Annotated in this window: 58 protein-coding genes and 1 pseudogene (2 of these 59 running past the window's edge); 34 read left to right on the top strand and 25 right to left on the bottom strand. The window is 66.4% G+C overall.

The features are described 5' to 3' along the window. Both FOC84_RS21695 and FOC84_RS21690 read right to left on the bottom strand, forming a co-directional pair. On the bottom strand, window positions 1-707 hold the 5' portion of the coding sequence (locus FOC84_RS21695; RefSeq protein WP_173146252.1) for a glutathione S-transferase. It extends 4 nt beyond the left edge of the window; only the first 707 of its 711 coding nucleotides appear in the window; its start codon is at window positions 705-707; the stop codon falls past the left edge of the window. Window positions 708-771: 64 nt separating this feature from the next. Beyond that, a complete protein-coding gene (locus FOC84_RS21690; RefSeq protein ID WP_254241732.1) occupies window positions 772-1827 on the bottom strand; it encodes a GlxA family transcriptional regulator in 1056 nt (351 codons plus the stop codon). A gap of 152 nt (window positions 1828-1979) precedes the next feature. Between FOC84_RS21690 and FOC84_RS21685 the strand changes: the two genes are divergently transcribed. The 5 genes from FOC84_RS21685 to FOC84_RS21665 are packed head-to-tail and all read left to right on the top strand — an operon-like array spanning window position 1980 to window position 6776. Further along, window positions 1980-3032: an ABC transporter substrate-binding protein gene (locus tag FOC84_RS21685; RefSeq protein WP_173146251.1), complete on the top strand. Its 1053-nt coding sequence runs from the start codon at window positions 1980-1982 to the stop codon at window positions 3030-3032. Between the two features lie 13 nt (window positions 3033-3045). Next, entirely contained in the window at window positions 3046-4095 is a 1050-nt protein-coding gene (locus FOC84_RS21680) for an ABC transporter ATP-binding protein (RefSeq protein ID WP_173146250.1), read from the top strand. Beyond that, window positions 4092-4940: an ABC transporter permease gene (locus FOC84_RS21675; protein WP_173146249.1), complete on the top strand. Its 849-nt coding sequence runs from the start codon at window positions 4092-4094 to the stop codon at window positions 4938-4940. The genes FOC84_RS21680 and FOC84_RS21675 overlap by 4 nt, the downstream gene beginning before the upstream one ends. Further along, entirely contained in the window at window positions 4937-5728 is a 792-nt protein-coding gene (locus FOC84_RS21670) for an ABC transporter permease (protein ID WP_173146248.1), read from the top strand. Before FOC84_RS21675 ends, FOC84_RS21670 begins: the two co-directional genes overlap by 4 nt. 34 nt (window positions 5729-5762) lie before the next feature. Then, entirely contained in the window at window positions 5763-6776 is a 1014-nt protein-coding gene (locus FOC84_RS21665; RefSeq protein WP_173146247.1) for a proline racemase family protein, read from the top strand. A gap of 111 nt (window positions 6777-6887) precedes the next feature. Here the strand turns inward: FOC84_RS21665 and FOC84_RS21660 are convergent, their stop codons facing one another. From FOC84_RS21660 to FOC84_RS21645, 4 genes are read right to left on the bottom strand one after another with little or no spacing between them, the layout of a single operon-like run. Then, window positions 6888-8486, bottom strand: coding sequence for a GMC family oxidoreductase (locus tag FOC84_RS21660; RefSeq protein ID WP_173146246.1), 1599 nt, complete (start codon window positions 8484-8486; stop codon window positions 6888-6890). A 5-nt stretch (window positions 8487-8491) separates the two neighbouring features. Further along, complete coding sequence (locus FOC84_RS21655; protein ID WP_173146245.1) at window positions 8492-9313, bottom strand: shikimate dehydrogenase family protein; 822 nt, start codon at window positions 9311-9313, stop codon at window positions 8492-8494. A gap of 15 nt (window positions 9314-9328) precedes the next feature. Further along, window positions 9329-10315, bottom strand: coding sequence for a transketolase family protein (locus tag FOC84_RS21650; RefSeq protein WP_173146244.1), 987 nt, complete (start codon window positions 10313-10315; stop codon window positions 9329-9331). Further along, window positions 10316-11173, bottom strand: a complete 858-nt coding sequence (locus tag FOC84_RS21645; RefSeq protein ID WP_173146243.1) for a transketolase — start codon at window positions 11171-11173, stop codon at window positions 10316-10318. 127 nt (window positions 11174-11300) lie between these two features. Between FOC84_RS21645 and FOC84_RS21640 the strand changes: the two genes are divergently transcribed. Continuing rightward, window positions 11301-12005, top strand: a complete 705-nt coding sequence (locus FOC84_RS21640) for a GntR family transcriptional regulator (protein WP_054457814.1) — start codon at window positions 11301-11303, stop codon at window positions 12003-12005. 9 nt (window positions 12006-12014) lie between these two features. Continuing rightward, complete coding sequence (locus FOC84_RS21635; RefSeq protein ID WP_173146242.1) at window positions 12015-13085, top strand: glycerol dehydrogenase; 1071 nt, start codon at window positions 12015-12017, stop codon at window positions 13083-13085. A gap of 35 nt (window positions 13086-13120) precedes the next feature. Here FOC84_RS21635 and FOC84_RS21630 read toward each other — a convergent pair whose 3' ends face one another. Genes FOC84_RS21630 through FOC84_RS21620 form a run of 3 tightly spaced genes read right to left on the bottom strand, consistent with a single transcriptional unit; the run spans window position 13121 to window position 15787 of the window. Then, window positions 13121-14056, bottom strand: a complete 936-nt coding sequence (locus FOC84_RS21630) for a 3-keto-5-aminohexanoate cleavage protein (RefSeq protein WP_173146241.1) — start codon at window positions 14054-14056, stop codon at window positions 13121-13123. Continuing rightward, the gene (locus tag FOC84_RS21625) at window positions 14049-15005 is read right to left on the bottom strand and encodes a 3-hydroxyacyl-CoA dehydrogenase (RefSeq protein ID WP_173146240.1); all 957 of its coding nucleotides are present in this window, start codon (window positions 15003-15005) and stop codon (window positions 14049-14051) included. Before FOC84_RS21625 ends, FOC84_RS21630 begins: the two co-directional genes overlap by 8 nt. Then, window positions 15005-15787 carry an SDR family oxidoreductase gene (locus FOC84_RS21620; RefSeq protein WP_173146239.1) on the bottom strand — a complete coding sequence of 261 codons (783 nt, stop codon included), beginning with the start codon at window positions 15785-15787 and terminating at the stop codon, window positions 15005-15007. Before FOC84_RS21620 ends, FOC84_RS21625 begins: the two co-directional genes overlap by 1 nt. Window positions 15788-16112: 325 nt before the next feature. Here FOC84_RS21620 and FOC84_RS21615 point away from each other — a divergent pair, with 325 nt between their 5' ends. The 6 genes from FOC84_RS21615 (at window position 16113) to FOC84_RS21590 (ending at window position 22578) form a co-directional block, all read left to right on the top strand. Beyond that, entirely contained in the window at window positions 16113-17312 is a 1200-nt protein-coding gene (locus FOC84_RS21615) for an ABC transporter substrate-binding protein (protein WP_088142065.1), read from the top strand. Window positions 17313-17430: 118 nt separating this feature from the next. Next, window positions 17431-18297: a branched-chain amino acid ABC transporter permease gene (locus FOC84_RS21610; RefSeq protein ID WP_173146238.1), complete on the top strand. Its 867-nt coding sequence runs from the start codon at window positions 17431-17433 to the stop codon at window positions 18295-18297. A gap of 22 nt (window positions 18298-18319) precedes the next feature. Further along, window positions 18320-20101, top strand: coding sequence for a branched-chain amino acid ABC transporter ATP-binding protein/permease (locus FOC84_RS21605; protein WP_173146237.1), 1782 nt, complete (start codon window positions 18320-18322; stop codon window positions 20099-20101). After that, a complete protein-coding gene (locus FOC84_RS21600; RefSeq protein WP_173146236.1) occupies window positions 20094-20798 on the top strand; it encodes an ABC transporter ATP-binding protein in 705 nt (234 codons plus the stop codon). The genes FOC84_RS21605 and FOC84_RS21600 overlap by 8 nt, the downstream gene beginning before the upstream one ends. A 20-nt stretch (window positions 20799-20818) precedes the next feature. Further along, entirely contained in the window at window positions 20819-21814 is a 996-nt protein-coding gene (locus tag FOC84_RS21595; protein WP_173146235.1) for an NAD(P)H-quinone oxidoreductase, read from the top strand. Beyond that, a complete protein-coding gene (locus tag FOC84_RS21590) occupies window positions 21811-22578 on the top strand; it encodes an SDR family oxidoreductase (RefSeq protein ID WP_173146234.1) in 768 nt (255 codons plus the stop codon). Before FOC84_RS21595 ends, FOC84_RS21590 begins: the two co-directional genes overlap by 4 nt. A gap of 51 nt (window positions 22579-22629) precedes the next feature. Here the strand turns inward: FOC84_RS21590 and FOC84_RS21585 are convergent, their stop codons facing one another. After that, window positions 22630-23283 carry a thiopurine S-methyltransferase gene (locus FOC84_RS21585; protein WP_173146233.1) on the bottom strand — a complete coding sequence of 218 codons (654 nt, stop codon included), beginning with the start codon at window positions 23281-23283 and terminating at the stop codon, window positions 22630-22632. Window positions 23284-23448: 165 nt separating this feature from the next. Here FOC84_RS21585 and FOC84_RS21580 point away from each other — a divergent pair. Further along, a pseudogene (locus FOC84_RS21580) lies at window positions 23449-23865 on the top strand (transposase); the annotation flags it as partial. 95 nt (window positions 23866-23960) lie between these two features. On the opposite strand, the gene FOC84_RS21575 reads toward FOC84_RS21580, so the two are convergent. Further along, window positions 23961-24611, bottom strand: a complete 651-nt coding sequence (locus tag FOC84_RS21575) for an imm11 family protein (protein WP_254241731.1) — start codon at window positions 24609-24611, stop codon at window positions 23961-23963. A 153-nt stretch (window positions 24612-24764) separates the two neighbouring features. After that, on the bottom strand, window positions 24765-25811 hold the full coding sequence (locus FOC84_RS21570) for an aldo/keto reductase (protein ID WP_173146231.1): 1047 nt from the start codon (window positions 25809-25811) through the stop codon (window positions 24765-24767). A gap of 317 nt (window positions 25812-26128) precedes the next feature. Between FOC84_RS21570 and FOC84_RS21565 the strand changes: the two genes are divergently transcribed. The 9 genes from FOC84_RS21565 (at window position 26129) to FOC84_RS21525 (ending at window position 33969) form a co-directional block, all read left to right on the top strand. Continuing rightward, window positions 26129-27091 (top strand): AraC family transcriptional regulator, encoded by a 963-nt coding sequence (locus FOC84_RS21565; RefSeq protein ID WP_173146230.1) that lies wholly within the window; start codon window positions 26129-26131, stop codon window positions 27089-27091. A gap of 118 nt (window positions 27092-27209) precedes the next feature. Continuing rightward, entirely contained in the window at window positions 27210-28511 is a 1302-nt protein-coding gene (locus FOC84_RS21560; protein ID WP_173146229.1) for an alanine racemase, read from the top strand. A gap of 3 nt (window positions 28512-28514) precedes the next feature. After that, window positions 28515-29183, top strand: a complete 669-nt coding sequence (locus FOC84_RS21555) for an amino acid ABC transporter permease (protein ID WP_173146228.1) — start codon at window positions 28515-28517, stop codon at window positions 29181-29183. Window positions 29184-29194: 11 nt separating this feature from the next. Then, a complete protein-coding gene (locus FOC84_RS21550) occupies window positions 29195-29845 on the top strand; it encodes an amino acid ABC transporter permease (RefSeq protein WP_173146227.1) in 651 nt (216 codons plus the stop codon). Further along, window positions 29832-30572: an amino acid ABC transporter ATP-binding protein gene (locus FOC84_RS21545; RefSeq protein WP_173146226.1), complete on the top strand. Its 741-nt coding sequence runs from the start codon at window positions 29832-29834 to the stop codon at window positions 30570-30572. The genes FOC84_RS21550 and FOC84_RS21545 overlap by 14 nt, the downstream gene beginning before the upstream one ends. Before the next feature lie 24 nt (window positions 30573-30596). Then, window positions 30597-31382 carry a transporter substrate-binding domain-containing protein gene (locus FOC84_RS21540; protein ID WP_173146225.1) on the top strand — a complete coding sequence of 262 codons (786 nt, stop codon included), beginning with the start codon at window positions 30597-30599 and terminating at the stop codon, window positions 31380-31382. A gap of 24 nt (window positions 31383-31406) precedes the next feature. Continuing rightward, on the top strand, window positions 31407-31754 hold the full coding sequence (locus tag FOC84_RS21535; RefSeq protein ID WP_013395491.1) for a RidA family protein: 348 nt from the start codon (window positions 31407-31409) through the stop codon (window positions 31752-31754). Window positions 31755-31820: 66 nt separating this feature from the next. After that, complete coding sequence (locus FOC84_RS21530) at window positions 31821-32855, top strand: succinylglutamate desuccinylase/aspartoacylase domain-containing protein (protein ID WP_173146224.1); 1035 nt, start codon at window positions 31821-31823, stop codon at window positions 32853-32855. A 25-nt stretch (window positions 32856-32880) separates the two neighbouring features. Next, entirely contained in the window at window positions 32881-33969 is a 1089-nt protein-coding gene (locus FOC84_RS21525) for a LacI family DNA-binding transcriptional regulator (protein WP_173146223.1), read from the top strand. 32 nt (window positions 33970-34001) lie between these two features. Here FOC84_RS21525 and FOC84_RS21520 read toward each other — a convergent pair whose 3' ends face one another. Further along, window positions 34002-34820: a 2-keto-4-pentenoate hydratase gene (locus FOC84_RS21520; protein ID WP_173146222.1), complete on the bottom strand. Its 819-nt coding sequence runs from the start codon at window positions 34818-34820 to the stop codon at window positions 34002-34004. 107 nt (window positions 34821-34927) lie between these two features. Here FOC84_RS21520 and FOC84_RS21515 point away from each other — a divergent pair, with 107 nt between their 5' ends. The 3 genes from FOC84_RS21515 to ycaC all read left to right on the top strand — a co-directional run bounded on the left by FOC84_RS21515 (window position 34928) and on the right by ycaC (window position 37355). Beyond that, entirely contained in the window at window positions 34928-35875 is a 948-nt protein-coding gene (locus FOC84_RS21515) for a LysR substrate-binding domain-containing protein (RefSeq protein ID WP_173146221.1), read from the top strand. A gap of 113 nt (window positions 35876-35988) precedes the next feature. Then, window positions 35989-36666: a hydrolase gene (locus FOC84_RS21510; protein ID WP_088142081.1), complete on the top strand. Its 678-nt coding sequence runs from the start codon at window positions 35989-35991 to the stop codon at window positions 36664-36666. 62 nt (window positions 36667-36728) lie between these two features. After that, the gene (gene ycaC / locus FOC84_RS21505; RefSeq protein ID WP_173146220.1) at window positions 36729-37355 is read left to right on the top strand and encodes an isochorismate family cysteine hydrolase YcaC; all 627 of its coding nucleotides are present in this window, start codon (window positions 36729-36731) and stop codon (window positions 37353-37355) included. Window positions 37356-37434: 79 nt separating this feature from the next. On the opposite strand, the gene FOC84_RS21500 is transcribed toward ycaC, so the two are convergent. Next, window positions 37435-38583, bottom strand: a complete 1149-nt coding sequence (locus FOC84_RS21500) for a sterol desaturase family protein (RefSeq protein ID WP_173146219.1) — start codon at window positions 38581-38583, stop codon at window positions 37435-37437. A gap of 253 nt (window positions 38584-38836) precedes the next feature. Here FOC84_RS21500 and FOC84_RS21495 point away from each other — a divergent pair, with 253 nt between their 5' ends. Both FOC84_RS21495 and FOC84_RS21490 read left to right on the top strand, forming a co-directional pair. Then, complete coding sequence (locus tag FOC84_RS21495) at window positions 38837-39061, top strand: YdcH family protein (protein ID WP_013395499.1); 225 nt, start codon at window positions 38837-38839, stop codon at window positions 39059-39061. Window positions 39062-39241: 180 nt separating this feature from the next. Continuing rightward, on the top strand, window positions 39242-39844 hold the full coding sequence (locus tag FOC84_RS21490) for a LysE/ArgO family amino acid transporter (protein WP_173146218.1): 603 nt from the start codon (window positions 39242-39244) through the stop codon (window positions 39842-39844). A 28-nt stretch (window positions 39845-39872) separates the two neighbouring features. On the opposite strand, the gene FOC84_RS21485 is transcribed toward FOC84_RS21490, so the two are convergent. From FOC84_RS21485 to FOC84_RS21435, 11 genes are all read right to left on the bottom strand, one after another. Beyond that, entirely contained in the window at window positions 39873-40187 is a 315-nt protein-coding gene (locus FOC84_RS21485; protein WP_173146217.1) for a hypothetical protein, read from the bottom strand. Window positions 40188-40200: 13 nt separating this feature from the next. Next, window positions 40201-40911: a GntR family transcriptional regulator gene (locus tag FOC84_RS21480; protein WP_173146216.1), complete on the bottom strand. Its 711-nt coding sequence runs from the start codon at window positions 40909-40911 to the stop codon at window positions 40201-40203. Window positions 40912-41098: 187 nt separating this feature from the next. Beyond that, the gene (locus tag FOC84_RS21475) at window positions 41099-41515 is read right to left on the bottom strand and encodes a PaaI family thioesterase (protein ID WP_173146215.1); all 417 of its coding nucleotides are present in this window, start codon (window positions 41513-41515) and stop codon (window positions 41099-41101) included. After that, a complete protein-coding gene (locus FOC84_RS21470) occupies window positions 41512-42519 on the bottom strand; it encodes a zinc-binding dehydrogenase (protein ID WP_173146214.1) in 1008 nt (335 codons plus the stop codon). Before FOC84_RS21470 ends, FOC84_RS21475 begins: the two co-directional genes overlap by 4 nt. Then, window positions 42516-44060, bottom strand: a complete 1545-nt coding sequence (locus tag FOC84_RS21465) for a class I adenylate-forming enzyme family protein (RefSeq protein WP_173146213.1) — start codon at window positions 44058-44060, stop codon at window positions 42516-42518. Before FOC84_RS21465 ends, FOC84_RS21470 begins: the two co-directional genes overlap by 4 nt. Beyond that, window positions 44057-45154: a M14 family metallopeptidase gene (locus FOC84_RS21460; protein WP_173146212.1), complete on the bottom strand. Its 1098-nt coding sequence runs from the start codon at window positions 45152-45154 to the stop codon at window positions 44057-44059. The genes FOC84_RS21465 and FOC84_RS21460 overlap by 4 nt, the downstream gene beginning before the upstream one ends. Window positions 45155-45173: 19 nt before the next feature. Next, entirely contained in the window at window positions 45174-45956 is a 783-nt protein-coding gene (locus tag FOC84_RS21455) for an ABC transporter permease (RefSeq protein ID WP_173146211.1), read from the bottom strand. Window positions 45957-45967: 11 nt separating this feature from the next. Next, window positions 45968-46801 (bottom strand): ABC transporter ATP-binding protein, encoded by an 834-nt coding sequence (locus FOC84_RS21450; protein WP_173146210.1) that lies wholly within the window; start codon window positions 46799-46801, stop codon window positions 45968-45970. 18 nt (window positions 46802-46819) lie between these two features. Beyond that, window positions 46820-47917 (bottom strand): ABC transporter substrate-binding protein, encoded by a 1098-nt coding sequence (locus FOC84_RS21445; protein WP_173146209.1) that lies wholly within the window; start codon window positions 47915-47917, stop codon window positions 46820-46822. A gap of 71 nt (window positions 47918-47988) precedes the next feature. After that, window positions 47989-48921: a VOC family protein gene (locus FOC84_RS21440; protein WP_173146208.1), complete on the bottom strand. Its 933-nt coding sequence runs from the start codon at window positions 48919-48921 to the stop codon at window positions 47989-47991. Window positions 48922-49176: 255 nt separating this feature from the next. Then, on the bottom strand, window positions 49177-50088 hold the full coding sequence (locus FOC84_RS21435) for a LysR family transcriptional regulator (protein ID WP_173146207.1): 912 nt from the start codon (window positions 50086-50088) through the stop codon (window positions 49177-49179). 262 nt (window positions 50089-50350) lie between these two features. On the opposite strand from FOC84_RS21435, the gene FOC84_RS21430 reads away from it, so the two are divergent. The 6 genes from FOC84_RS21430 to FOC84_RS21405 all read left to right on the top strand — a co-directional run. Continuing rightward, window positions 50351-51127, top strand: coding sequence for a 5-oxoprolinase subunit PxpA (locus FOC84_RS21430; RefSeq protein ID WP_173146206.1), 777 nt, complete (start codon window positions 50351-50353; stop codon window positions 51125-51127). Between the two features lie 39 nt (window positions 51128-51166). Continuing rightward, window positions 51167-51409, top strand: coding sequence for an acetyl-CoA carboxylase (locus FOC84_RS21425; protein ID WP_173146205.1), 243 nt, complete (start codon window positions 51167-51169; stop codon window positions 51407-51409). Between the two features lie 8 nt (window positions 51410-51417). Further along, on the top strand, window positions 51418-52818 hold the full coding sequence (locus tag FOC84_RS21420) for an acetyl-CoA carboxylase biotin carboxylase subunit (protein WP_173146204.1): 1401 nt from the start codon (window positions 51418-51420) through the stop codon (window positions 52816-52818). Further along, complete coding sequence (locus tag FOC84_RS21415) at window positions 52815-53687, top strand: 5-oxoprolinase subunit B family protein (RefSeq protein WP_173146203.1); 873 nt, start codon at window positions 52815-52817, stop codon at window positions 53685-53687. Before FOC84_RS21420 ends, FOC84_RS21415 begins: the two co-directional genes overlap by 4 nt. Beyond that, entirely contained in the window at window positions 53680-54669 is a 990-nt protein-coding gene (locus tag FOC84_RS21410; RefSeq protein ID WP_173146202.1) for a biotin-dependent carboxyltransferase family protein, read from the top strand. Before FOC84_RS21415 ends, FOC84_RS21410 begins: the two co-directional genes overlap by 8 nt. 136 nt (window positions 54670-54805) lie before the next feature. Beyond that, a protein-coding gene (locus FOC84_RS21405) for a purine-cytosine permease family protein (protein WP_173146201.1) crosses the window boundary here: on the top strand, window positions 54806-55018 show its beginning. 1119 nt of this gene lie beyond the right edge of the window; 213 of the gene's 1332 nt are visible here — the first part of the coding sequence; the start codon lies at window positions 54806-54808; its stop codon lies off the right edge, out of view.

Here is a 55018-nt window from a genome sequence, read left to right as displayed (position 1 = left end):
GCCGCATCCAATTCGCGATATTGGCGAAATATCCCCTCCCCGAAAGGCAGGCGCCTGCCGCTTTCAAAATACGGCTGCAATTCCGCCAATGCCGCCACGCGCGCATGCAACGCCATGACGTTGGGATAGCGCACCGCCAGCGTCGCCATGCGTTTCGGAAAGGCATACAGCAGGCCGTCGACCAGGTGGAACATGGACAGGTCCACATAGGTCCAGCGCTTGCCGCCCGCGAGCCATGTCTGCGGCCCATCCAGCACGCTCTCGAAGTAGCCCAGGAACTTGGGCATGCGCTCTTCGCGGAAGCAGCGCGCGCGGCGCGCGGCCTCGACCTTCTGGTCTTCGTAGTACTCGCTGGCGGATATCGGATGATGCGTGTCGTGCGCTTCGGCCACCATGTCGGCGATGGTGAGCTGCAGCTGGTTCACCCACAGCCGCCCTTCCAGCGAGTCCGGCGCCAGGCCGTGCTTTTCGCCCAGGAACAGCAGGATGTTGGCGGTCTGCGCCAGCGTCATCCTGCCTGCGACCAGATAGGGCGGCGCGAACGGCGGATGCTTGCGCGCCGCACTCAGGTCCGCGACCAGCGTGCCTTCATCCGCGCCCGGCTGGCGCGCGCATTCGCGATAGGGGATGCCACCGGCCTCCAGGGCCAGGCGCACGAACTCGCCGCGCCCGGGTATGCCGTCCCAATACCAAAGGTCATAGGTCATGCCGTCTCCTTCCGTTGATAAGCCCAGGGCCTGCCGACGCCGGAACGAGCCGTCCGGAGAGGCCTCAGGCGGGAAACACGCTGACTTCGCCGTCGCGGCCAGCGGCCTGCTGGTACTGGCGCGGTGACTGGCCGAAATGCGCGCGGAAATCGCGCGAGAAATGCGCGCCGTCCGCGAACCCGCAATCCAGCGCGATCTGCGTAATGCTGCTGGGATTGTTCAAGAGCAGCCAACTGCCGTACTCCAGCCGCAACTGCCGCTGGAACGCCATGGGCGACATGCCCGTGGCCAGGCGGAAGGCGCGCTCCAGCTGCCTGCGCCCGACGCCGACGTAGCGCGCGATCGCATCCAGCGGCGGAGGATTGTCGATGCGCTGTTCGATGAAATGCGCGGCCTGGCGCACGCGCAGATCCTGGATGCCCGACAAGTCCGTGCGGAAGTGCGCCTGCGGCACGCGCCCTGGGCGCACGCCTTGCAGCATCATGTGCCGCATCGCCTGCTGGGCCTTGTCGCGCCCGCAATGCCGGGCCACCAGATACAGCGCCAGGTCGATCGCGGCCGTGGAGCCTGCGCAGGAAATCAGGTCGCCTTCGTCCACGAACAGCCGGTCCACCACCGCCCGGGCCTGCGGAAAACGTTCGCGGAAGGTATCCAGCACGTTCCAGTGCACGCAGACCGTGCGCGGCCCGATAACGTCCGCCTGCGCCAGCGCAAAGGTGCCTGTGCATATGCCCAGCAGGCGCACGCGCTGTGCGGCCGCCAGCCGCAGCCAGTCGCGCAGGGGTTCGGGCAGGCGCCCGTTGAAGTAGTCGTTGCCGCCGCAAACCGCCACATAGTCGAACTGCGCGGGATCGTCGGGCAGGCCGTCGGCCACGTCTATGGTCAGGCCCGCGCTGGAGCAGCGCGGCTTGCCGTCCCAGCTCATGACGCGCCAGGCGGTATGGATCTGGCGGCTGCGTCCGCCGTGGTCGCCCGCCAGCCGCAAGACGTCCACCAATCCGGCAAAGGCGGCCAGCGTGAACTGGTCCAGCAGCACGATGCCTACGGTCAGTGCGGGTTTCCCCTGAGGCGGGCCGCTGAACTCGTCGTCATAGGAGAAAGACGGAGCCGCGGCGGACATGGCGGTTTCCATGTCGCAATTATTCAAGTTTTTGTCCCAGGCCTTCAAGCTGGTTTTCCCGGGGATCGCCCAAGATGCATCTATGGCACCGTCCCTCAGCGCCCGCCGGCGCAGGCACGGCGGGGCCGATAAATCGACTAGGGGAATCCGACATGGCAACACCTACCCGCCGCGCGCTACGCGCCGCATTGCTTGGAGCCGGACTGCTGGCCGCCGGCCAGGCGCTGGCCCAGCAGCAGAAGATCACCGTCGCCTGGTATGGCGGCAATTGGGGCGACGCGTTCCGCGCCTGCGTGGCCGAGCCTTACACCAAGGCGACCGGCGTGGCGGTGGTGCCGGAAGTGGGCACCTCCACCACCACGCTGGCCAAGCTGCAGCAGCAGAAGGGCGCGCCCACCATAGACGTGGCCTGGATGGACGGCGGCATCAGCGAACTGGCCGCCGCAGCCGGCGTGCTGGACGCACTGGACCCGGCCGGCATACCCCACCTGAAGAACGTCATCGACCAAGGCGTGTACCGCAACGGCGATAGCGCCTACGCGGTCAGCACCGGCTACTACTCGCTGGGCATCGCGTACAACACCAAGGAAGTGCCCCAACCTCCGACCAGCTGGAAGGACCTGTGGAAGCCCGAGTACGCCGGCGCCGTGGCCATTCCTTCGCCGGCGAACTCGTCGGGCGTGCCGTTCATCTTCTTCCTGGCGCGGGTGTTCTCGGTCGACCCTTCCAATCTGGCGCCGCTGTACGCCAAGCTGGCGTCGCTGGACACGGCCTTGTTCTTCGACAGCTCGGGCGCCGCGACCAACGCCTACCAGAGCGGCGAGGCCATCATCGGCGCGCACTTCAACGTGGGCGCTTGGGATCTGATCGACAAGGGCTTGCCCATCGGCTTCGCCGTGCCCAAGGAAGGCGCCTGGGCCACGGATGCGCGCCTGCATCTGGTCAAGAACGCGCCGAACAAGGCCGCCGCGCAGAAGTTCATCGACACCGCGCTCACGCCGGATGCCGCCGCCTGCCTGGCCACCCGCCTGTACCTGGGCCCCGCCGTCAAGGACGTGCAGGTGTCCAAGGACGTGGCGCGCAAGCTGCCCTGGGGCGCGGACGGCTCGGTCAAGGACCTGAGCCTGTTCGACTGGAACCTCATCAACAGCCGCCGCGCCGAGGTCACGGACGCCTGGAACCGCCAGGTCGCCCGCAAGCGCTAGACCAGGATCGAACATGTCCGCTTTGCTCACCATCGAAGGCGTGTCGATGCGCTTTGGCGCCTACCAGGCGCTGGACCGCATCGACCTGGAGATCCAACAGGGCGAGTTCGTGGCCCTGCTCGGTCCCAGCGGCTGCGGCAAGACCACTCTGCTGCGTTCGATCGCCGGATTCCTCAGGCCCGAATCGGGCCGCATCCTGATCGAGGGCCAGGACATCAGCCGCCTGGCCGCGCATCACCGGCCGCTGAACACCGTGTTCCAGAACTACGCGCTGTTTCCGCACATGAGCGTGCTGGAAAACGTGGCCTACGGCCCGCGGCGCCAGGGCGCGTCGCGGCAGCAGGCGGCCGAACGCGCGCGCGCCGCGCTGGACATGGTGGGGCTGGCGGACTTCGGCCCGCGCTTTCCCCGCGAAATGTCCGGCGGCCAGCAGCAGCGCGTGGCGCTGGCGCGCGCCATCGTCAACCAGCCCAAGCTGCTGTTGCTGGACGAACCGCTGTCGGCGCTGGACCTCAAACTGCGCAAGCGCATGCAGTTGGAACTCAAGCACCTGCAGGCCAAGCTGGGGATCGCCTTCATCTTCGTCACGCACGACCAGGAAGAGGCCATGACCATGGCCGACCGCGTCGTGGTCATGCATGCGGGCAAGATCGAACAGGTGGGCGGCGGGACCGAGATCTACCGGCATCCCGCCACGCGCTTCGTGGCCGAGTTCATCGGCGACGCCAACTTCATGGCGTACACCGCCAGCGGCGGCGAGTTGCTGCTGGACGCCCAGGGGTTGCGCCTGCCGTTCCCGGGCAAGACCGCGCCCGCGCACGGCGTCGCGGTGCTGCGGCCCGAGGACCTGCGCCTGGCCGATGACCCGGCGGCGCATGGGCTGGACGGCACGGTCACCGACGTCATCAACGTGGGCAGCCACTGCATGATCCACGTGGATATCGGCGGACAGGTCCTGGTGGCGCGCCATGGCGGCATCGCGCCGTCGGGCCTGGGTCCGGGCGCCGCGGCGCGGCTGGCATTCGCGCCGGAACACCTGCATCTGATCGGTGAGCAGCCATGAGCACGCGCGCCTGGCGTTCGCCCTGCCTGCTGCTGGCGGCCCCCGTGCTGTTCTTCGCGGCCTTCTTCCTGGCGCCGCTGGCGGTGGTGGCGCTGGCCAGCATCACCGGCGGACCCGACGGACTGAACCTCACCGCCCAGCAGTATCTGCGCGTGCTGGGCGACCAGTACCACTGGGACGTGATCCTGGTCACCTTCCGGCTGGCGTTGTTCACCACGGTCGCCTGCGTGATCCTGGGCTATCCGCTGGCCTGGTATCTGGTGCGCGTGGTGCGCTGGCAGGCCTGGCGGCGCTTCTGCGTGATCCTGCTGGTGGTGCCGCTGTTCACCAGCAATATCGTGCGGGCTTTCGGCTGGATGGTGCTGCTGGGCCGCAACGGGCTGGTCAACCAGGCCCTGGTGGGCGCGGGCGTCGCGGATCGTCCGATGCGCTTCATCGGCACCGAGCTGGGCATCCTGATCGGCATGGTCTACGTGCTGCTGCCCTTCGTGGTGCTGGCGGTGGGCAATGCGCTGGCGCGGGTCGATCCCGCCTGCGAGCAGGCCTCCGCCGACCTGGGCGCCAGCCCCGCGGCCACCTTCTTCCACATCACCTGGCCGCTGACGCTGCCCGGCGTGGTGTCCGGCGCCATCATGGTCTTCACCCTGGCCGTCAGCGCCTATGTGACGCCTGCGCTGCTGTCGGGCGGCCGCGTGTCGGTGCTGTCCATGCTGATCTTCCAGCAGTACAGCACGGTGTTCGACTTCCATTACGGCGGCGCGCTGAGCATGGTGCTGCTGGTGTTCACCCTGATCCTGGTGGCGCTCGCGAACCGCGCCGCCGTCCTGCCGGGAGCCGCGCGATGATCGCCCGCAACCTGATCCGCCTGATCGCCCTGGGCGTGCTGGCCTACCTGGCCCTGCCGCTGGTGGTGATCCTGGGTTCCTCGTTCACGTCCACGCCCTATCTGGCGTTTCCGCCCAAGGGCTTCACGCTGGAGTGGTACCGGACGCTGCTGATCGAGGCCGGCTATGTCTCCGCGTTCACGACCAGCACGGTGCTGGCCCTGGCGGCCACGGCCGCGGCCGTGCTGCTGACGGTGCCGGCCGCGCTGGCGGTGGCGCGCTACGAGTTCCCGGGCAAGGCCGCGCTGACCTCGGTCCTGATGTCGCCGCTGGTGCTGCCACACATCGTGTTGGGCGCGGCGCTCTTGCAGTACGGCGCGTACTTCGGCCTGACGCGCAGCTTCCTGTCCCTGCTGATCGGGCACATCGTCATCATCGCGCCTTTCGTGCTGCGGTCCACGCTGACCTTGCTGACGCCGGAGCAGCGCGCGCTGGAAGAAGCCTCGGCGGACCTGGGCGCGAATCCCTGGACGACCTTCTTCCTGGTGGTGCTGCCGCAGATCCGGCCCGGCATCGTCACCGGCTCGATCTTCGCCTTCATCTCTTCGTGGATCAACGTGGAGCTGTCGATTTTCAACACCACGGCGGACCTGAACACCATCCCCGTGAAGCTCTTCAACTACGTGCAATACACGATAGATCCGACCATCGCAGCCGTATCGGGCGCCACGATCGTGGTTGCGGTGATCGCCATCGTCATCCTGGATTTGACCGTCGGGCTGGACATGCTGTCCGAACGCGGCAAATAACTTTTCCCCTACCTTACTGCCTGGAGCCACAGTCATGCGCAAGCAAGACGCGTTCGATGTCATCTATACCCATACCGAAGGCGAGCCCCTGTGCATCGTGCACAGCGGCATCCCCTACCCCGCCGGCTCCACCATCCTGGAGAAGCGCGCCTTCCTGGAGCAGAACTACGACTGGCTGCGCAAGGCGCTGATGCGCGAGCCGCGCGGCCACAAGGACATGTTCGGCGTGTTCCTCACGCCGCCGTCCAGCCCCGAGTACGACGCCGGTCTGATCTACATCGACGGCACCGAGTATTCGCACATGTGCGGCCACGGCACCATCGCGGTCAGCATGGCCATGGTGGCCCACGGCCTGGTGGCGCGCGGCAAGGACGGCATCACCAAGATCCGCTTTGAAACCACCGCCGGCCTGGTCGTGTCGGAAGTGGCGTCCGAAGGCGACAATGTGCTGTGGACACGGTTCGAGAACGTGCCTGCCTACGTGGCCGCGCAGGACATTCCTGTGGAGCTGCCGGGCTACGGCAAGCTGTCCGCGGACATCGTCTGGGGCGGCAACTACTTCGGCATCGTCGACCTGTCCGGCTGCGACCTGCGCATTTCGCCGGACAACGGCACGGAGCTGTCGCGCATGGGCCTGATCGTGCGCGACCAGCTCAATGCCCGCCATCGCATCCAGCACCCGACCGAAGCGCACATCAACAACCTGAACTTCATCACCTTCTGGCACCAGCCGACCATCGAGGGCGCGTTCTACAAGAACGTGCACGTGTTCAGCGCCGGCCAGCTGGACCGCTCGCCCGGCGGCACCGGCACCAGCGCGATGATGGCCATGTTCGAAGCGCGCGGCAAGATGGGCCTGAACCAGCCGATCAAGTCGGAAGGCCTGCTGGGCAGCGGCGTGTTCGAAGGCTGCCTGCTGGGCGAGGTGGATCTGAACGGCACCCGCGCCGTGCGCCCCACGGTCAAGGGCACGGCCAGCATTCTGGGCACGGCGCGCTGGGTGATCGACAAGAACGACCCCGTTGGCGCCGGGTTCCTCATCCGCTGAGGTGTTGCCCCCCACGCCGCGCGCACTACGTACGCTAGCTGCCCCCCCAAGGGGGGCCCTTTCGCCTTGGGGCGGCCCGGCGGCGAAAGGCCCCACGCGCGGCGGGCTTACCTATTCCCGAGCCGCGTCCTCCAGGATCATCTCCGCCCCCCGCTCGGCCACCATCATGACGGCGCCCTGCGTGTTGCCGGAAACCATCTTCGGCATCACGGAGGCGTCCACCACGCGCAGGCCGGACAGGCCGTTCACCCGCAGGCGCACGTCGGTGACGGCGGCGGCGTCGGAACCCATGCGGCAGGTGCCTATCGGGTGGTAGATGGTCTGGCCGTTGCGCCGCGCGAAATCCAGCCACTCGTCGTAGCTGTCCACCGCCTCGCCGGGGCTGATCTCCGATTCGATATAGCGCCGCATGGCCGGCTGGCCGACAATGCGCCGGGCCGCCTGCATGCCGCCCACCAGGCTGTCGCGGTCCACCTGGGCGGACAGGAAGTTGGGCCGGATCGCGGGTCCGGCCTGCGGATCCGCCGACTTGATGTGGATGGATCCGAGCGACTCGGGCCGCAGCTGCGCCACGCCTATCGTCATGCCCGGCTGCCGGTCGAGGATGCGTTCGGCCGCGTTGGCGTAGCTGGCGTGCACGAAGAAGTACTGCACGTCGGGCGCGGGCAGGTCCGGCGCGCTTTTCACGAAGCCGTGCACCAGCCCCGTGCCCAGGGTCAGGATGCCCTTGTGGCTGGCGTAGTAGCGTGCCACCTGCTGCGCCAGGCGCCAGCCGCGCGACATCTCGTTCAGCGTCACCGTGCCCTTCACCCGCCAGTTCATGCGCGTGGCAAAGTGGTCGATGTAGTTCTCGCCCACCTGCGGCTGCGCCAGCACCGGCGCGATGCCGAACGATTGCAGCAAGGCGGGATTGCCGACCCCGGACAGCTCCAGCAGCTGCGGCGATTGCACCGCCCCCATGCACAGCAGCGTCTCGCGCCGCGCGCGCACGATGTGTTCCTGTCCATTCTTGCGGTAGGCCACGCCCACGCAACGCTTGCCCTCGAACACCAGCCGGGTCACGTGCGCGCCGCATTCCACGCTGAGATTCTTGCGGCCCGAGGCGGGTTTCAGGTATCCGTCCACCACGCTCCAGCGCCTGCCCCGATGCTGCAGCACCTGGTAGTAACCCACGCCCTCCTGGCTGCCGCCGTTGTAGTCGGGATTCAAGGGCTGGCCGTCTTCCTGCGCCGCCTGCAGAAACGCGTCCGATATGGGAAAGCGTTCGGCGACTTCTTCCAGATGCATGGGGCCGCTCTTGCCGCGGCTGGCGCCGCCGGGTTCGTAGCATTCGATCTTGCGGAAGATGCGCTCGGCCTGGCCATAGCCCCAGCCGGTGGCGCCTGCGGCCTCCCAGCCGTCGTAGTCCTGCGGCTGGCCACGGACGTAGATCATGCCGTTGATCAGGGTCGACCCACCCACGCCCTTGCCGCGCGGCACGGCGATGGTGCGGCCGTGGACGTTGTCTTCCGGCTCGGTGGCGAAGCGCCAGTTGTAGTCCGGGTTCACCAGCAACTTGGAAAAGCCCGCCGGGATGGAGATCCACATGCTGCGGGCTTCATGCCCGGCCTCCAGCATCAGCACCCGATACTTGCCGTCGGCGCTCAGGCGGTTGGCCAGGATGCAGCCCGCCGTGCCGCCCCCGGCGATGATGAAGTCGTAGTCGCTCATACGGGTCAGCGCCCCGCGCCGGCCGGCTTGTCCGCCGCCACGCCCAGCATCTGCGCCATCAGTTCGATCTGGCAGGCCAGCATCGGCGCGCCGTAGTGCACCTTGCAGCCGCGGGCCTGCGCCGCCAGCAGCAAGGCGGTGTCCTTGGGCTGCATGATGACTTCGCAAACCAGCTGATCGGGCGTCAGGCGGCTGGCGTCCAGCGGCAAGGCATCGTCCGGCTTCATGCCCAGCGAGGTGCCGTTGACCACCAGGTCGTGCCCCGAGGGGTCGGCCGTGCCCACGTCGATCCGGGCGCCGGGATGCAACGACAGGATGCGCGCCTTCAGATCCTCGGCCTTGGCCGTCGTGCGGTTGGCGATGGTCAGCCGCAACACGCCGGCCTGGACCAGCGCGAAGCCGATCGCATTGGCCGCGCCGCCCGCCCCCGCCAGATAGGCGCTCTTGCCCTGCAGCGACACGCCCGCGCTTTGCAGGCCGCGCACGAAGCCTTCACCGTCCAGCATGTGCGCCACCAATTTGCCGTCGGCCTCGCGGCGCACCACGTTGGCCGCGCCGATCTTGCGCGCCACGGGGGTGGCGTCGTCCACCAGCTCCAGTATCGCGGTCTTGTGCGGCACGGTGACGATGACGCCACCCAGATTCTCCAGTCGCCGCAGTCCGGCGACCACCTCCGCCAGATTGTCCGGCCGGGCGTGGAACGGCACGCACACGCCGTCAAAGCCGATGGCGGCGAAATGCTCGTTCATGCGCTGCGGCGTCTTCACGTGATGGATGGGATCGGCCAGGATGCCGAACAGGCGCGTGGCGCCGGTGATTTCCTTCATCGTTTTCTCCTTTTCTCAGGGCTGGAGCGTGGCGCGCGCGACGTCGGCGATGCCGTCCGCGTCCAGCTTGTAGTGCGCATACAGGGTGGTGGGCGGCGCTATCAGGCTGTATTCGTCGTAGATGCCATGGCGGCGCAGGCGCGTGCCCGTACCCGCATCGGCCAGGACCTCGGCCACGGCCGACCCCAGGCCGCCCAGCACATTGTGTTCTTCCACCGTCATCAACAGGCGCGACTTGCCCGCCGCGGCCAGCACGGCGTCGCGGTCCAGCGGCTTGATGGTGGGCATGTCGATCACGCCCACCGACAGGCCCTCGCCACGCAACTGCTCGGCGGCGGCCAGAGCCGCGTGCACGGTGATGCCGCAGGCGATGATGTTCAGGTCCGAACCGCTGGAATGGACGATGGCGCGGCCGAACTCGAAGGGCATGCCATCTTCGTAGACCTGCGGGTCGCGGCCGCGGCCGATGCGGAAATAGATCGGCTCGGGCCAGTCCGCCGAGGCCTTGATGGCGGACGCCAGCTGCGGACCGTCGGCGGGCGAAACCACCGTCAGGCCGGCCAGCGCCCGCATCGTCGAGATGTCTTCGGTGGCGTGGTGCGAGGTGCCGTAGAAACCCAGGCTGATCCCTGTGTGGTGGCCGATGAGGCGCACGGGCAGCTTGGTATAGGCCACGTCCATGCGGATCTGCTCGCAGCACAGCAGGCCCAGGAAGGAAGCGAAGGTCGCGACGAAGGGCATCATGCCCGTGGTCGCCAGGCCTGCCGCGGCCGACACCATGTTCTGCTCGGAAATGCCGAATTGGATGTAGCGGTCGGGATAGGCCTGGGCAAAGCGGTTCAGGCCGTTGGAATACTGCAGATCGGCCGAGCCGGCGACCACCGGATGCCCGGCCGCGGCCAGCTCGATCAGTGCGTCGGAAAGATAGGACAGCCCGGGGTTGACCGCGTTCAGCGCGCGGTACTGCCAGGAATCGGAAGAGAGGACTTGTGCCTGTGCCATTCAGATCTCGCGGGAAAGGATTTCTTCAACGGCGCTTTGCGCGTCTTGCGGCGCCAGGTAGCCCAGATGCCAGCCCGGCTCGGTTTCCATGTAGGACACGCCCTTGCCCTTGATGGTCCGGGCGATCACGCAGGCCGGCCTGGCGCGCGTCTCGTCGGCGCGCAGGCGGCGCAGCAAGGCGGTCAGTTCCACAAGGTTGTGGCCATCCACCTCGTGCACTTCCCAGCCGAAGGCCTGCCATTTTTCCTTCAGCGACTCCACACCCATGACCTCGTCCACCTTGCCGTCCAGTTGGTAGCCGTTGCGGTCGACGATGGCAACCAGGCGCGACAGGCGGTTGTGCGCGGCGAACAGCGCCGCCTCCCAGACCTGGCCTTCCTGCATCTCGCCATCGCCCAGCAGCACGAAGACGTTGAAGTCGCGCCCGCTCATGCGCCCGCCCACCGCCATGCCCACGCCATTGGACAGCGCATGGCCGATGGAGCCCGAGCTGAAATCCACGCCCGGCACCTTGCTCATGTCGGGATGGTCGCCCAGCGGGCTGCCCAGGCGGGTGTAGCCGTCCAGCAGTTCGCGGGCGATGAAGCCGTGGTCGGCCAGCACCGGAAAGAGACCCACGGCGGCATGGCCCTTGCCCATCAGGAAGCGGTCGCGGTCGGGCCACTGCGGCTCGCCCGGACGCAGGCGCATCACGTCGTAGTACAGCGCGGCGAAGATTTCCGCGCATGAGAACACCGAGCTGTAATGCCCGACCTTGGCGATCTCGATCAGCCTGATGGTCTCCAGCCGGATGTGGCGGGCCTTTTCCCGCAGCAGCCCGACCTCCCCTTCGGTGGGGACCTCCCAGTCACTCCTCATGGCGCTTCCTTTTCGCTGTTAAGATATATGATATATAATATACCCATCGTGCTCGAATTTGCCATGGCGGGATAGAATTCATCCCGAATCCACCCGCCCCCATCAATACAGCAAGCCTGAGCCTGTCATGTCCAGCCTTAAACCGGTAAAGAAAGAGAACCTCTCCGTCAGGGTCTACAACGAAATCCGCAATGCCCTGATCAACGGGCAGTACGAACCCGGCGAACGCCTGATCATTGGCGAACTGGCCCAGGAAATGGGCGTCTCCATCACGCCCGTGCGCGAAGCCATCTTCCGGCTGATCAGCGAGCAGGGCCTGGAAATGCAGGCAGCCACCGCGGTCTACGTGCCTTACGTCAATTCGGAAAAGCTGCGCGAAATCCAGCAGATCCGTTTCCACCTGGAAGGCATGGGCGCAGCCGAGGCCGCCCAGCACATCACGCGCAAGCAGCTGGACAACCTGATCGCGCTGCAGCGGGACTTCATTTCCTGCACCGCCAGCGATCCCAAGCGCGCCAGCTACCTGAACCGCAAGTTCCACTTCGCCATCCTGGAAGCCAGCAACAAGCCCATCCTGCGCGCCACGGTGGAATCGTTCTGGGTGATCACCGGCCCCATCCTCAAGGTGTTCCACGTCAAGACCTCGGGGCTGGACTATTCGCAGAACGAGCACCGCCACGAGGCGGTGCTGGAAGCCCTGGAAGCGCGCGACTCCGAAGCGGCCAGGCAGGCCATCCAGGCCGATCTGGTCTGGGGCGGCAAGATCATGATCGACTGGCTGGTCGAGCGCGAAAAGGAACTCGACTACCGCCCTCCCGCTGCCCGCAAATAGGAAGACCCGATGCTGAAGATTTTTGGCGCACCCTGCCGCTACATCCAGGGCGCCGGCGCCCTGGACACCCTGGGACAGTACGCAGCCCTGTTTGGCCGCCGCGCGGCCCTGGTCATCGACAGCTACGTCCATGGCGTGCTGGGGCCAAGAATCGAAGCCTTGTGCGCGGCGCAAAACGTGTCGTTGATACCGCTGATCGTCGAAGGCGACCTGACGCCCGCGGCGATCACGCAATTGCGCGCGCAGGCCGCGCCCGCCAGCATCGACATGGTGATCGCGGTGGGCGGCGGCAAAGCGCTGGACGCGGGCAAGGCGGTGGCCAAGTCCTCGCACTGCCACCTCATCACCGTGCCCACCGTCGCGTCCAACGACGCGCCGACCAGCAAGAACTACGTCCTGTACGACGCCCATCACAACCTCCTGGCGGTGGAGCACATGCTGTTCAACCCCACCATCGTGCTGGTGGACACGGCCGTCATCGCCACCGCGCCGGCGCCCTTCTTCCGCGCCGGGCTGGGCGATGCGGTCTCGAAGCAATTCGAGGCCGAGCAGTGCGGCCGCAACGGCGGCAGGAACATGTATGACGGCGCGCCGCCCCTCACCGCCCAGTTCATTGCCGACGGCTGCCTGCGCACCCTGCTGGCCGACGGCGCGGACGCCATGGCGGTTGCCGGCAGCGGCCAGCCCACGCCGGCCTTCGAACGCGTGGTGGAAGCAATGATCCTCATGAGCGGCCTCGGTTTCGAAAGCGGCGGCCTGTCCATCGCCCACGCGCTGACGCGCGGGCTGCCCAAGATCAGCGGCGTGGCGAGCGCCCCGCATGGCCTGCAGGTGGCGGTCGGCTTGCTGGTGCAGCTGGACCTGGAGAACCGGACGGACGGCATGCTGGCCGAGCTGACCCGCTGGTATGCCCAGGTAGGCCTGCCCACGACCTTGCGCGAACTCGGCGCGGCCGGCGCGCCGGCCGACGCGGAATTACGCCTGGCGGCGGAACTGAGCCTGAAGGCCCGCCACGCCGCCAACTTCGACCGCGCGCTGGACACGGATACCTTGGCCGCCGCGCTGCGCCGCTACGCCTGACAGGCAGGCGCCGGCCTCGCCGGCGCCCCGCCGCATCAGAACTCGACGTTGTCCCGGCCCTTCAGGTCCAGCTTGGCGCGCGCTTCCTCGGGCGTGGCGATTTCCAGGTTCAGCGCCTCCAGGATGGTGCGGATGCGCTCCACCTGGACCTGATTGGATTGCGCCATCTCGCCCGGGCCGATCCACAGCGAATCTTCCAGCCCCACCCGCACGTTCGACCCCATGGCCGCGCCGATGGTGGCCAGCGGCATCTGGCCGCGGCCGGCGCCCAGGATCGACCATTCATAGTCATTGCCAAACAGGCGGTCGGCGGTGCGCTTCATGTGCATCAGGTCTTCGGGGTGCGGTCCAATGCCGCCCAGAATGCCGAAGACCGACTGGATGAAAGGCGGCGACTTGACCAGGCCGCGGTCCACGAAATGCGCCAGGTTGTACAAGTGGCTGATGTCGTAGCACTCGAACTCGAAGCGGGTGCCGTTGGCGTTGCCCAGCGCCAGGATGGACTCGATGTCCTGATAGGTGTTGCGGAACACCAGCGAACGGCTGTTCTCCAGATGTTCGCGCTCCCAGTCGTGCTTGAACTCCTTGAAGCGGCCCAGCATCGGGTACAGGCCGAAGTTCATGGACCCCATGTTCAGGGACGCCAGCTCCGGCTTGAAGGTGGTGGCCGGACGCATGCGCTCTTCCACCGTCATGTGCGGACTGCCGCCGGTGGTGATGTTGATGATGGCGTCCGTTTCCCGCTTGATCCGCTCCAGGAAGGGCTTGAACAGCGCCGGGTCCTGCGAAGGTTTGCCGGTCTGCGGATCGCGCGCATGCAGGTGCAGCACCGCGGCGCCCGCCTTGGCGGCGCCGATGGCCGCCTCGGCGATCTCGTCGGCGGTGACCGGCAGGTGCGGCGACATGCTGGGCGTGTGAATGGCGCCCGTCACGGCGCAAGTAATGATGACTTTCTGCTTGGGCTTAGCCATTGTTGTCTCCGTTGTCCTGTTTGTGGCGCATGAGGCGCATCAGTTTTTCATCGCGCCAGAAGCGGCGCTTGGCAAGATCTTCCCGCGGCAGCAGGCCGCGGCGTTCCTCGGCCAGGGCATCGACCAGCGCGCCGTCCCAGGCGGCGGGTTCGCCCTGGGTTGCGCCGATGGACTGGTACAGCCCGCCATAGCGCGCGCAGTAGTCGGCAATGCCGCCCGGCGCGTTGAGGTCTATGGTTTCGAACGGCCCCATGAACGACCAGCGCAAACCCAGCCCGTCCTTCACCGTGGTGTCGATATCTTCTGCGCTGGCGATGCCCGCGCTGGCCAGGCGGAAAGCCTCGTGCAGCAGCGCGCCCTGCAGGCGGTTCAGGATGAAGCCTTCGATTTCGCGCCGCACCAGTACCGGCTTCTGGCCGATGCCGGCCATGACGGCGCGGGCAAACTCGACCGCTTGCGGGCTGGTCCACGGCGCGGGGCACAGCTCCACCACCGGGATCAGGTACGGCGGATTCACCGGATGCGCCACCAGGCAGCGGTGGCGCCCGGCCAGATGCCCGGTGAACTCGCTGGCGGGGATGCTGGATGTGGAACTGCCGATGATGGCGTCGGGTTCGGCCGCCGCGTCCAGTTCGGCAAACAGCGCCCGCTTGATCTCGACGTTTTCGGGCGAGTTTTCCTGGATGTAGCTGGCGCCCCTCAGGGCATCCGCGAGGCTGCCCGCCACATGGACGCGCCCGCCTATGGCCTCGGCGTCCTTCAGCAGACCCTGGGCTTCGAGTTCCCGCAGCTGCTGCAGGATCAGGCCGCGGGCTTCGGCCAGCATGGCGGCGTTGACGTCATGCAGGCGCACTTCCCAGCCCATGCGGGCGAACACGATGGCCCAGCCCTGGCCTATCAGGCCGGTTCCGATGATGGCGGCGCGCCGCGCCTTGGCCTCGGCGCCCATCAGTAGAGCTTCTGCGTGAAACCGTCCACCACGATGGCCTGCCCCGAGACGCTACGGGCGGCCTCGCTGGCATTGAACAGCACCATGTTGGCGATATCGCGCGCGGTGACCATGCGGCCCAGCGCGGCCTGGTTCTCGTACTGCGCGGCGATCTCCTCCACCGGACGGCCCAGCGTATCCGCCTTGGCCGCGATGACGGCGCGGATGCGCGGCCCTTCCACCGCGCCCGGCAGAATGGCGTTGACGCGGATGCCATAGGGGCCCAGTTCGATGGCCAGGGATTTGGTGAAGCCAATCACCGCCCACTTCGAGGCCGAGTAGACCGAGCGCCCGGCAAAGCCCAGATGGCCGGCCGCGGACGACAGGTTGATCATCACGCCCGCCTTGGATTCCTTGAGCAGACCGATGGCCTGGCGCGCGCACAGGAACTGTCCGGTGATGTTCACGGCCAGCGTGCGGTCCCAGTCCTCCTTGGATAGGGTTTCGACATAGCCGGTGGGACCAGCCACGCCCGCGTTGTTCACCAGGATGTCCAGCCCGCCCAATTTGGCGCGGACCTGGTCGAACAGCGCGGCGACGCTGTCTTCGTCCGAGACGTCGGCCAGGGCCGCATGCACGCCAGGCAATTCGGCCGGCAGCGCGGCCAGGCGCTCCTGGTTCACATCGCACACGAATACCGAAGCGCCGGCATGGCGGAACACCTTCGCCATTTCCAGGCCCAGCCCGTCCGCGCCGGCGGTGATGAGCACCTTTTTTCCGGCGAAATCCACTTCCTCGAACATGCCTCTGTCTCCTGATTCTTATGAAAAACGGCCGATTGATGATATACGATATATGAAAAAAACCGCCAGCTTCTGACGTTTATTGCAACCGGGTCATACATCGAAATGTGTCATCCCGAAGTGGCAAAAGCACCTGAATTTTCTCGACATCATCCCGCTAAGTCTTTATTCATGCGGCTTTAGGGAATTCCCCGATTCGGCGGGTTACGGCCCCAACTAGAATCCAAGGCGGGGTTTGCTACCCGCCCGGCCGATATATCATATATTCAAAAAAACGGACCAAACAAGAAAGTCCGCATCCCATACCGACAAAGGAGCGTAGACAGTGTTCAAGTTCAACAAAATTGCTTTGGCGCTGGGCGTGTGCGGCGCGCTGGCAAGCGGCACCGCAGCGGCCGACATGAAGGTAGGCGCCCTCTTCCCGTTCAGCGGCGCGCTCGCGCTCCTGGGACAAGAGAGCTATCGCGGCCTGGAGCTGGCCGTCAACGAAATCAATGCCGCGGGCGGGGTCAACGGCGAGAAGATCGAGATCATCAAGGCCGACGCCGTCGACCCGACCCAGGCCGTGTCGGAGACCAAGCGCCTGATTTCCTCCAACGTGGTCGGCGTGTTCGGCAGCTACGCGTCCGGCATTTCCTACGCGGCCTCGCCCGTGACCGAACTGGCCGGCGTGCCCTATTTCGAGCTGGGCGCCACCGCGCACAAGATCACCACCCGCGGCTACAAGTACCTGTTCCGCAGCAACCCCAACACCGCGCTGTACGGCGTGTCGGTGGTCAACGCGCTGCACGACTCCATCGCGCCGGGCATGGGGCTGAACCCCAAGGACATCAAGATCGGCATCATCCACGAGGACGGTCCCTATGGCACCGACGTGGCCGCCACCGAGAAAAAGCGCGCGCAGGAGCTGGGCTATACGGTTGCGGAAGTGCTGCCGTACTCGGCCAAGACCGTGGACCTGTCCTCGCTGATCCTGCGCCTGAAAGGGGCCAAGGTCGACGTGGTGCTGCAGACGGCCTACCAGAACGACGCCATCCTGTTCTTCAGCCAGGCGCGCGCCGCGGGCTTCAAGCCCAAGGTGGTGATCGGCGCGGGCGGCGGCTATTCGCTGGCCGACACGGCCAAGGCCGTGGGCGCGGACATGAACGGCGTGTTCGACCTGGACTTCCCCCAATCCTCCATCAATCCTGCCGGCGCGCCCGGCCTGGACAAGTTCCTGGAAGCCTACAAGGCCACCTACAAGAGCGATCCGCAGTCCGGTCACAGCCTGACCAACTACGTCGGCGCCAAGGCTTTCTTCGAAGCCATCGGCAACGCCAAGTCCACGGACAAGGACAAGATCCGCGCCGCGGTCCTGGCCTACAAGAAGCCGGCCGGCCAGACCGCCAACGGCTGGGCCTTCGACTTCGGCGAAGACGGCCAGAACAACGCATCCACGTTCTACGTGATGCAGTGGCAGGACGGCAAGCTCGTCACCATCGCGCCCAGCAACCTCGCACTCGGCAAGCCCGTCTTCAAGAAATAAGCGCCGCGCCAGTGCTCAGGCGCTCGGGGGCGCCTGACGTTTCCCGGGGTCCGCGCGCCCTGACCCTGCCGACAGTTCGGCCGGATCAGGGCCGCTGCCCGCTCTAAGAGGTTGCAACATGGAACTATTCATTCAACTGGTCATCAACGGCCTGTTGCTGGGCGGCGCGTACACCATCATCAGCCTGGGGCTGACGTTGATCTTCGGCGTGGTGCGGGTCGTGAACTTCGCGCACGGCGAGTTCCTGATGATAGGCATGTACATGGTCTATCTGATCGCGGCGCAATTCGGCGTGCATCCCTACGCCGGTCTGGTGCCGGTGGCAGTCATCCTGTTCGCGCTGGGCGCGCTGACGCAGAAGGGCATCATCCAGCCGCTGCTCAACGCCGACCAGCACATCCAGATCTTCGCCACGGTGGGCGTGTCCACCATTCTGCTGAATCTGGCCCTGGTCATCTTCGGCGCCAACGTCTACCGCGCGCCGGTGGAACTGGGCACCAACGCCATTGAAATCGGCCCCTATTCGATGGTGAGCGGGCAGATCGTCACCTTCGTGATCGGCCTCACCCTGGCGGTGCTGCTGCACCTGTTCATGCACCGCACCTACCTGGGCCGCGCGCTGCGGGCCGTGGCGCAGCACCGCTATGCCGCCACCCTGATGGGCGTAAACGTCAACAACGTCTACGCCATCGCCTTCGGCCTGGGCACGGCCTTCGTCGGCATCGCCGCCGGCCTGCTGGCGCCACAGTATCCGGTGTTTCCGACGGTGGGCACCTACTTCGTGCTGACAGCCTTCGTGATCGTGGTGCTGGGCGGCCTGGGCAGCCTGTACGGCGCCGTGGCCGGCTCCATGATCATCGGCATCGTGGACACGCTGGCCGGCTTCTACATCGCCCCCGACCTGAAAGAGGTCGTGTATTTCGGGATCTTCCTCTTGATCCTGGTGCTGCGTCCGAACGGCCTGTTCGGCGTCGGCACAGAGTGATCAGAGCAACAAGGAGCGAGATGTGTTTCCCGATATTCGACACCCCAAGACCTACGTCAGCCTGGTCCTGCTGATCGCGATGTTCATTGTGCCCGTGATCATGGGCACGCCGTTCTGGACCAATCTTTTCGTCCTGCTGTTCGTGTTCTCGGCCCTGTCGGTGGCCTGGAACATCGTCGGCGGCTACGCCGGCCAACTGTCCCTGGGCCACGCGGTGTTCTATGGCATCGGCGGCTATACCGCCACGCTGCTGACGCAGAACTTCGGTATTTCGCCGTGGTTCGGCATGCTGGCGGGCGCGGTGATCTCGGGAGCCGTCGCCATCCTGATCAGCTACCCCACCCTGCGGCTGCGCGGCCCGTTCTTCGCGCTGGCCACCATCGCCATCCTGGAAGTGGTGCGCCTGCTGGTCATCCACGAAGAAAGCTGGACGGGCGGCTCCAGTGGCATCAGCCTGCCACTGAACATAGGCTGGACCTGGATCGTGTTCCGCGAGAAGGTCAATTACGTGATCATCGCCTTCGGCCTGTTCCTGCTGGTGACCTGGGCATCCTGGTACATCCGCAAGTCGCGCATCGGCCACTACCTGATCGCGATCCGCGAACGCGAGGACGCGGCGCTGGCAGTCGGCATCCATACGGTGCGCATGAAGATCATCGCAGCGGTCGTGTCCGCCATGCTGACCAGCATCATCGGCACCTTCCACATCACCTACCTGACTTTCGTGGATCCCAGCTCGGCGTTTTCGCTGGAGCTGTCGATCCAGGTGGCCATGTTCGCGCTGATCGGCGGGCTGGGCACGGTGGCCGGCCCCATCGCCGGCACCTTCCTGGTGCTGCCCATCGCCGAGCTGGCGCGCGGCTGGCTCAGCAGCGTGGGCAACGGCATGCACGGGCTGATCTATGGCCTGATTCTGGTGGCGGTGGTGCTGACCATTCCGCGCGGCCTGGCCGGCGCCTTCGGTCCGGCCATCGAGCGCTGGCTGTCGCGCCTGCCCTATCTGGGCGCGCCGCGCGTCAAGCGCAAGCTGGCCGACGAGCTGCGCCTGCACAGTGCGCAACGCACGGAGCAGCCGGTGCTCAAGGCCGACAAGCTGTTCAAGAGCTTCGGCGGCCTGCGCGCCACCAACGACGTGTCGCTGACGCTGAACCAGAACGAGATCCTGGGCATGATAGGCCCGAACGGCGCGGGCAAGACCACGGTGTTCAACCTGCTGTCGGGCTTCCTGTCTCCGGACAAGGGCGGCATCAGCATGCTGGACGCGCACGGCAAATGGGTCACCTGCAAGACGCCCGACGAATTCGCGCATCAGGGGCTGGGCCGCACTTTCCAGATCGCCAAGCCCTTCACCGGCCTGACCGTGCTTGAAAACATCATGTTGGGCGCCTTCATCCACACCTCCAACCGCGATGAGGCCGAGCAGATCGCGCTCAAGGTCGCCGAGCAGACCGACCTGGTGAAATCCCTGGACATCGAAGCGCGCAACCTGACCGTGGGCGGCATGAAGCGCCTGGAGGTGGCCCGCGCGCTGGCGATCAAGCCGCGCATCCTGCTGCTGGACGAGGTGATGGCGGGCCTGAACCCGACCGACATCGAGAAGTCGATCCAGATGATCCGGCGCATCCGCGATTCGGGTGTGTCGGTGCTGCTGATCGAACACATGATGCAGGCCACCATGGCGCTGTCCGACCGCATCATCGTGCTGAACGAAGGCGCGGTGCTGGTCAGCGGCGCGCCCAAGGACGTGGTGGAGAACCCGGCCGTCATCGAAGCCTATTTGGGCAAGGAGTACCAGGATGCTTAAGGTTTCGAATCTGTCCTCGGGCTACGGCAAGAGCCAGGTCCTGAACGGCCTGAACTTCGAGGTCCACGCGGGCGAGATCGTCACGCTGATCGGCGCCAACGGCGCCGGCAAGACCACCACCTTGAAGACGCTGTGCGGCGTCATCGGCGCCATGGAAGGCAAGGTCGAATTCGAAGGCCAGGACCTGACCAACCACAAGCCCTACGACATCGTGGACGCCGGCATCACCATGATTCCCGAAGGCCGCCAACTGTTCCCGCACTTCACCGTGCGCGACAACCTGCTGATGGGCTCATACAAGCGCGCCGCCCGCCCCATCGTGCAGCGCAAGCTGGACGAGGTGCTGGGCATCTTCCCGCGAGTGAAGGAACGGCTGAGCCAGTACGCCGGCTCGCTATCGGGCGGCGAACAGCAAATGGTGGCGATCGCGCGCGGCATGATGGCCGATCCCAAGCTGCTGGTGTTCGACGAGCCCTCGCTGGGCCTGTCGCCGCTGCTGGTGCAGCAGATGTTCGACATCATCCGCGGCGTCACCGCGCACGGCGTCACCGTGCTGCTGGTGGAGCAGAACGTGTTCCGCACGCTGCGGCTGGCGGACCGCGGCTATGTGCTGGAGAACGGGGCCATCGTGCGCACCGGCACCGGCGCCGAGCTGCTGAACGACCCGCATGTGAAGAAGGCCTATCTGGGCCACTGATTACCAAGGATCCCCTTTTTATGTCTTTACGCTGCACCTATATCGACCACGGCCAGGGCGGCACGCCCGATTGCATGCGCTTGGCCGAACGCGACATGGAGACGCCCGCCGGCCGGCAGGTGCTGATCGAAGTCGCCTATGCCGGCGTCAATCGTCCGGACGTGCTGCAACGCTCCGGCTCCTATCCGCCGCCTCCGGGCGCATCGCCCCATCTGGGGCTGGAGGTATCCGGCACCGTCATCGCCACCGGCCCCGATGCCAGCCTCTGGAAGGTCGGCGACGAGGTATGCGCGCTGACGCCGGGCGGAGGCTACGCCCAGTACTGCCTGGCGGACGAGCGCCATTGCCTGCCAGTGCCGCGCGGCCTGGACCTGTTGGCGGCCGCAGCCATCCCCGAGAATTACTTCACCGTCTGGACCAATGTGTTCGACCGCGCGCGTCTGGCGGCCGGCGAGCGCTTCCTGGTGCACGGCGGTTCCAGCGGCATCGGCCTGACCGCGATCCAGCTGGCGCGCGCCTTCGGCGCCGAAGTCTGGACCACGGTCGGCAACCAGGAAAAGGCCGACGCCTGCCTGGCCGCCGGCGCGCACCATGCCGTGCTGTACCGCGATGCTGACTTCGAGGCCGCCGTGCGCCAGGGCAGCGGCGGTCCGGGCGTGGACGTTATCCTGGACATGGTGGGCGGCGCCTACATGAACAAGAACCTGCGGCTGCTGGCAGTTAACGGCCGGCTGGTGCAGATCGCGTTCCTGGAAGGCAGCAAGGCCGAGATCGACGCCATGCCCATCATGCTCAAGCGCCTGCAGTTCACCGGCTCCACCTTGCGCCCCCGTTCCGACGAGGACAAGGGCGCGATTGCCCGCGCACTGGCGGAAAGGGTGTTGCCGCTGATGGAACAGGGGCAGTGCCTGCCGCGCATCCACAAGGTGTTTCCGCTGGCCGAGGCCGCGCAAGCCCACGCGCTGATGGAAAGCAGCAAGCATATCGGCAAGATCATGCTGAAGGTGGCCGCATGAGCGGGCGCTTCAAGGACCAGGTCGCCATCGTGACCGGCGCGGTCGGCGGCATAGGCTCGGCCATCGTCGAGGGCTTCCTTTCCGAGGGCGGCCGCGTGGGGCTGATCGATTTCAATTCGCAGGGCGGCCAGGCCTACGAGAAGGAACTGCGCAAGCGCGGCCATGACGTCTGCTTCGTGCACGCGGACGTGGCGCGCTTCGAGGAATGCCAGGCGGCCTACGAGCGCATCAGCCGCGAGCTGGGCGCGGCCACCATTCTAGTGAACAACGTCGGGATCTCGCCGAAGACCGATGGACGCGCGCTGAAGGTCTGGGAGATGCCGCCCCGGGAATGGGAGAACGTGGTTGCCGTCAACCTGAACAGCGTGTTCTACATGACGCATCTGGCCACGCCGCACATGGTGCGCGAGCGCCAGGGCCGCGTGATCAATATGTCGTCGGTGGCCGGCCGCGCCTATTGCGACATCGTGGCGGCGCACTACGCGGCCACCAAGGCCGGCCTGATCGGCCTGACGCGCCACTGGGCCGCCGAACTGGGTGAACACCAGGTCACGGTCAACGCCCTGGCGCCGGGGCGCATCAGCACGCCCTTGCTCAAGACCGTACCCAAGGAGATCAACGACGCGGTGGCGCAGGTGACCGCGCTGCGCCGCCTGGGCACGCCAGAGGAAGTGGCGGATGCCTGCCTGTTCTTCGCGTCGGACCAGGCCCGCTTCGTCACGGGTCAGGTGCTGGACGTGGCCGGCGGCTGGCTGATGACCTGAAGGAATCGCGTGCAGCGCCCGCGCGAGTTCAGGCGGGCGCCCGCTACATTCCTACGCGCCCAGGTGGTAGACCACGGTGTCCAGCCGGCTGACGCCGGCCGCCAGGAATTTCGGCTCCTTTTCCAGGATGTCGCGGCGGTCGATGATTCTGGCAGGCGAGACGTCCGCAAAGATCTTCTGCACTTCGCTGTCCACGACTGAGAACGGCGGCCCCGGCATTTCTTCCTGGGGGTAGTCCAGCGTGATCAGCAGGCCTTGATAGGCGGGCGACAGATTGCCGTAGACGTGGCGCACGTAGTCCGCGCGCATGGCTTCGGGCAGCGCCACCAGCGCGGCGCGGTCATAGGCGCCGACGCAATGCGACAGCAGTTGCGCATCCAGCTTGAAGATGTCGCCGCAGATGATCTCGATGCTGCCCGCCACATAGTGCTTGCCATAGACGGACACGTGCGTGAGCGGCTTGAGTTCGTTTTCTTCGAAGAACTGCTCGACCGCGAGCTGCGACAGCTCGATACCCAGCACGGAGTGTCCCTGCGACGCGATCCACACCATGTCCAGCGACTTGCCGCAAAGCGGCACCAGCACCCGGCCGTCCTTGGGCACGCCCAGCGTCGGCCAGTACTTCTGCAGCAGCGGCGTGACCCGCGATTGCTGAAAATGCGTGCGCCCTTCGCGCCAGCGCTCCAGCCAGAATTCCGCGTCCATGCCTAGTCTGCCTCCAGTGTCATCGTTGCGAGGCATTGTAGTTCGCCGGCCGCCGCAGGCGCGCGGCGGCGTAACGGCGCAGGCACTCCACACAGGATGCCTGCGCCGGCGCCAGGGACTTGGAGCGTGTTATGAACTTTGCCGTGATCGCGCTATCGTAGTTGGATGACAGCCTGTCGCCCTTACCCAACAGCTGTGACCGATGACGAACGGGCGTTTGCTGCGCCGTGCCTGACGCTGATGGATCCTGAGGCAAGGCAGGGCAAGTACGATCTGCGACTGATGTTCAATGCCCTGCGCTGGATGGCGCGAGCGGGTGCCCCGCGGCGGTTGATGCCTCACGAGTTTCCGCCTTGGGAGGCGGTGTATCAGCAGACGCGGCGTTGGCTTCAGGCCGGCTGCTTCGAAGCGATGGTCAATGATCTGCGGTCTGTGTTGCGCGTCGCCCAGGGAAAGCAAGGTCAACCCGGTGCGGTCATCCTGGATGGCCGCACGTTGCAGTCGACGTGCGAGAGCGGCCCACGCGCCGGCTACGATGGCTACAAGCGCAAGAAAGGGAGCAAGGTTCACATGGCTGTGGACGCTTGCCGGAGACACTGGCGGGGCTTCACTTCGTGGTCTTCAGCATGCTGATGCCGGGAAATGCTGCCAACCTACTCCAAAGTTCACAACACGCTCTAAATATCGGCCACATCGCGCAGCCGTACGCCGGAGAAGTTGGCCGCACTCAATGCATCAAACATCGCGCGGTCGCAGATGGGAGGTGCTCCCATGCGATCCTGGCGGAAGATATGGGCATCTCCCACAGCATCCTGTTTGAACACCAAGCTGGCTCCGCCGACGAGGCTATAAAGTTTCTCGTCCTCGCCGGTCTGATAATTGTGGTCGAGCTTGATCCTCACGCGAGAAGAGGCTTCGTCCAGGGCATCGAGTCTGCGCAGCACATTGCCTAGGTAGTACTGAGGGGCGGGGCTGCCGTCGGCAAGGCTGAAGTCGCATGCCACAAATGCAAACGCCTCGGCGTCCAACTGCTCAAACAGTTGCTTCAACGGCTCCGACACAATCCATATGCCAGCGAGCTCTTCCAGATCGCGTGGCATTCCGCCCTTCTCCGGTACATGAACCAGGTGGGGACGCTCCGGATACTGATCTGGCATTCCATTGGGACGCGAAACGACATGCATCCCCGGATCGATCAGCTTCTCTTCGTTGGCGATTTCGATGCCGGGAACCCTGCCGTTTCCCAAGAAGCTGGCGTCGATCAGGAAAAATTCGCCCTTATGAGATGCGGCTTCGGCTGAAACTTCAATGGCGGTCGGTTCGGTCACGGTGGCTTCCATCATGGATGCGGGGGCAGAACGGGAATGCAGTTGAGCCGATGCTAGCGGGGCTTTAGCGCAGCCACAAGTTCCGTCGAAGTGGTCTTCAGCATGCTGATGCTGGGAAATGCCGCCAACCTACTCCAACGTTCATAGCACGCGCTAAGCCGCGCCCGATTCGCTCAGCTGCTTGCGGCGGTACTCACCCTGGCGCACATGCATCCAGCCCGGATACTCCGGCGGCAAGGCGCTGACCTGATCCAGCTCGGTCAGCTCGTCCGCCGTCAGCCGGATGCTTGTGGCCGCCAGATTGTCGTCCAGCTGATCCACCCGCTTGGCGCCGATGATGACGCTGGTCACGGTCTGCTGGTGCAGCAGCCAGGCCAGGGCCACCTGCGCCACGGACACGTTGCGCGCGCTGGCGACGCGCTTGAGCACGTCGATGCTATCGAAGGCCCGCTCGTGATCCACCGGAGGAAAGTCGAACAAGGCCCTGCGGCTGCCGGCCTCGGCCTGGCCGTCGCGGCTGTACTTGCCGCTGAGCAGGCCGCCGGCCAGCGGGCTCCAGACCATCAGCCCCACGCCTTCGCTTTGCAGCATGGGCACGATCTCGCGCTCCAGGTCGCGGCCGGCGATCGTGTAGTAGGCCTGCAGCGATTCGAAGCGCGCCAGTCCCAGGCGTTCGGCGATGCCCAGCGCCTTCATGATCTGCCAGGCGGCCCAGTTGGACACGCCGACGTAGCGCACGTGGCCGTGCTGCACCAGGTTGTCCAGCGCCCTGACCGTTTCCTCCACCGGGGTGGCGGGATCGAAGCCGTGGATCTGGTAGAGGTCGATATGATCCAGCTGCAGGCGCGACAGGCTCTGCTTGACGCCGTCCATGATGTGCGAGCGCGAGTTGCCGCGCGCGTTGACGCCGGCGCCTGTCTGGCCGAACACCTTGGTCGCGATGACGACGTCCTCGCGCGCCACCTTCAAGTCGCGCAGCGCCTGGCCGGTGATGACCTCGGAACGGCCCTCGGAGTAGACGTCGGCAGTGTCGATGAAATTGACGCCCGCATCCAGCGCGCGGCCCACCAGCCGGTTGGCCTCTTCCTGCTGCAGGCTGCCGATCTTGCTCCACAACTCGCCTTCGCCGCCGAAGGTCATGGTGCCCAGGCAGAGTTCCGACACGAACAGGCCGGTGCTTCCGAATTTCTTGTACCGCATGGTTGCGCTCCTTCAAGGGCTGGGCGGGAGCCGGCACTCCAGGATGGAATGGCCGCGGCCCGCCTGCCGGGATGGAAGCAGTATGCGTCCGCGGCCGGGCCTGGACGTTGCTCGATCGTGCCCTTTTTTTGCCCGATTCTCCGGCGATGGCCGGCATCGGGGGCGGGCGCACTCATTCCTCCGGATTTTCTGCCCATTTCTCCATGAAGAACACAACAGCCAGGTGGAAGGCCCGTCAAGGCATACACTGAAAGCCGCCTGATCCTCCAATTTTCCGCCGCCGCCCGGCCCAGGCACGGTGCGCCACGGGAGCCCCCATGACCACGACCACCGCACATGCCGCCGACCGCGCCGTCCCGACTCTGGACGCCGCCTACGAACCGGCCCGGCGCGAGCTGCTCTGCACGCTGGAACGCATGACCGGAGACCTGGAGGGCTCGCTGGACACGCCCATCGAGGGCCTGTTCCTGCACCGCATCTCGCAACCCACCGGCGCCAAGCCCAGCTTGCAAAAAGCCGCGCTGGGCGTCATCGCGCAGGGCTCCAAGCGGCTGCTGATCGGCGACGAGGCCTATGAATACGATCCCTTCCATTACCTGATTTCCTCGGTCGATCTGCCGGTCGTGGCCAAGGTGTCGATCGCCAGCCCGACCCTGCCCTATCTGGGCCTGCGGCTGGACCTGAACGTGGAGGAAATCACCGCGCTGATCAGCGACGAAAACCTGCCGCCGCAGCCACCAGCCGAGGGCGTGCGCGCGCTTTGCGTCAATCCGCTGGGCGGCACGCTGCTGGACGCGGTGCTGCGCCTGTTGCGCCTGCTGGACACGCCGCGCGACATCCCCATCCTGGCGCCCCTGGTCAAGCGCGAGCTGCTGTACCGCCTGCTGATGAACGGACAGGGCGCGGTGCTGCGCCAGTCGGTGTTGCAGGACAGCCAGCTCAACCGCGTCGCCAAGGCCATCCGCATCCTGCGCGACAACTATGCGCAACCCCTGCGGGTGGAAGAGATCGCACGCGACGTGCACATGAGCGTGTCCTCGCTGCACCATCATTTCAAGCAAGCCACCGCCATGAGCCCGCTTCAATACCAGAAGCACCTGCGGCTGCAGGAAGCGCGGCGCCTGATGCTGACCGACGACGCCGGCGTGGCGCTGGCTGCCCATTCCGTGGGCTACGAAAGCTCGTCCCAGTTCAGCCGCGAGTACAGCCGCCTGTTCGGCTCGCCGCCCTTGCGCGACAAGCAGCGCTGGAAAGACGAAACCGCGCTGGCACCCGCCTGAAACGCCCGCGCCGCTGCTCTAGGGGATTGCCCTAATCCTATTTTGACAACGTTACCATTAGACTGCCGCCATCAAATGACAACGTTGTCATAATCCTGGATCCTTCTTCGGCGGCCGCATGAATCCCTTCCTGGAAACCCTGCTCGATACTCCCCTGGACGACACCTACCGGGGCATTCCTCCGGGCGAGCCCGCGCTCCCGCTGCGCGCGGTGGCATCCCGCCGCTGGCAGCCCAGGAACGGCGACATGGCCTTGCCCGTCCTGACGCTGGACGAGGCCGCCTTCGCCCACAACGTCGAACAGATCTTCCAGTACGCCCGCAGCCACGGCGCCGCGCTGGCGCCGCATGCCAAGACGCCGATGTCGCCGCAGATCGTGCAGCGCCTGCTGGATGCCGGCGCCTGGGGCGCCACCGTCGCCAACCTGCAGCAGGCCGCCGTGCTGCTGCGCGCCGGGGTCTCCCGCCTGATGCTGGGCAACGAGATCGGCGGCGCGGCCAGCGGCGCCCGCCTGGGCAAGCTGCTGGCGGCCTACCCGGCCGCCCGCCTGCTGGCCTTCGCGGATTCCGCCGCCACGGTGCGTTCGCTGGCGGCCGCGGCGCAGCAAGCCGGCCGCCCCGTGGAAGTGCTGGTGGAAGTCGGCGGCGGCCGCGCAGGCGCGCGCGACGATGCCGCCGTCGCGGCCATCCTGGACGCGATCCGCGAACAAGGCGGCAAGCTCGCGCTGGCGGGCGTGGCGACGTACGAAGGCGCCGTCGCCTCATCGGACGCGGTGCTCACCGCAAGCAACATCGCCGCGCTGATGGAGCGCGCCGCCCGCGCGTTCCGGCAGGTGCGCGCCCTGGCGCCGCAGGCGCCGCTGGTGTTCACCGCGGGCGGCTCGGCCTTCTTCGACCAGGTCACGCAGGCGGTTCAACCCTGGCTGGCCGAGGACGGCAACGCCCAGCTGGTCCTGCGCAGCGGCGCCATCTTCTTCCATGACCACGGCACCTATCAGCGCGCGCTGCAAGCCATGGACGCCCGCGCGGGCTTCCAGATCGACGGCCAGGCGCGCAATGCAGCCACCGATTTCCGGCCGGCCCTGCGTCTGTGGGGCGAAGTCCTGTCGCGCCCGGAGCCGGGGCTGGCGATCTGCGGCTTCGGCATGCGCGACGTGTCCTACGACCAGGACCTGCCCGCGCCGCTGGCGGCCTTTCGCGACGGCGCGGCCCTGCCCGGCTGGGATGCGCAGGCCCGCGTCACCCGGCTCAACGACCAGCACGCCTTCCTCGCCATCGCCCCGGACAGCGAGCTGGCGCCGGGCGACGTGATCGAGTTCGGCATTTCGCACCCCTGCACCTGTCTGGACCGGTGGCGCGTGTTCTTCGGCCTGGATGCCGACGGCCGCGTGCAGTCGGCCTATCGCACGTTCTTCGGATAAGCCATGCAACAGCTGAACTTCCAACAGATCTGGCGCTACCGCGAACAGCTCTGGGACGGCATCCAGGTGACGCTGGAGCTGACCCTCATTGCCGTAATCGCCGGGCTGGCCATCGGACTGGCCGGCGCCATGCTGACGCGCCATGGCTCCAAGTCGGTCAAGCTGGCGCTGCGCGCCTATGTCGAGGTGTTCCGCAACACGCCGTCGCTGATCCAGCTGTTCGTGGTGTTCTTCGTCCTGCCGGGACTGGGCCTGCGCATGCCGCCCTTCATGGCCGCGGCGCTGGCGCTCAGCCTGTACTTCGGCGCCTATGCCATCGAAATCCTGCGCGCCGGCCTGGATTCCATTCCACGCAGCCAGATCGAGGCCGGCCACTGCCTGGGCCTGAGCACCTGGCAGGTATACCGGCACATCGTGCTGGCGCCCGCCTTGCGCAACGTCTATCCGGCCCTGGGCACGCAGCTGGTCATCCTGCTGCTGGGGACCTCGCTCGCCTCGCAGGTGTCGGCCGAGGATCTGTTCCATGCCGGCAGCTTCATCGAAAGCCGCACCTACCGCAGCTTCGAGGTCTATGCGGTGATCTGCGGCATTTATTTCACGCTGGTGCTGATCACCAAGGCCTTGCTGGCCCTGGCCGGCAGCCTGGCCTTCACCTGGCCCGTGCGCCGCTAGGAGCCGCAAGCATGCGTACATTCACCCTGAGCGATTTCGCCTCCCTGCTCAGCGCGCTGCAGTGGACCGTGGCCCTGGTGCTGATCGCGCTGGCCATCGGCGCGCCGCTGGGCCTGGGACTGGCGCTGCTGCGCGGCCACCGCTCGGCGCCGCTGCGCTGGCTGGCCGCGGCCATGCAGCAACTGGTCCAGGGCGTGCCGCTCCTGGGCCTGCTGATGTTCTTCTACTTCGGCATGCCGGTGTTCCTGGGCATCGAGGTGCCCGCGCTGACGGCCGTCAGCGTGGCCTTCATCATCTACACGGCGGCCTTCCTGGGCCAGATCTGGTACGGCGGCATCCAGGCCGTGAAGCACGAGCAGTGGGAAGCCGCCGCCTGCCTGGGCCTGTCCAAATGGCATCAGTTCCGCCACGTGATCGCGCCGCAGGCGTTCCGCCTGTCGCTGCCGCCCACGGTGGGCTTCCTGGTGCAGCTCATCAAGGGCACCTCGCTGGCCTCGGTGGTGGGCTTTGTCGAACTGGCGCGCGCCGGACAGATCGCCAGCGCCGCCACCTTCCAGCCGCTGCTGGTCTATTCCTGCGTCGCGTTGCTGTACTTCGCGGCGTGCCTGCCCCTGACGATGTGGGCGCGTAACCTGGAGGGCCGCTTCCATGGCGCTCGTTGAAGTCTCCAACATCCACAAACGCTTCGGCGCCAACGCCGTGCTCAACGGCGTCTCGCTCGACGTCAACGAAGGCGAGATCGTCACCATCATCGGCCGTTCCGGCTCGGGCAAGTCCACCTTGCTGCGCTGCCTGAACGCGCTGGAAACGGTGGATGACGGCGACATCCGCATCGGCGGCGAACGGGTCCACGCCGCCATGCCGGGCCTGCGCCAGTTCCGCCAGCGCGTGGGCATCGTGTTCCAGCAGTTCAACCTGTTCCCGCACCTGAACGTGGAGCGCAACATCACGCTGGCGCCCACGCTCAACGGCAAGATCGCCAAATCGCAGGGCCGCGCGCTGGCGCTGGACGTGCTGCGCCGCGTCGGCCTGGCCGAAAAGATCGACGCCTATCCGGCCCTGCTGTCAGGCGGCCAGCAGCAGCGCGTGGCGATCGCCCGCTGCCTGGCCATGGCGCCGCAACTGATGCTGTTCGACGAAGTGACCTCGGCGCTGGACCCGGAGCTGGTGGGCGAAGTGCTGAAGGTCATGGAAGACATGGCGCGCCAAGGCATGACCATGGTGCTGGTGACGCATGAAATGGCCTTCGCCCGCAACGTCGCGTCCAAGGTCGTGTTCATGCACCAGGGCCGTGTCTGGGAACAGGGCCCGCCCGCCGAACTCTTCGCCAACCCCCAAACCCCCGAGCTGCGCCAATTCATCGGCACGGCCGCGCCGTCCACCCACTAAGTCATCCGCCCCTGGAGTCATTGCATGAAACTGTACGCCAAGCTGGCCGCCGCCGCGGCCCTCTGTCTCTCCCTGGCCGCCCCCGCCTCGGCCGCCGACAAACTGCAGGACGTGCTGGGCGCGGGCAAGCTGCGCGTGGGCGTGCTGATGGACGCCGCACCCTGGGGCTTCAAGGACGCCCGGGGCGAGGCCGCCGGCCTGGACATCGACCTGGCCCGGCTCATGGCCGCCGACATGGGCGTGAAGCTGGAGCTGGTGCAGGTCACCGGCGCCAGCCGCATCCCCAGCCTGCTGGCCGGCAAGGTTGACGTGCTGATCGCGGCCGCCGGCGCCACGCCTGAACGCGCCCAGCAGGTCATGTTCTCGCAGCCCTACGCCGCGGTGAACCTGGGCGTCTACGGCGGCGCAAGCATGCCGCAGGCCAAGACCGTGGACGAACTGAAGGGCCACAGCATCGCGGTCGCCAAGGGTTCCACCTTGGACATCTGGCTGACCGACAACGCGCCGGGCGCCAAGCTGGTGCGCTTCGAGGACACGCCTTCGGCCGTGGCGGCCTATCTGGCGGGGCAGTCTGAATCGTTCGCCGAGAACAGCGCCATCGCGCTCAAGGTGGCCGAGGACAACACTGCCCGGGCGCCGCAGCTCAAGTTCCTGATCCGCCAGTCGCCCGCCCACGCCGCCGTGCAGCAAGGCCAGCAGAATCTGCTGAACTGGATCAACACCTTCCTCTTCGCCAACCGCCTGAACGGCAAGCTGCCGGCCCTGCAGGAAAAGTGGTTCAAGGAAGCCCAGACCCTGCCGCAGATGTAAACGGCCCACAACCCAAGGACTCGCATGATCAAACGCTACAAATCCGGCTCGCGCATGAGCCAGGCCGTTTCGTACAACGGCTTCGTGTTCATCGCCGGCCAGGTGGCCGACAACCGCCAGGGTTCGCTGGAATCGCAGACCCGCGAAGTGCTGGCGAAGATCGAGGCGCTGCTGGCCGAGGCCGGCAGCGACAAATCCCGTCTGCTGGCCGTGGACGTGTTCCTGCCCGCCATCGGCGACTTCGACGCCATGAACCGCGTCTACGACGCCTGGATCGATCCCGCCAACCCGCCGGCCCGCGCCTGCGTCGAGGCCCGCCTGGCCGACCCCGACCTGCGGGTCGAGATGACCGCCGTCGCCGCGCTGCGTTAAGGGCGCGCTGCTGCAGCCCTCCAATCCCTTTTCGCGCCGCCTTGCGCGGCGCTGTTGTATCTCCCCATGCATACCGGCCTGTTTCACGACATAGATTTCGACGCCGACGGCAAGGCGCTCAGTTTCCTGGGCACCCCCTATTCGGTGGACCGTTCGCCCTACTACCAGATCAAGACGCCCATCTGCCGCATCCGCAACGGCAGCGGCCCGCGCGTGCTGCTCATGGCGGGCAACCACGGCGACGAATACGAAGGCGAGGTCGCCCTGGGCCGCCTGATCCGCCGCCTGGACCCCACTCGCATGCGCGGCGAGGTCACCATCCTGCCGCTGGCCAACCTACCCGCCGTGATGGCGGCGCGGCGGCGCTCGCCGCTGGACAACGGCAACCTCAACCGCGCCTTTCCCGGCGTGCCTGGCGGCACCCCGACCGAGCGCCTGGCGCACTTCCTCGAACACGAGCTGTTCCCGCGCCATGACGTGGTGTTCGACATCCATTCCGGCGGCACCTCGATGGCGCACCTGCCCACCGCCCTGATCGAACGCCAGGACTCGCCCGAACGCATGGCGCGCGCGCTGGACCTGATGGGCTCGCTGGGCATGGGCCACGCCTTCGTCGCGGCCAACGGCCGCGACGCGCCCACCTCCATGGCGGCGGCGGCGCGCGCGGGCGCCATCGGCATCAGCGGCGAATTCGGCGGCGGCGGCACCCTGACCCCGGCGACGCTGGCCGCGACCCAACGCGCCATCGACAACCTGCTGCAGAAGCTGGGCGTGACGGACGCGCCGCTGCTGGGCCCGCACGAGTCCGGGGCGCCCGCCATGCAGCTGCTGGAGCTGGACAGCCACGAGCAGAACATCTTCGCCACCCGCCGCGGCTGGTTCGAACCGGCGGTCGACATCGGCGCGACCGTGCGCGCGGGCGATGTCGCGGGCTACTACCACGACCTCAACCAGCTGGACGCGGAAGAGGAAATCCTGCGCTTCCGGCAGTCGGGCATCGTCATTTCGCGGCGCCTGCATACGGACTGCGAATCCGGCGACAGCCTGATCCAGGTCGCGCGCCCGGTCGGCCGGACTGATATCCTGACGGCTGCCGCCTGATCCCGGAACAATCAAAAGAAATCGCATGACCCACCGGCCCGCGCCTCCTTCCGCTCCCACCTACGACGACGTGCTGCGCGTGCGCCCCGAGGGCGCCGCCGCGCCCGCGCGCGCAGCCGCCCCCGCCAAACCGCCGCGCATCGAGGAAGTGGCCAGGCTGGCGGGGGTATCGCCCATCACGGTGTCGCGGGCGCTGCGCCAGCCCGAGAAAGTGGCTCAAGCAAAACGCGAGCGCATCCTGCAGGTGGTGGCGCAGACCGGCTATGCCTCGAATCCGCACGCGCGGGCCCTGCGCTCCGGACAGTCCAGCGTGGTCGCGGCCTTCGTGTCCAACATCCTCAGCCAGCAGTTCGCGCTGGCCGTGCAGGGCTGCGCCGAAGTGCTGGAGCCGCAGGGCTACCAGCTGATGGTGGGACAGACCTCGTATTCCTACGCCAAGGAAACCAGCATGATCGCCTCGCTGCGCGCCCTGCGGCCCGCGGCGGTGCTGTTCACCGGCGTCATCGAACTCGAGGAAAACCGCCAGTCGCTGCGCGAGCTGGGCATCCCCATCATGGAGACCTGGGCCTATCCGCGCGACCCCATCGACATGCTGGTGGGCTTTTCCAATTACGACGGCGGCGTCATGGCCGCACACCATCTCGCCGAACGCGGCTACCGCCGGGTCGCCTTTGTGGCGCGCCAGGGCGGACGCGGCGATCTGCGCCGCCAGGGCTTCAAGGCGGCTGCGGCCGAACTCGGTCTGCAGGTCGTGGCCGAACTGGCGGTGGACAATGCGCAGACTATCGCCGACGGCCGCGCGGCCTTGGCCCGCCTGCTCGCCATGGGCCAGGGCTTCGACGCCGTGTTCTGCGCCAACGACCTGCTGGCGGTGGGCGCGCTGTTCGAGGCGCGCGACCGCAAGCTCGCCATCCCGCGCGACATCGCCATCCTGGGTTTCGGCGATACCGACATCGCCAGCGAAATCGAGCCTGGCCTGACCACCATAGGCGTGGACAGCCGCAAGCTGGGCGCGCGCGCCGGCGAGCTGCTGCTGCAGCGCCTGAATGGCGGCGCGCCCGTCGCGCGCCAGGAAGTGTTTCCGCTGACGCTCAACCAGCGCGCCAGCGCCTAGATCCGGGGCCTGCCGGCGGGGCCGGCACGGGTTCACTCGTCGAACACGATGCGCAGGCCCGGCAGTCCGATGCCGTCCAGCGTGGTGCTCCATGTTTCACCCCCATGCACTGGATAGGCCTTGGTCAACGTGCCGGTCGTGACCAGTTCGCCCGCCTGGATCGCCTCGTCGGCCGGGCGTTCGGCCAGCACTGCCAGCAGATGGGCCAGCGCCGCCAGCGGACTGCCCAGCACATTCGCACCCGAACCGGTTTCGCGGTGGATGCCGTTGCAGGACAGGCCGACCCGAAAACTCGTCAGTTGCTCGATCAGCCCCGGCCCGAGCTCGGCCGGCTCCATGAGCGGTCCGATGAAGAGCGCGCCATGCAAGGCGTTGTCCGCCACCGTGTCGGCGGCCTGGAACTGCCAGGCGGGATAGTGCGACTGCACCAGTTCAAAGCCATGGGCGATCCAGTCCACGCACGCCAGTATGGCGGCCGGGTCCCGCGTTTGCGGCGGCGCGGCATGGAAGTGCAGCACGATCTCCGGCTCGATGCGCGGCTCGACATAGCGGGCCAGGCGGCAATGCACTTCGCCGGTATCGTCATACACGGCGCTGTGTTCGTAGACGCGTCCCCACACCGGAAAATCCACGCCCAGCGCCGCCCACATCGCGGCATTGGTGAACCCGATCTTGCGGCCGACGAGCAGCGCGCCCTCCGCCAGCCGCGCCTGATGGATACGCGCGGCCACGTCGTAGGCGGCGTCCAGGTCGAAGCGCGGGCGCTTGGCGGTGAGCGGCGCGATGTAAGACACATGGTCCTGCGCCGCTTTGATTTCGCGGGCGAGCGCCGCCGGGTCGGAAGCTGGCATGGTGGCTCCTGGGGGTACGCTCAAATGTAAAAGAAAACGTGCCCGCACAGTGCCGAAGCCGTTATATGCTCCCCCTGACGTCCTATTTTCAGAACAGCGGGGAAGCGATGCATGACTTGAATGACCTCTATTATTTCGTCCAGGTCGTCAAGAGCGGCGGATTCGCGCCCGCCGGGCGGGCGTTGGGCATACCCAAGTCTCGCCTCAGCCGGCGCATCGCGCTGCTGGAAGACAGGCTGGGCGTGCGGCTCATCCAGCGTTCCACGCGCAGCTTCGCCGTGACCGAATTGGGTCAGGAATATTACGAACAATGCCTGTCGATGCTGGCGGGCGCGGAAGCCGCCCAGGAGGTCATCGACCGCACCCGGGCCGAACCGCAAGGCACGATACGCATGAGCGCGCCGCCCGCGCTGATCTACTACTTCCTGGGCGACCTGGTGGCCCGCTTCATGGTGCGCTGCCCCAAGGTCCATGTCTACCTGAAGAGCTTCAGCCGCCCGGTGGACGTGCTGCGCGAGGGCTTCGACATCGCCGTGCGCGTGCGCTTCGGCCCCATCGAGAGCAGCGATCTCATCATGAAACCGCTGGGCATGAGCTGCCAGTGTCTGGTGGCCAGTCCAGCGCTGGTCCGCGGCATCACGCTGCCCGCGGATCCGCATGCCTTGAGCGAATTGCCCACGCTGGCGCTGGGCACCGAACAGCGCGAGTCCCATTGGAGGCTGGACGGGCCGGACGGCGCGCGCATCGTGGTGCCGTTCACGCCGCGCCTGGTGACGGACGACATGCTCGCGCTGAAACAGGCTGCCCTGCGCGGCGTGGGCGTGGTCGCCCTGCCCTTGCTGATGGTCCGCGAGGAACTGGACGCGGGCACCCTGGTGGACGTAGGCGCCCCCTGGCAGCCGGAAGCGGGCAGCGTCCACGCCATCTTTCCGTCGCGCCGCGGCCTGCTGCCCGGCGTGCGGGAGCTGCTGGATTTCCTGAGTTCGGAGTATCAGGACGTGGCCAAGCGCGAACACGACACGCAAGTGCGCCACAAGCTGCCCACCTTGAAGTAGCAGCAGGCTCGCGCAGCGTCCGACGAGTGGGACGCAGAAACCCATTTTTCCTGCCTACTCAGCCGCCCGAGTTGCTCCTAGGATGATTAGCCCCACGTCACCAGGAGCACACCATGAGCGTTCCCGCCAACTTCAATGGCCAGCGCCCCGTCATCGATCCCAACGATGCGGTCATGTTGCTGATCGACCATCAAAGCGGCCTGTTCCAGACGGTCGCCGATATGCCGATGACCGAGCTGCGATCGCTCGCCGGCGCACTGGCTTCCATGGCCACCCTGGCGAAGCTGCCTGTCATCACCACCGCTTCCGTGCCGCAGGGTCCCAACGGCCCGCTGATTCCCGAAATCCATGAGAACGCGCCGCACGCGAAGTACGTCGCGCGCAAAGGCGAAATCAATGCCTGGGACAATCCTGAATTCGTCGCCGCGGTCAAGGCGACCGGCCGCAAGACCCTGATCATTGCCGGCACCATCACCAGCGTCTGCATGGCCTTTCCCGCCATCAGCGCGGTGGCCGAGGGCTACAAGGTCTTCGTGGTGGTCGACGCCTCGGGCACTTATAGCAAGATGGCCCAGGAGATCACCCTGGCGCGCGTGGTGCAGGCCGGCGCCGTGCCCATGGACACGGGCGCCGTGGCAGCCGAACTGCAAAAGACCTGGCACCGCGAAGACGCGGCCAAGTGGGCCGAGGTCTACACCAAGATTTTCCCGCCCTACCAGTTGCTGATCGAAAGCTACAACCGGGCCCAGGAAGTCATCAAGAAGGGCGAAACGCTCGATTCCCAGCGCTGAGCCGCCACCGGATTTTCCTCGCGCGCCGCAGGGCGCGCAATCCTCCCCTTTTGGAGCATGCAATGACCAAGCCCTATGTGAAACTCGACAAGACCCAGGCCGCGGTGCTGCTGGTCGACCACCAGGTGGGCCTGCTGTCCCTGGTCCGGGACTTCCAGCCCGACCAGTTCAAGAACAACGTCCTGGCGCTGGCCGACCTGGCCGAATACTTCAAGCTGCCCACCATCCTGACCACCAGCTTCGAGGACGGCCCCAACGGCCCGCTGGTCAAGGAGCTGAAAGACAAGTTCCCCAAGGCGCCCTACATCGCCCGCCCGGGCAACATCAACGCCTGGGACAACGAAGACTTCGTCAAGGCCGTCAAGGCCACCGGCAAGAAGCAGTTGATCATCGCCGGCGTCGTCACCGAAGTCTGCGTGGCCTTCCCGGCGCTGTCGGCCCTGGAAGAAGGCTTTGACGTGTTCGTCGTCACCGACGCGTCGGGCACCTTCAATGAAGTGACCCGCAACGCCGCCTGGAGCCGCATGGAGCAGGCCGGCGCGCAATTGATGAGCTGGTTTGGCGTGGCTTGCGAGCTGCACCGCGACTGGCGCAACGACATCGAAGGCCTGGGGACGCTGTTCTCCAACCACATCCCCGACTACCGCAACCTGATGGCGGCCTACTCCACCGTCAAGGGCAGCAGGTAAAGTCCGCGCCGGCCGCGTCCAGACGCAGGGCCAGCTGGGCTGGATTTCCACGGCGGCGCGCAACGGGCGCGCCGCCGTTTCATTTCTTGCGGGCGAACGGGTAGGCCTGCTGCGCCAGGAAGGTGCTTGGCATGTCGTTGTCCAGGATCCCGTAGTTCTCGGGCAGGCGCTTGCTCACGCCGCGCACCGCCGTGCCGAACGCGTAATCGATGAACGAGAAATGGGCGGCGTAGTTGCGGTCGATGGCCTCGGTATCCGACGAATGGTGCCAGTGGTGGGAGTCCGGCGTCACGATGATGTAGCGCAGCCAGCCCCAGGGCACCTTCACGTTGGAATGGATCAGCACCGCCTGGAAGCCGACGATGATGATGTAGGCGTCCAGCACCGGCTTGGAGAAACCCAGCGCGAACAGCACGCCCAACACCGCGACCCGGGTGATCAGCAATTCGACGATGTGCAGGCGCGAACCGGCCAGCCAGTCCAAGGTGCGGGTGCTGTGATGCACCGCATGGATGCGCCACAGGAACGGCACCTCGTGGTAGGCGCGGTGCGCCGCGTACTGCACCAGATCCGCCACCAGCACGGCCAGGAATAATTCCACCAGATACGGCAGCGACACGATCGCCTGTTGCAGGGGCTCGTAGGCCGCCCAGGAAAACAGCCGGTGCACGAAGAAATTGATGCACAGCAGCACCGCCCCCACCGACAGGTGGTTGAACAGGAAGTGCTTCATGTCCACCTGCCATTCGCCGCGGAACACCGGCTGGCCCGGGTACAGGGGGAACAGTTTCTCGAAAATGATGAACACGGTGCTGGACGCCAGCAGGTCCAGGATGAACCAATCCAGCCCCACATAGGGATGATTGCCCGTATTGGACGTGGTCACCACCACGTTGCTGCCCCCCGCCGCGACCGCGCCGCACACCAGCAGGAAGGCCGCAATGTTCAGCCAGCGCTGGCGGCCCAGCACGGTGTTGGTCAGGGCTATCGTGCCGGACGCCAGCAGCGCCCCGAACAGCAGCGCGCGCATGGCGTCCACGTTGTAGAAGCTGCGCAGCTCCGGCGTGGTCAGGTAGGCCGGGAAATGGAACGCCAGCACGCCCAGCACCGACAGGATGGCCAGGAACAGCGCGATCACGCCGCTGATCATGCCCGTGCCCGGGCGGATCCTCCCGTCCTGCTTGAAAAGCTGTAAGACCTGTCGAAGGAAGGACGCGCGCTGATTCATTTCATCTTGATGGCAGACCACGGGGAAGCGAGTGTATCGCCGGGGACGGATCCGCATGTAAGCAAAGGTGATCAGCCGCGACAGAATCAGTGCGACCCGGGCTTGCGCGGCATCAATCCGCCGCCTGGCCGCGGCCGCCCGGGCGGTTGACAACGGCGCGGGGTTGGCGTGTCATGGAATCGAAAGCTCTATGGATCATCAGGTTCCCCGGTTTCCCGCAGTGCCCATCAACCGGTTCTTTAAAGAGGCCCCTATGTTCCCTGAATACCGCCACCTCATTACCCAACTGAAATCCGAAAACGCGCATTTCTCCGCGCTGTTCCAGCGTCACAATGACCTGGACCAGGAAATCAAGAACATGGAGGCCGGTATCCAGCCGGCGTCGGGCAATGAGGTCGAAGTGCTCAAGAAAGAAAAACTGCACCTGAAGGACAAGCTGTACGGCATCCTGCGCGCTGCCGACCAGGGCGGCAGCTGAAGGTACCGCATCGCCTTGCGGCGGCATCGGACCACGCCGGTTCCGTGCCGCCATCGCCGGCCCTGCCCTGGCTGCCGGAACATGCGTTCTAAGTTAGAAAAACTAAATAAGGATTAGGATAATTAGTTTTCCTAATCTTGCAACCAAGGCTAGTCTGTCGCCCTTCGCTGAAGGGTATCGATGACCACCGCCTACATTCCCGGATTCCTGCTCGGCCTGAGCCTCATCATGGCGATCGGCGCGCAGAACGCCTTCGTCCTGCGCCAGGGACTGCGCCAGGAACATGTCTTTGCCGTCTGCCTGGCCTGCGCCCTGTCGGACGCCATCCTGATCAGTATCGGCGTGGCGGGCTTCGGGCTGGCGGTCGGCGCCCTGCCCTGGCTGGAATCCGCCCTGCGCTATGGCGGCGCGCTATTCCTCTTCGCCTACGCGGCGCGCAGCCTGATATCGGCGCTGCGCGTCCGCCACGACAGCCTGACCCCGTCGGCCACCCGGACCGCGGGACGCGCCGCCGCGCTGGCCACCTGCCTGGCCCTGACCTGGCTCAATCCGCACGTGTACTTGGACACCGTGGTGCTGCTGGGCTCGGTCTCCAGCCAGTACGACGGCCACAAGACCGCCTTCGCGCTGGGCGCGATCTCGGCCTCGTTCGCCTTCTTTTTTGCCCTGGGTTATGGCGCGCGCCTGCTGCGGCCGGTCTTCGCCAATCCCAATGCGTGGCGGGTGCTGGACGGCTGCGTCGCCGCGGCCATGTTCGCCATCGGACTGAAGCTCGTGCTCTGAGCACTGGGGCCGCAGCCCCTGGCGCGGCCTAGCGGCTCTTGCCGGACCCGGCGGACGCGTTCACGTAGTCCTTCACCGTGCGGTCCTTGTTGAAGATCACCGTCAGCGTCTGCTGGTTGTCCATCGCGCCGTAGGCGCTGTTGTCGAAATAGAACCAGGTGGCCGTCGTCAGCCCTTCGCGAGTGACACTTTGGGACCTGGGCGGACCGAAGTCACGGACCATCTCGTCGTAGGTGGTGACGTTGAGCTTGATGGCCGCCACCTTCGATTCGGTCAGCAGGTCGCCGGAACTGCTGGCGCAGCCCGTCACGATGGCGGCCGCGAAAAGCAAGGATGTTCTCATTCTGTATTCCCTCTCAGGCCTCGTGCAGGTCTTCGACCCCGTCCAGGTAGATCCGGGCCAGCCCCTGCGCGATCGATTCCTTGATCTGTTCGGTGCGCTTGGAAATATGGCTGCGCAGGTTCTGCTGTGCCGCGGCCAGGTCGCCGGCACGCAGGGCCGCCAGTATCGCCGCATGCTCGGCCTGGGTCTTGTCGCGCCCGATGCGCTCCATGTTGATCCAACGGATGAAGCGGATGCGTTCGTTCACGTTGTGCAGCACCCGCTGCAATTCCAGGTTGCCCGACATCTCCGCCAGCATCTGGTGGAAGGTTTCGTCCAGGTGCACGAGTTCCGTGACCGGCAAGTCCGGCGACTTGCTGCGGCTGTCCGCCAGGAAAGCCTCCAGCGCATCCAGCTTCTGCGGGCTGGCGCGCTCGAAGGCCAGCTGCAGACAGGCGATCTCCAGGACCTCGCGGGTCTCGTAGAGATCGATCATTTCCTTGAGGTTCAGCTGACGCCGCACATAGCCGCGTCCGGCTTCCTCCAGGAAACCGTCGCGCGCCAGCAGGTGCAAGGCCTCGCGCACCGGCGTGCGGCTGACGCCCAGGCGTTCGGCCAGGGCCACCTCGTTGAGGCGTTCGCCGGGTTTGATTTCATAGGAAATCACCATCTCGCGCAGCTTCTCCAGCACGTGCGAGAAAGCGCGTCGACCTTTTTCCGCCGGTTCCATGCTTGTCATGTTCATTGTTTTCGTCTTGGGCTGCGGACGCCTGCGCCGGCCGCCGGGCATCATGGCGGGAGACGGCGCGGCGGCGAGCGGATCACGTTCGCCGCGGCTGCGAATTCGGCCTCGATCAGAGGGTGCAAGCGATCATGATTGTAATAGCTCCAGACGCGTCGCGCGCGGCGGCCCGGCGGGCCGCCGGCCTCATTCAGGAAGGCGTCGCGAAGTTGGCGCGGCCTACCGCCACCAGCTTGTCGGCATCGTCTCGCACCTCCACATCCGACACGCATATGCTCTTGCCCATGCGCAGCACCCGGCCTACCGCGCGCAGGCTGGTGTTGGTGGCCGGACGCAGATAGTCTGTGCGGAAGTTGATGGTCGCCAGCGGCTTGCCCAGCATCATCATCAGCACGTACTGGCCGACCGCGTCTATCATCGCCGCGATCACGCCGCCATGGAATTGCCCGCTGCCCGCCATGCGCTCGAACTCCGGACGCAGCTTCATCTGCATCACGATCTCCTGCCTGTCGTAGTCGGCGGACAGCACGGTAAGCCCCATGAAACTGTTGAAGGGGGCCTTCTGCAGACGCTGCTGCATTTCTTCGATCGTCATCACTTCGCTCATGGCGTCACCACCACTTTGCCCATGACTTCGCGGTCCTCGATCAGGCGCAGCGCCTCGCCCGCCTCGTCCAGGCTCAGCACGCGGTCCACCGGGACCTGCATCTTTCCCGACTGCACCAGCGCCAGCAAGGCATCCAGGTCCTCGCGCATCCAGCCGTTGGAGCCACGGATGTTCAGCTCGAAGGTCCAGATGAAGCGCAGGTCGGTCTGCGGGTCGTAGCCCGCGGTCGCGCCGCAGGTCAGCAGGCGGCCGCCGCGCCGCAGGCAGCGCATGGACTTGACCCAGGTATCGCCGCCGGTGAAATTCACCGCGACGTCGACGCCGCCATCGAACTTGCGTCGATGCGGCTTGCCATAGAGTTCGTAGACCACGCGGGCGAAGTCGGCTTCCGAATAGTTGATGACATGGTCCGCGCCCAGTTCACGCAGGCGCTGCATCTTGGCCTCGCTGCTGGCGCAGGCGACGACCTCGGCGCCCGCGATCTTCGCCAACATCACGCAGCCCACGCCCACGCCGCCGCTGGCGCCCAGCACCAGGACTTTTTCCCCGGCCTGGACCTGGCCTATCGTGTGCATCATCCGGTAGGCCGTGCCGAAGGCCACCGGCAACGCGGCGGCCTGCTCATAGCTCACGCCGTCCGGGATGCGGATCAACTGGTGCGCGCGCGCCTTGCACAATTCGGCCAGGCCGCCATGGACGGTTTCTCCCATCAGGCCGCCCTCGGCCCGGTTGATGGGATCGACCAGCACGCGGTCGCCGGCCGCCCAGCCCTCGACGCCCGGACCGACCTCGACGATCTCGCCCGCCACGTCCAGGCCCATGATCACCGGGAAATCGAGCTTGATGCCGGGCATGCCCCGGCGCGTGAACACGTCGTGATAGTTGATCGAAGTCGCCTTGACCCGCAGGATCACGTCGCCCTCGCCCGCCTTCGGATCGGGGAACGCGGGATCATATTGCATGACGTCCGGACCGCCATGTCCGTGTATGACTACTGCCTTCATGGATGCTCCTTGCTCTGATTGAGGATGGGTGGGTTGAACATCAGCTCGGCGGCCAGCAGCGCGGCCGCCTTGCGGTTGACCTTGCCCGTGCTGCTGACCGGCATCTCATCGACGAAACGCACCGCCCGCGGGTGCAGGTAGGCTGGCCCATGGGCCAGCGCGTGCTCCTTGACCGCCTGTTCGGACAGCGCCGCGTCGGGACGCAGCACCACCAGCGCGACGGGTTTCATGCCCTTGAGCGCGTCGGGCAGCGGCACGACGCAAGCCTGGAAGATGGCGGGATGACGTTCCAGCATCTTCTCGACCTCTCCCGGATAGATGTTCTCGCCGCCGCACACGAACATGTCGTCGGCCCGGCCCACGAAGTAATGGAAGCCGTTCTCGTCGCGACGCATCACGTCGCCGGTGATGTAAAAGCCGTCCTCCGTCATGGCCGCCGCGGATTGCTCCGGCAAGCCGTGGTAGCCCAGCATCAGGGCTTCGGAGCGAACCTGCAGCACGCCTGCGGCGGCGTCGATGTTGTCGCCATCGACCAGCCTGGACTGCACCGCCGGGTGCGGATACCCCACGGACAACACCGGCTGCGCCAGCCCTTCGGGATGCGGGCCGAACACCAGCGCACCGGTTTCGGTCGCACCGTAGCCGTTGCCGATGGCGGCGCGCGGGAACATGTCGCGTGCGCTGTCGGCGATGCGCTGCGTGAGCGGCTCCGAACCCAGCCGCACCATGGCCACCGAGGACCGGTTCGTCTGCGCCACCAGCGCCGACTCGCGGGCCAGCAACGCAATCATGGTGGGTATCGCGGTCAGCCAGGTGCAGCGATAGCCCTGTATCGCGTCCAGATAGCCGGCCGGCTCGAACTGGGGCATCAGCACCAGGCTGCCTTGGCCAGCAAGCGCGAGCTTGACGGTATTGAGCGCATTCATGTGGTACAGGGGCGCCGCCACCAGGAAGCGGTGACGTGAATAGTCAGTGGCGGCAACACGCTGGCGCACCGTCCAGAGATAGCCCGCGTGCGACAGCATCACGCCTTTGGGACGGCCGGTGGAGCCGGACGTGTAAAGAAACAAGGCGGCCTGCCCTGGTACGGCGGGCTCCGCCTCCCATGGCCCTGGCGACAGGAACGCGGCATAGCCGCCCGGGCCGTCCGCCCCGAACTCGACCACCGGCAACTGCGCCGGACAGACTCCGCGCCGCGCCCGGTCGCAGAACACCAGGCCGGCGCCACAGTCCTGCAGGATGAAGTCGATGCCTGCGGCGGGCAACCGGTGATTTACCGGCACCGCGACCAGGCCGGCCCGCATGATCCCCAGATAGGCGGCCAGGAACTCCATGCGATTGGCCGACAGGATCGCGACGCGGGCGCCCGGATCCAGGCCGCGCGCCCGCAACCCGCGAGCGACGCCGTCCGCCTGCGCATCAAGTTCGCCAAAGGTATAGACGCGCGGCCCCGGCTCGCCGCCCAGGTCGATCAGGGCGACAGCGCCCGCCTCGCGCGCCGGCGAAAACAACGAACCCAGGTTTGCGGATGCAGCCATCATGCATCCTTCCAGCCCGTCAGCCCCTCCACCGCCTGCCGCGTGATCTCCTGGGAGTGGCGCAGCGTGCCCTCGCGCCAGACCTGGTCCACCGGACAGAACGAGTCCAGCAGATCCGCGCGCAGCATTTCATAGCGCTCGCTGACCGGGTCCGCCTTGAATTTCAACCACAGGTCCAGGCGCAGCAAGCGGCGCATATGCCAGCCGCGCGTGCCGAACTCGATCACGGCGCCGCACATCGGCACGTCGCCCAGGAAGGACTGCACGCCATAGAACAACAGGCCCTGATAGTTCGGACGCGACTTGCCGTGCGGCCGCTGGCCGACGATGCGCTCCTTGCCCCACCACTGCACGGCCCGATCATGCAGGGGCCCGCCTTCTTCGTTGAAGCACAGGAAGAACGGTTCGCCGTATCCGCCTATGCCCGTGTGCCAGTCAATCAAGGCGACCTTGCTCGCGCCGGCAAGGTGGTCGCCGACGATGCGCTCCAGCGTCAGGTTGGACCACTCCCGCCCATTGCCGCCATAGTTCAGGCCGTCTGGATGGGAATACTGGCCGCGCGCCAGCGTGTCATACAGACGGTCCTCGCCATGGCTGGCCGCGAAATCCTCCATGGCCTGCTGAGCGGCCGCCACGTCCGCGCGGCTCCATTCATCGCGCAGCAGCAGCGGATGCAGCAGCGCATAGTCGGGATTGGCGGGCGGCGCCGCATCGTGCCCGATGAAATTGCGGTTCAGGTCTACATTGTTTTCGGTGGTGCGGCTCAGGTGCGCAAAGCCCCAGGGGTTGATGGCATGCACCATGACCACCGCCACGTCCGGGTCCAGCGCCGCGGGACCGCCGCCCAGCATCCACGCGATCTGCGCCGCCGAACCGAAGAAGCCCTCGAGTCCGTGGGTGCCGCTGACCACCAGCAGGCGGCGCGGCGCATCGGCGCGGCCGAAGCAGGCCACGTCGGTCACCAGCGCCGTGCCGCCTGGCGTCCTGGCGCCGGCGTGCGGATATTCCGCCAGGCGCCCTCCCGCCCCCACTGCCGCCGCCCGGAACTTGTCGCGCGCGCGGCCGTAGTCGAGCGCATAGCATTGATGGAATTCCATGGATGAGCTCTCCTGTCTGCTATTCGGCTTGCACGGTGGCCGAGGTCGACTTGTCCCAGAACACCAGCTTGCGGTGCAGGTATCGGATCAGGTTGGTGCCGGTCAAGCCGATGAACACCAGGCTGAACAGGCAGGCGAACATGGTGGCGACGTCCATGTTGACCGAGGCCGACTGGATCAGGTAGCCCAGCCCCTTGCTGGACGAAATGAACTCCGACACCACCGCGCCGATCAGGCTCAGGACGACCGATATCTGCAGGCCGGCGAAGATGTGGCCCGACGCGGCGGGCAGCTTGACGTGGAAAAAAACATGGGCGCGCGAAGCGCCGAAGGCCTTCATCAGATCCAGCATGGCGGGATCGGCCTGGCGGATACCGACCACCGTGTTGATGAACATCGGGAAAAAGCTCATCAAGGCCACCATCACGACCTTGGAGGCCATCCCGAAACCGAACCAGACCAGCAGCAAGGGCGCGATCGCCACTTTCGGCGTGGACTGCAGGGCGATGATGTAGGGATAGATGAACTGCTCGAAGGTCTCGGACTCGGCCAGTATGGTTCCCACCACCAGGGCCAGCCCGCAACCTATCAGGTAGCCGTACACGGTGCTTTGCAGCGTGAACAGGAAGTGCGGCCAGTACTGGCCGTCGATGTAGCCGGTCTTGAGCGCCTGCAGCACGGATTCCGGCGTGGGCAACAGGTAGTTGGGTACGGAGAACACCCGGATGCTGACGAACCACAGGATCACCAGCAGCACGCCGGTGATCAAGGGATAGAGTATGGACTTGATGGATCGGGACACGAACGCCTCCGCTAGTCGAACTTCACCAACTGATCGAACAGTTCCCGCAATTCGGCGCACAGGCGCGTGAACTCGGGGTCGTTGAGCGTCGCCAGCGTCCGCGGCCGCGGCAGGTCCACCGCGACTTCCCGGATGATGCGGCCGGGACGCGCCGACATCACCACGATCCGGTCCGACAGGAACACGGCTTCGGCGATGCTGTGCGTGATGAACAGGGCTGATTTGCGCGTGGCCATCCAGATGCGCTGCAGTTCGATGCTCATGCGGTCGCGGGTCATCGTGTCCAGCGCCGAGAACGGCTCGTCCATCAGCAGCAGCGCCGGATCGTGGACCAGGCCGCGCGCGATGCCGACCCGCTGCTGCATGCCGCCCGAGAGCTCGCTGGGATAATTGTTCGCGAACTTCTCCAGTCCCACCAGGCGCAGCAGTTCCAGCGCCCGGGCGGTGCCGGCTTCGACGTCCTTGCGCAAGGCGCGGATCGGCACCAACACGTTGTCCAGCACGGTTTTCCAGGGCAGCAACGTAGGCTGCTGGAAGACGATGCCCACGTCGCCGCGCGGCTTGTCGATGGGTGTGCCGTTGAGCAGGGCCTTGCCGCTGGAAGTTGTCAGCAGGCCGCTGAACACCTTGACCAGCGTGGATTTTCCGCAGCCTGACGGGCCCAGCACCGAAACGAATTCGCCGGCCCCTAGTTGCAGCGACAGGTTGTCGACAGCGGTGATCGGCCCCTTGCTGCTACGGTAGACCACGCTCACATTGTCGGCGGTCAGCAGGGGACGGCCGGCGCCGCCCGAGCGCGCTGGCGACCGCCCGCCTTCGACCAGGGATAGGTTCAGGGAGTTCATAGGGGTTCCGGCTCGCGTCTACTTGAGCTGCTTGGCCGCAGCCACCACGGCCGCGGCGTCGAAGTCGTTGATGTCCTTGACGAACTGGTTGGTGTAGAGCGGCTTGACGTCCACATTCCCGGTGCTCAGCTGTCCGCCTTCATGCAGTACCTCGACATAGTCCTTCCAGGACTGCTCGGTGTAGTAGCCCATTTTCCCGGCGCCCTGCTCCGGCAGCATGGTGGCCAGACGCACCTTCAGGATCTGCACGGCGTCCGCCAGCTTTTTCTCCTCGGTCCCCTCGGCCGGCTTGGTGGCCGGATACAGGGTCCAGAAGTTCTTCACGCAGGCTTCCGGATTGGCGTTGCAGGCGACCACGCCGCGGGCGGCGGCGCGCGCAAAGGCGACCACCAGTTCCGGCCGGTCGCGCAAGGTGTCTTCATGCGCGATCCAGCCGCTGGAGAACAGTTCGCGATAGTTCTGGCCCATGGGCAGGCGGCGCAGCTCGACGCCCATCTGCTCGATCTGCACGTGGAAGGTATCGAACAGGTTCAGCGCCTGCACCTTATCGTCGCTGATCGCGCGCAGCGCCGTCGCACCCACGCCCACGGGCACGAACTCGTAGTCGCGCTGCAGTTCCAGGCCGATCTTCTTCATCATCGCCTTGGTGACCGCCAGATTGCCCCAGGACATGGCGCCCACGCCTATCTTCTTGCCTTTCAGGTCGGCAAGGGACTGGACTGGACTGTTCTTGGTGACCACGACATCGAACGGCGACAGGTAGATGCCGTTGTAGAACATCTTGACCGGCAGGGGATCGCGGCCCGGCTGGCGCGAGATCACCAGCGGATCCGGCGTGATCCAGCCAAAAGTGATGTGCTTCTGCGTGACCTGCGGCAACATCACCGCGGCCCCCTGGAAGAAGGTCGCCTGGACGTCCAGGCCCGCTTCCTTGAAGTAGCCCATGCCCACCGCCATCAGCGTCGGCGCGTTGGATAGCGAAATGTTGGTGCCGTAGGCGAAAGTGACCTTCTCCGCCGCGTTCGCCGCGGCGCCGGCGACGCTCAGCGCCACGGCTGCGGCTCCTGCCAGGATCCCCCGCCGAACGCGGCGCTTCGGATTTGCGATACCTATCATGCTGCTGCTCCTGTTATTGAAGTACTAGCTGGATATCGGTACTGCGGCTGCCTGCCGGTTCAATGCCCCGCTCAATCCAAGGGGAAGACCGCGCCGGCGCCGGCGCAGAAAATGAGGCTTGCGCCGCCCGCATGTTCGGCTGCCACCAGCAGTTGATCGCTGGCGCGGCGGTAGGGAACCCGATTGGCCTCGAGCACGGCGGCAGTGCGGGACAAGTCGCCCACTTCCACGGCCAGCGCCGCCGGGCGCGGCAGGGCGGGAATCTCGCATCCGGGCAGACGCGTTTGCAGGGCGTCGCGGCCTGCCAGGCCCAGGCATCCCGAACGCAATCGGAACCAGGCCTCGCCCCGCCGCCGCACGCAGGCCATGCCCAGATAACGCGCATAGCGCGCCGCCGCCTCGTCCAGGTCCTCGACAGCGATAATGGCCGCCGCCAACGCGCGAGCGCCATTGGGATGGCGCAGGTAGCGCTCCTGCCAAAGCAATTCGGGGGTCTCGTGACGCAGGGTCAGGATCAGGCCTTCGGGCATGGCGCCGCGCGGCGTGCGCACCTGGCTGAACCGCGCCAGTTCGGGCCCTTGCTGCGTTCCTATGTAGCGTTGCAGCACGCCGGGCTCGGCCTCGAAGCCGGCCTCGCGCAACGCCGCGATGCGCTGCTCGGGCTGGGTGGTATCGAAGGCGATGATGTGCATGCCCGCATAGCGGGCCAGGCCGTCGGGTATGCCGCGCAGGTCCAGCGCCGGGTCCACCACCGCCACCAATTCGATGTAGCCCTGGCCGAGCATGGCGCAACGGTTGGCGATGCCGGCCTTGACCACCTCGCGCGTGACGGCGTGCGTGCCGGAATGCTGCGACAACGGCGTCAGCTGGAAGCCCAGCCTTTCATACAAAGCGGCCGCCGCCCCCATGTCGTGCGCGTACAGCCCCACGTGATCCAGGCCGACGGGATCCGGGCCTGCCGATTCCGCGTTCGCCCCGATGCGGGCGCCGTGGAGCTGCGTCATGGATATTCCTTCTTCTCTCTGGATGGGCTACGACCAACTCGGGAAGGCAAGAAGCGGCGCAGGCAGGCCCGACTTCTGTTCACATCAATGCATACATTGATATATACATCAGTGCATATTCAAACGGCAATCGTTTTGCGGCCTGGTGGCATGAGGGATTTCACGGGGTCGCGAGGGCGTGCACTGCCCCTGCCGCGAGGCGTCATCGGCCTGGCGGATCGACTTCGACGATGGGTTCCAGCCGCTGGCGAACGCTCAGCCCGCCCCGCCCCGCTGCGCCATGTATGCGTGCCGGAAGTAATCCCGCACCACCTGCATCGCGGGCGAGATTTCCGCGCCGCGGCGCCAGGCCAGCCCCACGTTCATGGGCGGAATCGGGTCCTTGAGCTGGACCGTTTCAATGCGCCGGCCTTCCAGCGACCAGGGCCGGTAGACCATGTCCGACAGCAGGGCCACGCCGCTGCCGTTGGCCACCATGCTGCGCACCGCTTCGACCGATGAGGTCCGCAGCCGCACGTCGGGCTTGAACGGCGTTTCGTTCCAGTAGCGCAAGGCGGTGTAGGCCGCCTCGTCCACGGTCAGCATGATGAAGGGCTCACGCGAAACGTCCTCCAGGGTCACGGCGTCCGCCGCCAGCAAGGGATGCCTGGCCGGCAGCCACAGCCGCCTAGGCGAGCCGAAAAAGTGCTCCACCGCCAGGTCCGGATTGGCGACGTTGGAGGTCAGCAGCACCGCCATGTCATAGCGGTTCGCGATCAAGCCTTCCTCGATGGCGCTGCGGTTCAGTTCGTGCAGCTGGATGTCCAGGCGCGGATACAGCTGCGACAGCCGCTGCAGGTGATACGGCAGGAAATAGCCGATCACCGTGTAGGAGGCCGCCAGCAGCAGGCGGCCTGAAACCTCTTCCGCCGCCGCCGGCATGCGCAGGGCTTCGTCGACCGAGGACAGGATGTTGTAGGCGTGGTTCAGGAAGGTGCGGCCGCTATGGGTCAGCGTCACGCCATGCGCGCCGCGCAGGAACAGCGCCGTGCCCACGGTGTCCTCCAGTTCGCGGATGGCGCTGGTGATGGCCGACTGCGAGATGGCCAGCTGGATGGCCGCCTGGGAAATCTGGCCGAGTTCGGCCGCCGCGATGAAGTATTTGAGCTGGCGTAGGGTAATCGACATGTCGTGGCTTATCTATTAAATCGATATCTATCATTCAGGATATCTGAATATTCTTTCCGCGACTCGATCGATGAAATCAGGGATATCCCTTATTTTTCATAGGAAATCGCTCCCGGCGCACGAAATCATTCATCAAGGAATTATCTGAAATTCAGATATCGATGGATCTATAAAAAGATCTTTTTATCCCTTGCCGGCTTGGCTAATGTTCACGTCACACGCCGCGTCGAATGCGGCGAGCGACACGAAGGAGCCACCCGCAATGAGCAAGCGCAGCATCGACCTCAACTCGGACATGGGGGAAGGATTCGGCCCGTGGACCATCGGGGACGGCGTGGACGACGCGATCATGCCCTTGATCAGTTCGGCCAATATCGCCACGGGATTCCATGCCGGCGACCCGCGGATCATGAACCGCACGGTGTTGCAGGCTCGTGAACATGGCGTCTGTATCGGCGCCCATCCCGGCTTTCGCGACCTGGTGGGTTTCGGCCGGCGGGACATGCGCGAAAGCGCCGAAGCGCTGGTGCACGACATCGTCTATCAACTGGGCGCCCTGCGCGAGTTCGCCCGGCTGCACGGACTACGCCTGCAGCACGTAAAGCCCCATGGCGCGCTGTACATGCAGGCCGCCCGCGACGAAACCCTGTCGCGGCGCCTGATCGAAACGCTGCAGGAACTGGAGCCCACGCTGGCGCTGTACTGCATGGAAAGCTCGGTCACCTACCGCCTGGCGCGCGAACTGAACCAGCCCGTGGTGCGCGAGTTCTACGCCGACCGCGACTACGACGCCAGCGGTTCCATCGTCTTCACCCGCTATACCCAGCCGCTGGACCCCGTCCAGGTCGCCGAAAAAGTGCTGCGCGCCTGCACCGAGGGGCGAGTGCGCACGGTCGAAGGCCGTGACATTGCCATCGACTTCGACTCCGTCTGCATACACAGCGACACGCCGGGCGCCCTGTCCCTGGTGCGCGCCACCCGCGAAAAGCTGGAGGCCCATGGCATCCGGATCGCGCCTCCCAGCGTGACCGGCCCCTGAACCGTCAGCCAGCCCGAACAACATTCCAAGGAGAAAACCATGCCGTTGCACGATATTCCCAGCCCCCTGCCCGGAACCTTCTATCGCCGTCCCAGCCCCGGCGCAGCCGCCTTCGTGGAGCCAGGCGCCACGGTGGCCGCCGGCGCCGTGATCGGCATCGTCGAGGTCATGAAGCAGTTCAACCAGATCGAAACACCCACCGGCGGCGTGGTGGCGGAGATCCTGGTGCAAGACGGCGACCCGGTGGAAGCCGGGCAGCCCCTGTTGCGCATCGAGGGATAGGCCGCGCCATGTCCGATATCAACCACCCCTACCGCCCCCGCAGGATCCACAAGGTGCTGGTGGCCAACCGCGGCGAAATCGCGCTGCGCGTCATCCGCGCCGCCCGCGAACTGGGCATGCGCACCGTGGCCGTGTACAGCGAAGCGGACCGCGACGCGCTGGCCACGCGCATGGCGGACGAAGCCGTGCTCATCGGCCCCTCGCACGCGACGCGCAGCTATCTGAATACCGAAGCGCTGTTGGAGGCCGCGCGCAGCACCGGCGTCCACGCGGTGCATCCCGGCTACGGCTTCCTGTCGGAAAACGCAGCGTTCGCGCAGGCCGTGAGCGACGCCGGCCTGATCTTCGTCGGGCCCGATGCCGCCACCATCCGCACCATGGGCGACAAGGCCGCGGCGCGCGCCTGCGCCCAGGCGGCCGGCGTGCCGACGGTGCCCGGCAGCGCGGGCGTGCTGTCTTCGCTGGACGAGGCCCTGACCCATGCCGCGCTTATTGGCTACCCGCTGATGATCAAGGCGGCCGCCGGCGGCGGCGGGCGTGGCATCCGCGTGGTGCGCGACGAAGCCGAGCTGCGCACACAGATGCCGCAGGCCCAGGCCGAGGCGCAGGCGGCCTTCGGCGAAGCCGGCGTGTACCTGGAACGCTACCTGCCGCGCGCGCGGCACATCGAAGTGCAGGTCCTGGGCGATGGCAGCAGCGCCGTGCACCTGTACGAACGCGAATGTTCGCTGCAGCGGCGCCGGCAGAAAGTCCTGGAAGAAGCGCCCTCGCCGGCCCTGAACCCCGCCACCCGGCAGAAGCTTTGCGAATCGGCGGCGCAACTGGCGCGCTCGGTCGGCTACCGGGGCGCGGGCACGCTGGAATACCTGTACGACGACAGCCGCGGCGCGGGCGAGTTCTTCTTCATCGAAATGAATACCCGCATCCAGGTCGAACACCCCATCACGGAAGCCATCACCGGCGTGGACCTGGTGCGCGAAATGCTGCGCATCGCCGACGGCGAGCCGCTGCGCTTGCGCCAGCAGGACATCGCCATCCGCGGCGCAGCCATCGAATGCCGCCTGAACGCCGAAGACCCCACGCGCAACTTCGCGCCCAGCCCGGGCCGGGTGGAACACGTACGTTGGCCCGGCGGGCCCGGCGTGCGCGTGGACTCGATGCTGTACCCCGGCTGCGCCGTGCCGCCCTACTATGACTCGCTGCTGGCCAAGCTGATCGTCTGGGACGAAAGCCGCGCCGCGGCGCTGGCGCGCATGGCGCGCGCGCTCGATGAAGTCGAACTGACGGGCGTGCATTCGACGCTGGCCCTGCACCGCGAGCTGCTGCAGGATGCCGACGTGCTGGCCGGCCGCTACCACACCAACTATCTTGAAGCCTGGATGCAAAAGGATCGGGAGGAACGGCAATGAGCCTGCGCTACACCCACGGCGGCGACGAGTTCATCTTCGTCGAGATCAGCGAAGACATGTCGCTGGAATCCTTTTTCAAGGGCATGGCGATCACGCGGGCGCTGCGCGAGCGCGCGGTCGACGGCGTGACCGAGATCTGCCCGGCCAACGCCTCCTACCAAGTGCGTTACGACCCCGACCGCATCGCCCCGGACGCGCTGCTGGCCTTGCTGCGCGAACTGGAGGCAGGCATGGACCTCGCCAACCTGACGCTGGCGACCCGCATCATCGAAGTGCCTGTGTACTACAACGATCCCTGGACCCACGAGACCCTGATGCGGTTTCGCGAAAGGCACCAGGATCCGGAATCCACGGACCTGGAATACGCGGCCCGCATCAACGGCCACGATTCGGTGCAGGCGTTCATCGACGCCCATTCCGGATCGCCTTGGTTCGTGTCCATGGTCGGTTTCGTCGCCGGACTGCCCTTCATGTTCCAGATGGTGGAGCGCGAACGCCAGCTACAGGTCCCGAAGTACCTGCGTCCCCGTACCGACACGCCCAAGCACACGGTAGGGCACGGCGGCTGCTTCGGCTGCATCTACTCCGTGCGCGGCGCGGGCGGCTACCAGATGTTCGGCGTCACGCCCGCGCCCATCTTCGAACCTGCCCAGCGCCAGGCGCATCTGCGCGATTCCATGGTGTTCTTCCGCCCGGGCGACATCGTGAAGTTCAAGCCCATCACCCGCGACGAATACGACCAGGCCGCGGCACAGGTCGAAGCCGGCAGCTTCGAGCTGCGCATCCGGCCCGTGTCGTTCTCCCTGGCCGAGTTCCAGCGCGCGCCCGATGCCTGCAATGCCCAACTGCTGGAGACGCTCCATGCCTAACGATCCCATCATCGAAGTCATCAAGCCCGGCCTGGCCACTTCGGTGCAGGACACGGGCCGACTAGGCTACTACCACCTGGGCATTCCGCCGTCCGGCGCGCTCGACCAGTACGCGCTGGCGGCCGCCAATCTGCTGGTGGGCAACGCCGCCGGCGACGCGGTGCTGGAATGCACCCTGCTCGGCCCTGAACTGCTGTTCCACCGCGCCGCCGTGATCGCCGTGACCGGCGCCAGCATGATCCCCAAGGTCGACGGCGTGGCGCAGGCCTGCAACGTGGCGCTGGCGGTGCAGGCGGGCAGCCGGCTGTCGTTCGACTTCGTGCAGGCGGGCGCTCGCGCCTGCCTGGCGGTGGCCGGCGGCATCGACGTGCCGGTGGTGCTGGGCAGCCGCTCGACCTATGCGCTGGGCGCCATCGGCGGCCACGAAGGCCGCAAGCTGCAGGCTGGCGACCGGCTGGCGGTAGGCCGGGCCTCGATCCGCACGCGCGTGGGCCGCGAGCTGCCCGCCGCGCTGGCCGTCGCCCCGCCCAAGACGCAGACGCTGCGCGTGCTGCCGGGCCTGTACGACCATCGCCTGGAGCCCGAGTCCGCCGCCACCTTCTATGAAGACGCCTGGACCGTGACCTCGGAGGCCGACCGCATCGGCTACCGCTACAAGCAGGGCCGTCCGCTGCGCTTTCGCGGCCGCGAGCAGCCCTTCGGCGCCGGCGCGGACCCGTCGAACATCGTCGACGCCTGCTATCCGATCGGCTCCATCCAGGTGCCCGCGGGCGTGGAACCCATCATCTTGCACCGCGACGCCGTGTCCGGCGGCGGCTACGCGATGATAGGCACGGTCATCAGCGCCGACCTGGACAAGGTCGGCCAGATGCAGCCCAACCAGAGCGCCCATTTCGAGCGGGTGACGCTGGAGCAGGCGGTGGCCGCCAGGCGCGACTACCGCGCCCGCTTCGAGCGGCTGCATCAGGCGCTCAGCGGCTGACCTTCCGGGGCGCGGCAAGGCCGCGTCCTATCCCCGCTTTTTCCAGTTTTCCGGCCTTGCCCCATGGCAAGGCCGGTGGGCGACGCGCGCCCGTTCCGCAGTCGAACCGCAATCCGATCCCGCCAGGAGATCCGCCATGGCCAATCTGACCCCACGCAAACCGTCCGATGAGACGGACAACTCGCTGCATGCCGTCGCCGACAGCGACCGCATGCCCCGCTATGCGCTCACCATGGCCTGGTGGGCCGTGTGCAGCGCCGTCTTCTACATCGTCGTCGGCGCCACGCTGGCGCTGAAGTACGGCGCCCGCAACGCCATCATCGGCATGGTGCTGTCCGTGATCAGCTAC

Origin of the sequence: Achromobacter pestifer (assembly GCF_013267355.1) — a bacterium.
Lineage (GTDB): Bacteria > Pseudomonadota > Gammaproteobacteria > Burkholderiales > Burkholderiaceae_B > Achromobacter > Achromobacter pestifer_A.
Note: the sequence above shows the minus strand (reverse complement) of the source record. Positions and strands in the feature narration are given on the sequence as shown.

Coding starts and splice junctions, on each gene's coding strand:
- FOC84_RS21690 (WP_254241732.1), bottom strand. CDS start 1,827: ATGTCCGCCGCGGCTCCGTCTTTCTCCTATGACGACGAGTTCAGCGGC.
- FOC84_RS21685 (WP_173146251.1), top strand. CDS start 1,980: ATGGCAACACCTACCCGCCGCGCGCTACGCGCCGCATTGCTTGGAGCC.
- FOC84_RS21680 (WP_173146250.1), top strand. CDS start 3,046: ATGTCCGCTTTGCTCACCATCGAAGGCGTGTCGATGCGCTTTGGCGCC.
- FOC84_RS21675 (WP_173146249.1), top strand. CDS start 4,092: ATGAGCACGCGCGCCTGGCGTTCGCCCTGCCTGCTGCTGGCGGCCCCC.
- FOC84_RS21670 (WP_173146248.1), top strand. CDS start 4,937: ATGATCGCCCGCAACCTGATCCGCCTGATCGCCCTGGGCGTGCTGGCC.
- FOC84_RS21665 (WP_173146247.1), top strand. CDS start 5,763: ATGCGCAAGCAAGACGCGTTCGATGTCATCTATACCCATACCGAAGGC.
- FOC84_RS21660 (WP_173146246.1), bottom strand. CDS start 8,486: ATGAGCGACTACGACTTCATCATCGCCGGGGGCGGCACGGCGGGCTGC.
- FOC84_RS21655 (WP_173146245.1), bottom strand. CDS start 9,313: ATGAAGGAAATCACCGGCGCCACGCGCCTGTTCGGCATCCTGGCCGAT.
- FOC84_RS21650 (WP_173146244.1), bottom strand. CDS start 10,315: ATGGCACAGGCACAAGTCCTCTCTTCCGATTCCTGGCAGTACCGCGCG.
- FOC84_RS21645 (WP_173146243.1), bottom strand. CDS start 11,173: ATGAGGAGTGACTGGGAGGTCCCCACCGAAGGGGAGGTCGGGCTGCTG.
- FOC84_RS21640 (WP_054457814.1), top strand. CDS start 11,301: ATGTCCAGCCTTAAACCGGTAAAGAAAGAGAACCTCTCCGTCAGGGTC.
- FOC84_RS21635 (WP_173146242.1), top strand. CDS start 12,015: ATGCTGAAGATTTTTGGCGCACCCTGCCGCTACATCCAGGGCGCCGGC.
- FOC84_RS21630 (WP_173146241.1), bottom strand. CDS start 14,056: ATGGCTAAGCCCAAGCAGAAAGTCATCATTACTTGCGCCGTGACGGGC.
- FOC84_RS21625 (WP_173146240.1), bottom strand. CDS start 15,005: ATGGGCGCCGAGGCCAAGGCGCGGCGCGCCGCCATCATCGGAACCGGC.
- FOC84_RS21620 (WP_173146239.1), bottom strand. CDS start 15,787: ATGTTCGAGGAAGTGGATTTCGCCGGAAAAAAGGTGCTCATCACCGCC.
- FOC84_RS21610 (WP_173146238.1), top strand. CDS start 17,431: ATGGAACTATTCATTCAACTGGTCATCAACGGCCTGTTGCTGGGCGGC.
- FOC84_RS21600 (WP_173146236.1), top strand. CDS start 20,094: ATGCTTAAGGTTTCGAATCTGTCCTCGGGCTACGGCAAGAGCCAGGTC.
- FOC84_RS21595 (WP_173146235.1), top strand. CDS start 20,819: ATGTCTTTACGCTGCACCTATATCGACCACGGCCAGGGCGGCACGCCC.
- FOC84_RS21590 (WP_173146234.1), top strand. CDS start 21,811: ATGAGCGGGCGCTTCAAGGACCAGGTCGCCATCGTGACCGGCGCGGTC.
- FOC84_RS21585 (WP_173146233.1), bottom strand. CDS start 23,283: ATGGACGCGGAATTCTGGCTGGAGCGCTGGCGCGAAGGGCGCACGCAT.
- FOC84_RS21570 (WP_173146231.1), bottom strand. CDS start 25,811: ATGCGGTACAAGAAATTCGGAAGCACCGGCCTGTTCGTGTCGGAACTC.
- FOC84_RS21565 (WP_173146230.1), top strand. CDS start 26,129: ATGACCACGACCACCGCACATGCCGCCGACCGCGCCGTCCCGACTCTG.
- FOC84_RS21560 (WP_173146229.1), top strand. CDS start 27,210: ATGAATCCCTTCCTGGAAACCCTGCTCGATACTCCCCTGGACGACACC.
- FOC84_RS21555 (WP_173146228.1), top strand. CDS start 28,515: ATGCAACAGCTGAACTTCCAACAGATCTGGCGCTACCGCGAACAGCTC.
- FOC84_RS21550 (WP_173146227.1), top strand. CDS start 29,195: ATGCGTACATTCACCCTGAGCGATTTCGCCTCCCTGCTCAGCGCGCTG.
- FOC84_RS21545 (WP_173146226.1), top strand. CDS start 29,832: ATGGCGCTCGTTGAAGTCTCCAACATCCACAAACGCTTCGGCGCCAAC.
- FOC84_RS21540 (WP_173146225.1), top strand. CDS start 30,597: ATGAAACTGTACGCCAAGCTGGCCGCCGCCGCGGCCCTCTGTCTCTCC.
- FOC84_RS21535 (WP_013395491.1), top strand. CDS start 31,407: ATGATCAAACGCTACAAATCCGGCTCGCGCATGAGCCAGGCCGTTTCG.
- FOC84_RS21530 (WP_173146224.1), top strand. CDS start 31,821: ATGCATACCGGCCTGTTTCACGACATAGATTTCGACGCCGACGGCAAG.
- FOC84_RS21525 (WP_173146223.1), top strand. CDS start 32,881: ATGACCCACCGGCCCGCGCCTCCTTCCGCTCCCACCTACGACGACGTG.
- FOC84_RS21520 (WP_173146222.1), bottom strand. CDS start 34,820: ATGCCAGCTTCCGACCCGGCGGCGCTCGCCCGCGAAATCAAAGCGGCG.
- FOC84_RS21515 (WP_173146221.1), top strand. CDS start 34,928: ATGCATGACTTGAATGACCTCTATTATTTCGTCCAGGTCGTCAAGAGC.
- FOC84_RS21510 (WP_088142081.1), top strand. CDS start 35,989: ATGAGCGTTCCCGCCAACTTCAATGGCCAGCGCCCCGTCATCGATCCC.
- ycaC (WP_173146220.1), top strand. CDS start 36,729: ATGACCAAGCCCTATGTGAAACTCGACAAGACCCAGGCCGCGGTGCTG.
- FOC84_RS21500 (WP_173146219.1), bottom strand. CDS start 38,583: ATGAATCAGCGCGCGTCCTTCCTTCGACAGGTCTTACAGCTTTTCAAG.
- FOC84_RS21495 (WP_013395499.1), top strand. CDS start 38,837: ATGTTCCCTGAATACCGCCACCTCATTACCCAACTGAAATCCGAAAAC.
- FOC84_RS21490 (WP_173146218.1), top strand. CDS start 39,242: ATGACCACCGCCTACATTCCCGGATTCCTGCTCGGCCTGAGCCTCATC.
- FOC84_RS21485 (WP_173146217.1), bottom strand. CDS start 40,187: ATGAGAACATCCTTGCTTTTCGCGGCCGCCATCGTGACGGGCTGCGCC.
- FOC84_RS21480 (WP_173146216.1), bottom strand. CDS start 40,911: ATGAACATGACAAGCATGGAACCGGCGGAAAAAGGTCGACGCGCTTTC.
- FOC84_RS21475 (WP_173146215.1), bottom strand. CDS start 41,515: ATGAGCGAAGTGATGACGATCGAAGAAATGCAGCAGCGTCTGCAGAAG.
- FOC84_RS21470 (WP_173146214.1), bottom strand. CDS start 42,519: ATGAAGGCAGTAGTCATACACGGACATGGCGGTCCGGACGTCATGCAA.
- FOC84_RS21465 (WP_173146213.1), bottom strand. CDS start 44,060: ATGATGGCTGCATCCGCAAACCTGGGTTCGTTGTTTTCGCCGGCGCGC.
- FOC84_RS21460 (WP_173146212.1), bottom strand. CDS start 45,154: ATGGAATTCCATCAATGCTATGCGCTCGACTACGGCCGCGCGCGCGAC.
- FOC84_RS21450 (WP_173146210.1), bottom strand. CDS start 46,801: ATGAACTCCCTGAACCTATCCCTGGTCGAAGGCGGGCGGTCGCCAGCG.
- FOC84_RS21445 (WP_173146209.1), bottom strand. CDS start 47,917: ATGATAGGTATCGCAAATCCGAAGCGCCGCGTTCGGCGGGGGATCCTG.
- FOC84_RS21440 (WP_173146208.1), bottom strand. CDS start 48,921: ATGACGCAGCTCCACGGCGCCCGCATCGGGGCGAACGCGGAATCGGCA.
- FOC84_RS21435 (WP_173146207.1), bottom strand. CDS start 50,088: ATGTCGATTACCCTACGCCAGCTCAAATACTTCATCGCGGCGGCCGAA.
- FOC84_RS21430 (WP_173146206.1), top strand. CDS start 50,351: ATGAGCAAGCGCAGCATCGACCTCAACTCGGACATGGGGGAAGGATTC.
- FOC84_RS21425 (WP_173146205.1), top strand. CDS start 51,167: ATGCCGTTGCACGATATTCCCAGCCCCCTGCCCGGAACCTTCTATCGC.
- FOC84_RS21420 (WP_173146204.1), top strand. CDS start 51,418: ATGTCCGATATCAACCACCCCTACCGCCCCCGCAGGATCCACAAGGTG.
- FOC84_RS21415 (WP_173146203.1), top strand. CDS start 52,815: ATGAGCCTGCGCTACACCCACGGCGGCGACGAGTTCATCTTCGTCGAG.
- FOC84_RS21410 (WP_173146202.1), top strand. CDS start 53,680: ATGCCTAACGATCCCATCATCGAAGTCATCAAGCCCGGCCTGGCCACT.